The sequence below is a fragment of the Escherichia albertii genome, from assembly GCF_028622335.1.
Classification (GTDB): domain Bacteria; phylum Pseudomonadota; class Gammaproteobacteria; order Enterobacterales; family Enterobacteriaceae; genus Escherichia; species Escherichia albertii.
The window spans coordinates 2,880,099-2,937,769 of sequence record NZ_CP117568.1; the positions used below are offsets into that span (position 1 = coordinate 2,880,099).

The 57,671-nt window shown below is 50.4% G+C and carries 54 protein-coding genes, 1 pseudogene and 1 other annotated feature (2 of these 56 cut by a window edge); of the genes and pseudogenes, 23 read left to right on the forward strand and 32 right to left on the reverse strand.

What is annotated here, in order from left to right:
- Positions 1-982, forward strand: the 3' portion of a protein-coding gene (locus PS053_RS14035; RefSeq protein ID WP_256879238.1) for an IpaD/SipD/SspD family type III secretion system needle tip protein. It extends 467 nt beyond the left edge of the window; the window shows 982 of its 1,449 coding nt (coding positions 468-1,449); its start codon lies off the left edge, out of view; its stop codon occupies positions 980-982.
- 178 nt (positions 983-1,160) lie between these two features.
- Complete coding sequence (locus PS053_RS14040) at positions 1,161-2,858, forward strand: HilA/EilA family virulence transcriptional regulator (protein WP_208629299.1); 1,698 nt, start codon at positions 1,161-1,163, stop codon at positions 2,856-2,858.
- A 49-nt stretch (positions 2,859-2,907) separates the two neighbouring features.
- Here PS053_RS14040 and PS053_RS23185 read toward each other — a convergent pair whose 3' ends face one another.
- The 4 genes and pseudogenes from PS053_RS23185 to adeQ form a co-directional block, all read right to left on the reverse strand.
- Positions 2,908-4,362, reverse strand: coding sequence for a hypothetical protein (locus PS053_RS23185; RefSeq protein ID WP_370649601.1), 1,455 nt, complete (start codon positions 4,360-4,362; stop codon positions 2,908-2,910).
- A gap of 897 nt (positions 4,363-5,259) precedes the next feature.
- Positions 5,260-8,196: pseudogene (locus PS053_RS23190) on the reverse strand (inverse autotransporter beta domain-containing protein); the annotation flags it as partial.
- A 264-nt stretch (positions 8,197-8,460) separates the two neighbouring features.
- On the reverse strand, positions 8,461-8,913 hold the full coding sequence (locus tag PS053_RS14050; RefSeq protein WP_010341092.1) for a DUF1198 domain-containing protein: 453 nt from the start codon (positions 8,911-8,913) through the stop codon (positions 8,461-8,463).
- A 52-nt stretch (positions 8,914-8,965) separates the two neighbouring features.
- Positions 8,966-10,300, reverse strand: a complete 1,335-nt coding sequence (gene adeQ / locus PS053_RS14055; protein WP_024164673.1) for an adenine permease AdeQ — start codon at positions 10,298-10,300, stop codon at positions 8,966-8,968.
- Positions 10,301-10,475: 175 nt separating this feature from the next.
- Between adeQ and adeD the strand changes: the two genes are divergently transcribed.
- Positions 10,476-12,242, forward strand: a complete 1,767-nt coding sequence (adeD, locus tag PS053_RS14060; RefSeq protein WP_273774128.1) for an adenine deaminase — start codon at positions 10,476-10,478, stop codon at positions 12,240-12,242.
- 47 nt (positions 12,243-12,289) lie between these two features.
- Here adeD and uhpT read toward each other — a convergent pair whose 3' ends face one another.
- The 7 genes from uhpT to ivbL all read right to left on the reverse strand — a co-directional run bounded on the left by uhpT (position 12,290) and on the right by ivbL (position 19,505).
- Positions 12,290-13,681: a hexose-6-phosphate:phosphate antiporter gene (uhpT, locus tag PS053_RS14065; protein WP_000879214.1), complete on the reverse strand. Its 1,392-nt coding sequence runs from the start codon at positions 13,679-13,681 to the stop codon at positions 12,290-12,292.
- Between the two features lie 141 nt (positions 13,682-13,822).
- Positions 13,823-15,142, reverse strand: a complete 1,320-nt coding sequence (gene uhpC, locus PS053_RS14070) for an MFS transporter family glucose-6-phosphate receptor UhpC (RefSeq protein ID WP_010341095.1) — start codon at positions 15,140-15,142, stop codon at positions 13,823-13,825.
- 9 nt (positions 15,143-15,151) lie between these two features.
- Positions 15,152-16,654, reverse strand: a complete 1,503-nt coding sequence (gene uhpB, locus PS053_RS14075) for a signal transduction histidine-protein kinase/phosphatase UhpB (RefSeq protein WP_001078757.1) — start codon at positions 16,652-16,654, stop codon at positions 15,152-15,154.
- Complete coding sequence (uhpA, locus tag PS053_RS14080; RefSeq protein ID WP_000633660.1) at positions 16,654-17,244, reverse strand: response regulator transcription factor UhpA; 591 nt, start codon at positions 17,242-17,244, stop codon at positions 16,654-16,656. The genes uhpB and uhpA overlap by 1 nt, the downstream gene beginning before the upstream one ends.
- A gap of 72 nt (positions 17,245-17,316) precedes the next feature.
- A complete protein-coding gene (ilvN, locus tag PS053_RS14085; protein WP_001181706.1) occupies positions 17,317-17,607 on the reverse strand; it encodes an acetolactate synthase small subunit in 291 nt (96 codons plus the stop codon).
- Positions 17,608-17,610: 3 nt separating this feature from the next.
- Complete coding sequence (gene ilvB, locus PS053_RS14090; RefSeq protein WP_059217755.1) at positions 17,611-19,299, reverse strand: acetolactate synthase large subunit; 1,689 nt, start codon at positions 19,297-19,299, stop codon at positions 17,611-17,613.
- A gap of 107 nt (positions 19,300-19,406) precedes the next feature.
- Positions 19,407-19,505, reverse strand: a complete 99-nt coding sequence (gene ivbL / locus PS053_RS14095) for an ilvB operon leader peptide IvbL (RefSeq protein ID WP_032275147.1) — start codon at positions 19,503-19,505, stop codon at positions 19,407-19,409.
- Between the two features lie 401 nt (positions 19,506-19,906).
- Here ivbL and emrD point away from each other — a divergent pair, with 401 nt between their 5' ends.
- Complete coding sequence (gene emrD / locus PS053_RS14100; RefSeq protein WP_025238053.1) at positions 19,907-21,091, forward strand: multidrug efflux MFS transporter EmrD; 1,185 nt, start codon at positions 19,907-19,909, stop codon at positions 21,089-21,091.
- 7 nt (positions 21,092-21,098) lie between these two features.
- Here emrD and PS053_RS14105 read toward each other — a convergent pair whose 3' ends face one another.
- Genes PS053_RS14105 through PS053_RS14115 form a run of 3 tightly spaced genes read right to left on the reverse strand, consistent with a single transcriptional unit; the run spans position 21,099 to position 22,292 of the window.
- The gene (locus PS053_RS14105; RefSeq protein WP_256879372.1) at positions 21,099-21,596 is read right to left on the reverse strand and encodes a radical SAM protein; all 498 of its coding nucleotides are present in this window, start codon (positions 21,594-21,596) and stop codon (positions 21,099-21,101) included.
- Complete coding sequence (locus tag PS053_RS14110) at positions 21,593-21,955, reverse strand: DUF202 domain-containing protein (protein ID WP_054410690.1); 363 nt, start codon at positions 21,953-21,955, stop codon at positions 21,593-21,595. Before PS053_RS14110 ends, PS053_RS14105 begins: the two co-directional genes overlap by 4 nt.
- Positions 21,945-22,292, reverse strand: coding sequence for a YidH family protein (locus tag PS053_RS14115; protein ID WP_000703955.1), 348 nt, complete (start codon positions 22,290-22,292; stop codon positions 21,945-21,947). Before PS053_RS14115 ends, PS053_RS14110 begins: the two co-directional genes overlap by 11 nt.
- Positions 22,293-22,400: 108 nt before the next feature.
- Here PS053_RS14115 and yidI point away from each other — a divergent pair, with 108 nt between their 5' ends.
- Both yidI and PS053_RS14125 read left to right on the forward strand, forming a co-directional pair.
- Positions 22,401-22,850: a protein YidI gene (yidI, locus tag PS053_RS14120; protein ID WP_256879373.1), complete on the forward strand. Its 450-nt coding sequence runs from the start codon at positions 22,401-22,403 to the stop codon at positions 22,848-22,850.
- A 19-nt stretch (positions 22,851-22,869) separates the two neighbouring features.
- On the forward strand, positions 22,870-23,070 hold the full coding sequence (locus tag PS053_RS14125; protein WP_085949844.1) for an AraC family transcriptional regulator: 201 nt from the start codon (positions 22,870-22,872) through the stop codon (positions 23,068-23,070).
- Here PS053_RS14125 and PS053_RS14130 read toward each other — a convergent pair.
- A complete protein-coding gene (locus PS053_RS14130; protein WP_059254310.1) occupies positions 23,067-24,389 on the reverse strand; it encodes a 6-phospho-alpha-glucosidase in 1,323 nt (440 codons plus the stop codon). The genes PS053_RS14125 and PS053_RS14130 overlap by 4 nt on opposite strands.
- Positions 24,389-26,005 (reverse strand): PTS sugar transporter subunit IIB, encoded by a 1,617-nt coding sequence (locus PS053_RS14135; protein WP_059221935.1) that lies wholly within the window; start codon positions 26,003-26,005, stop codon positions 24,389-24,391. The genes PS053_RS14130 and PS053_RS14135 overlap by 1 nt, the downstream gene beginning before the upstream one ends.
- A 294-nt stretch (positions 26,006-26,299) precedes the next feature.
- Here PS053_RS14135 and PS053_RS14140 point away from each other — a divergent pair, with 294 nt between their 5' ends.
- Positions 26,300-27,016 (forward strand): GntR family transcriptional regulator, encoded by a 717-nt coding sequence (locus PS053_RS14140; RefSeq protein ID WP_002460403.1) that lies wholly within the window; start codon positions 26,300-26,302, stop codon positions 27,014-27,016.
- Here the strand turns inward: PS053_RS14140 and PS053_RS14145 are convergent.
- From PS053_RS14145 to ibpA, 3 genes are all read right to left on the reverse strand, one after another.
- On the reverse strand, positions 27,013-28,674 hold the full coding sequence (locus PS053_RS14145) for a putative transporter (protein WP_256879378.1): 1,662 nt from the start codon (positions 28,672-28,674) through the stop codon (positions 27,013-27,015). The two genes, PS053_RS14140 and PS053_RS14145, sit on opposite strands and share 4 nt — an antisense overlap.
- Before the next feature lie 194 nt (positions 28,675-28,868).
- Entirely contained in the window at positions 28,869-29,297 is a 429-nt protein-coding gene (ibpB, locus tag PS053_RS14150) for a small heat shock chaperone IbpB (RefSeq protein ID WP_001132434.1), read from the reverse strand.
- A 110-nt stretch (positions 29,298-29,407) separates the two neighbouring features.
- On the reverse strand, positions 29,408-29,821 hold the full coding sequence (gene ibpA, locus PS053_RS14155; RefSeq protein ID WP_001243437.1) for a small heat shock chaperone IbpA: 414 nt from the start codon (positions 29,819-29,821) through the stop codon (positions 29,408-29,410).
- Positions 29,815-29,887 (reverse strand) — a sequence feature (ROSE (Repression Of Heat Shock gene Expression) occurs in the 5'-region of heat shock genes and acts as an RNA thermometer to modulate expression.). It overlaps the preceding gene by 7 nt.
- 239 nt (positions 29,888-30,126) lie before the next feature.
- On the opposite strand from ibpA, the gene PS053_RS14160 reads away from it, so the two are divergent.
- Positions 30,127-30,459, forward strand: a complete 333-nt coding sequence (locus tag PS053_RS14160) for a YceK/YidQ family lipoprotein (protein WP_000594823.1) — start codon at positions 30,127-30,129, stop codon at positions 30,457-30,459.
- Between the two features lies 1 nt (position 30,460).
- Here PS053_RS14160 and PS053_RS14165 read toward each other — a convergent pair whose 3' ends face one another.
- Entirely contained in the window at positions 30,461-31,675 is a 1,215-nt protein-coding gene (locus PS053_RS14165) for a YidR family protein (RefSeq protein WP_256879374.1), read from the reverse strand.
- A 100-nt stretch (positions 31,676-31,775) separates the two neighbouring features.
- Here PS053_RS14165 and cbrA point away from each other — a divergent pair, with 100 nt between their 5' ends.
- The gene (gene cbrA, locus PS053_RS14170; RefSeq protein WP_024164912.1) at positions 31,776-32,876 is read left to right on the forward strand and encodes a colicin M resistance lipid reductase CbrA; all 1,101 of its coding nucleotides are present in this window, start codon (positions 31,776-31,778) and stop codon (positions 32,874-32,876) included.
- On the opposite strand, the gene PS053_RS14175 is transcribed toward cbrA, so the two are convergent.
- The 5 genes from PS053_RS14175 to dgoR form a co-directional block, all read right to left on the reverse strand.
- On the reverse strand, positions 32,837-34,174 hold the full coding sequence (locus tag PS053_RS14175) for an MFS transporter (RefSeq protein ID WP_000253469.1): 1,338 nt from the start codon (positions 34,172-34,174) through the stop codon (positions 32,837-32,839). The genes cbrA and PS053_RS14175 overlap by 40 nt on opposite strands.
- 74 nt (positions 34,175-34,248) lie before the next feature.
- Complete coding sequence (gene dgoD / locus PS053_RS14180; protein ID WP_000705012.1) at positions 34,249-35,397, reverse strand: galactonate dehydratase; 1,149 nt, start codon at positions 35,395-35,397, stop codon at positions 34,249-34,251.
- The gene (dgoA, locus tag PS053_RS14185) at positions 35,394-36,011 is read right to left on the reverse strand and encodes a 2-dehydro-3-deoxy-6-phosphogalactonate aldolase (protein ID WP_001198720.1); all 618 of its coding nucleotides are present in this window, start codon (positions 36,009-36,011) and stop codon (positions 35,394-35,396) included. Before dgoA ends, dgoD begins: the two co-directional genes overlap by 4 nt.
- A complete protein-coding gene (dgoK, locus tag PS053_RS14190) occupies positions 35,995-36,873 on the reverse strand; it encodes a 2-dehydro-3-deoxygalactonokinase (protein WP_059219172.1) in 879 nt (292 codons plus the stop codon). Before dgoK ends, dgoA begins: the two co-directional genes overlap by 17 nt.
- The gene (gene dgoR, locus PS053_RS14195) at positions 36,870-37,559 is read right to left on the reverse strand and encodes a D-galactonate utilization transcriptional regulator DgoR (protein WP_000174305.1); all 690 of its coding nucleotides are present in this window, start codon (positions 37,557-37,559) and stop codon (positions 36,870-36,872) included. The genes dgoK and dgoR overlap by 4 nt, the downstream gene beginning before the upstream one ends.
- A 278-nt stretch (positions 37,560-37,837) precedes the next feature.
- Here dgoR and PS053_RS14200 point away from each other — a divergent pair, with 278 nt between their 5' ends.
- Positions 37,838-38,494, forward strand: coding sequence for a YidX family protein (locus tag PS053_RS14200; protein WP_204619793.1), 657 nt, complete (start codon positions 37,838-37,840; stop codon positions 38,492-38,494).
- 43 nt (positions 38,495-38,537) lie between these two features.
- On the opposite strand, the gene yidA is transcribed toward PS053_RS14200, so the two are convergent.
- The 6 genes from yidA to dnaA all read right to left on the reverse strand — a co-directional run bounded on the left by yidA (position 38,538) and on the right by dnaA (position 46,124).
- Positions 38,538-39,350, reverse strand: coding sequence for a sugar-phosphatase (gene yidA, locus PS053_RS14205; RefSeq protein ID WP_000985584.1), 813 nt, complete (start codon positions 39,348-39,350; stop codon positions 38,538-38,540).
- 114 nt (positions 39,351-39,464) lie between these two features.
- Positions 39,465-39,863, reverse strand: a complete 399-nt coding sequence (locus tag PS053_RS14210) for a YidB family protein (protein WP_000522194.1) — start codon at positions 39,861-39,863, stop codon at positions 39,465-39,467.
- A gap of 239 nt (positions 39,864-40,102) precedes the next feature.
- Positions 40,103-42,517 carry a DNA topoisomerase (ATP-hydrolyzing) subunit B gene (gyrB, locus tag PS053_RS14215; protein WP_044710531.1) on the reverse strand — a complete coding sequence of 805 codons (2,415 nt, stop codon included), beginning with the start codon at positions 42,515-42,517 and terminating at the stop codon, positions 40,103-40,105.
- 28 nt (positions 42,518-42,545) lie between these two features.
- On the reverse strand, positions 42,546-43,619 hold the full coding sequence (recF, locus tag PS053_RS14220) for a DNA replication/repair protein RecF (protein ID WP_000060124.1): 1,074 nt from the start codon (positions 43,617-43,619) through the stop codon (positions 42,546-42,548).
- Complete coding sequence (gene dnaN, locus PS053_RS14225) at positions 43,619-44,719, reverse strand: DNA polymerase III subunit beta (RefSeq protein ID WP_000673456.1); 1,101 nt, start codon at positions 44,717-44,719, stop codon at positions 43,619-43,621. Before dnaN ends, recF begins: the two co-directional genes overlap by 1 nt.
- A 4-nt stretch (positions 44,720-44,723) precedes the next feature.
- The gene (gene dnaA / locus PS053_RS14230; protein WP_000059097.1) at positions 44,724-46,124 is read right to left on the reverse strand and encodes a chromosomal replication initiator protein DnaA; all 1,401 of its coding nucleotides are present in this window, start codon (positions 46,122-46,124) and stop codon (positions 44,724-44,726) included.
- A 296-nt stretch (positions 46,125-46,420) separates the two neighbouring features.
- Between dnaA and PS053_RS14235 the strand changes: the two genes are divergently transcribed.
- The 13 genes from PS053_RS14235 to yieF all read left to right on the forward strand — a co-directional run bounded on the left by PS053_RS14235 (position 46,421) and on the right by yieF (position 57,601).
- On the forward strand, positions 46,421-46,501 hold the full coding sequence (locus PS053_RS14235) for a hypothetical protein (protein ID WP_123057881.1): 81 nt from the start codon (positions 46,421-46,423) through the stop codon (positions 46,499-46,501).
- A 229-nt stretch (positions 46,502-46,730) separates the two neighbouring features.
- The gene (gene rpmH, locus PS053_RS14240) at positions 46,731-46,871 is read left to right on the forward strand and encodes a 50S ribosomal protein L34 (protein WP_000831330.1); all 141 of its coding nucleotides are present in this window, start codon (positions 46,731-46,733) and stop codon (positions 46,869-46,871) included.
- A gap of 16 nt (positions 46,872-46,887) precedes the next feature.
- Positions 46,888-47,247, forward strand: a complete 360-nt coding sequence (gene rnpA / locus PS053_RS14245; RefSeq protein WP_000239730.1) for a ribonuclease P protein component — start codon at positions 46,888-46,890, stop codon at positions 47,245-47,247.
- Positions 47,211-47,468, forward strand: coding sequence for a membrane protein insertion efficiency factor YidD (yidD, locus tag PS053_RS14250; protein ID WP_001307474.1), 258 nt, complete (start codon positions 47,211-47,213; stop codon positions 47,466-47,468). The genes rnpA and yidD overlap by 37 nt, the downstream gene beginning before the upstream one ends.
- A gap of 2 nt (positions 47,469-47,470) precedes the next feature.
- Positions 47,471-49,117 (forward strand): membrane protein insertase YidC, encoded by a 1,647-nt coding sequence (yidC, locus tag PS053_RS14255; protein WP_059217667.1) that lies wholly within the window; start codon positions 47,471-47,473, stop codon positions 49,115-49,117.
- Between the two features lie 105 nt (positions 49,118-49,222).
- Positions 49,223-50,587, forward strand: coding sequence for a tRNA uridine-5-carboxymethylaminomethyl(34) synthesis GTPase MnmE (mnmE, locus tag PS053_RS14260; protein ID WP_059239851.1), 1,365 nt, complete (start codon positions 49,223-49,225; stop codon positions 50,585-50,587).
- A gap of 227 nt (positions 50,588-50,814) precedes the next feature.
- Complete coding sequence (tnaC, locus tag PS053_RS14265; RefSeq protein ID WP_001364348.1) at positions 50,815-50,889, forward strand: tryptophanase leader peptide; 75 nt, start codon at positions 50,815-50,817, stop codon at positions 50,887-50,889.
- A 222-nt stretch (positions 50,890-51,111) separates the two neighbouring features.
- Positions 51,112-52,527: a tryptophanase gene (gene tnaA / locus PS053_RS14270; RefSeq protein ID WP_273774131.1), complete on the forward strand. Its 1,416-nt coding sequence runs from the start codon at positions 51,112-51,114 to the stop codon at positions 52,525-52,527.
- A 91-nt stretch (positions 52,528-52,618) separates the two neighbouring features.
- Positions 52,619-53,866, forward strand: coding sequence for a low affinity tryptophan permease TnaB (gene tnaB / locus PS053_RS14275; RefSeq protein ID WP_000131897.1), 1,248 nt, complete (start codon positions 52,619-52,621; stop codon positions 53,864-53,866).
- Positions 53,867-53,997: 131 nt separating this feature from the next.
- Positions 53,998-55,173: a multidrug efflux MFS transporter MdtL gene (mdtL, locus tag PS053_RS14280; protein ID WP_059224776.1), complete on the forward strand. Its 1,176-nt coding sequence runs from the start codon at positions 53,998-54,000 to the stop codon at positions 55,171-55,173.
- On the forward strand, positions 55,148-56,107 hold the full coding sequence (yidZ, locus tag PS053_RS14285; protein ID WP_010343092.1) for an HTH-type transcriptional regulator YidZ: 960 nt from the start codon (positions 55,148-55,150) through the stop codon (positions 56,105-56,107). The genes mdtL and yidZ overlap by 26 nt, the downstream gene beginning before the upstream one ends.
- Before the next feature lie 156 nt (positions 56,108-56,263).
- Complete coding sequence (locus tag PS053_RS14290; RefSeq protein WP_010331503.1) at positions 56,264-57,013, forward strand: 4'-phosphopantetheinyl transferase family protein; 750 nt, start codon at positions 56,264-56,266, stop codon at positions 57,011-57,013.
- Between the two features lie 21 nt (positions 57,014-57,034).
- Positions 57,035-57,601 carry a class I chromate reductase YieF gene (gene yieF / locus PS053_RS14295; RefSeq protein ID WP_001291120.1) on the forward strand — a complete coding sequence of 189 codons (567 nt, stop codon included), beginning with the start codon at positions 57,035-57,037 and terminating at the stop codon, positions 57,599-57,601.
- Positions 57,602-57,654: 53 nt separating this feature from the next.
- On the opposite strand, the gene adeP is transcribed toward yieF, so the two are convergent.
- Positions 57,655-57,671 carry the end of an adenine permease AdeP gene (adeP, locus tag PS053_RS14300; RefSeq protein ID WP_010343090.1) on the reverse strand. The gene runs 1,321 nt beyond the window's last position, so 17 of the gene's 1,338 nt are visible here — the last part of the coding sequence; the start codon falls outside the window, past its right edge; it ends in the stop codon at positions 57,655-57,657.

Sequence of the window (57,671 nt, forward strand, 5' to 3'; positions counted from 1 at the left end):
TGGCCTTAATAACGATATATTCTCTGAAAGTGGTAAACAAGTAATTAAAAGTTGTTTCTTATCTATACTAACAAAGCTGAATAGTTTAACTGAAACAAAAAATCTTTCTCACGCAGAGAAATTTGTAGTACAGCAATGTATTAATAAAATAAATCAGATTTCAATGAACACTTATGCACCAGACAGTAGTGTAAGTGGCAGCAATGATGTTAGCACAAATAGCAACAGCTCTATGATTTCCGACATGCAATTATGCAATGAAATTGCTGATTTAATGACTATTTTAGATACTGATTATCTTGGAATATACGAATACGCAGTATCAGCAATGACGAGGTACTGGAAAGATTTCAGTAATCAAATACAGGGAAATCTTGCTAACTGGACACATGCAGACAAAGAGGATATTTATTTTAACGTTGACGAATTTCAAAAAGCATTGAAGAACTTCTATTCTTGTACCTGGGACCAAAAAAACCAGACATATGTATATCATTATTGTCATGATTATATATTATACCCTCCACAACCGACACCACCACCAGAGACGCCTATTGGCGTTCCACTCGATGAAGCGATGAAATGGTGTTCAGCATTTGGTTTGCAGCCAATACCACCAAATAACACAAAACCAACATATTCCCCTATTATTGAAGAGCCACCAGGAAGTGGGCTTTATATAATCATACCCGATCCTAAAATTATTATGCAGTTATCTAATTCTGCCGATGCTCTCAAATATGATAATAAAAACAAAGCGAAAAAACCAGATAAAGATAATCACGGATACAAAATATCTACCGCTGAATATCAGGCCTGGCAAACGGCATTTAATACAGAAATAGAAAATATAAAAACTGATGTTCAGATCCTGACATCAAGGTACAGCACAGCAAACTCCACTTATGATCTGGTTATAAAACTATTATCTTCTACTATCACAGCACTATTCGACTCAGCAAAAGGATATTTAAACTTCTAATTAATATTCCTGGTCTTGTATTTCTGGACCAGGATTTTTATTTCAACATCAACTTCCTGTCATCATTTTCATCAGAATCGCAAAAAATGAGCATTTTTTGATAGTGTGCCTTTTCCATTTCGTTATTTTATCCATGTTTATTTTAAACCACATCACTAAAAACGGAAGGAGCGATCTGATGCAAGAACATTATGGAAAAAACGATTCATTCCAATACATCTTTGGCGATTTTATATTAAAAAACAATGGTGTTTTATTATTCAAAAACAAAGAGCATCATATTCCCCCAAAAGAACTTGGGGTAATTATTTTATTGCTTAATGCCGATGGTGAAATAGTTAGCAAAGAGGAGATCATCGATAAAGTCTGGAGCTCCAGTGTTGCCAGCGATGAATCTCTGACGCGATGTATTTATGCGTTAAGAAAACTATTACATGAAAATAAACAATGTAAGTATATAGAAACAGTCTATGGCCGCGGTTACCGTTTTACTGTTCCCATTGTAGTTGTTACCGATAACGAACCGGTAAAATCATCAACCACCCTAGCTGTGTTTCCTTTTCGTACTGAAGGTTCTATAAATATAGTAAAACTGCACTACGAACTGGTACAAGGATTATCAAAATATGCCTTTTGTGGCTTAGATATTTTACCGGCATCCGTTACTAACGAAGTGATTGACTTTTCCAGTATTCATCAATTTATTAATCAAACCAGCCCTGAATACTATATTATGGGACAGGTTATTCACTATGGCCAAAACTGGAGATTATTTGTTGAACTTGTCCATGCCAAAACGCATAAACTTATTGAACACCAAAGTATTGATTTCAACCCTGAAAATCCATTATCCATCTTATTATCTCAGCTTATTAATATTCTCATTGAGAAAATACCCAATATAAATCTACAGTCCATAAACATGCAACAAATGCCATCGCTGGATTCTGCTGTAATGTACATGAATGGCAGGATGGAGATGTATTGTTATACCCCTGACAGCCTGAGACGTGCGATGGCCATATTTATGGATTGTGTTAGTATACAACCACAGAATACCATGCCATATTGTTGTCTGGCTGAATGTTATATTTCATTAGCATTTCTCGGCCTATACAACCAAAAACAAGCAATTACAGCAGCAATGACTGCTGTAGAAACAGCTCTCGATATTAACCCATCAAACTCTCAGGCACTTGGATTATTAGGATTGATTAGCGGTCTGAAAAACAAACACTCCATCGCCGTTGTTCTATTTAAACAAGCACATTTACTAAAACCAAATTCACCAGATATTTATTATTACAACGCTCTTTTTTGTTTCTTGAAAGGAGATATAGGCAAGGCACTAACTTTAATAGATAAAAGTCTCAACCTCGCTCCCAACAAAATGGGAATTAGCGTGCTTAAACTCTTCATTTTATATTATAAAGCTACTCTCGATGAGACAATTTCTTTTGCATTAACATTGATTAATCAAAACAATGGTAGTAATCCCATTGTTTCAGCCATGATAGCTTTGCTTATGGCGTTAAAGGGACATAAAGATAAAGCCAAAAGTCTATTAGTCAAATTTGACACGAATTCCAACTCTGATTATATATCTGCAAACACACTTTACACAAAATACTTACTCTATGGCGATTCAATTAAAGCAGACATTATGAAATTTCTGACCAATGTCAACGTAAGTAGTGTGAATGGAATCATACTCCCTTTAATTCTTACGGCTTATGGAAAAAAGGAATTCGACAAGCGTTGGCAACAACTAATAAAAGACAATGATATTTGGTCACATGTCTTAATTAATGATCCACGTTTCGCCAGTATGAAACACCAGCTTAAACAGATTGAAGTTGCACACAGCGTCGATTAACCATTAAAGTTTGTCGTTGCCCTGCCAATACAGGGCAACATATTTTAACCTATTTTTCCATACACAATAATGATGATGATTGTGCGCCAGCATATGATGTCATCCCAGTTTTGGGATCAAATTTCTCATACATCGTATTTGTCCAATAATCAGGACTGGTAAATATCGAGTTATAAGAGGTTAGATCACCATATTCTCCCCACAACTTTCCTACTTCACGAGGAACAACTCCACCACTTGGATAACTCGCTAAATCGGCTACTGCATCTGGCAGGTTATGCCCACCACTTGAGCACTGTGACTTAATATCACTCCAGGAACGCTGTAATGCAGAACCACCACTCTGGAACCATTTTTCCAGCGTAACTGAAAAAGTAACATTATTTCCTCGCCCATTCTTCGGTGTTCCTGTAATAGTAGCCTTCCATCCAGGTATACCTGCTGATTTAAACAGCACCTCTCCGCCACTACTCACAGTTATCCAGTTAACATCTGCTTTCCAGTTATAATCTGTATTAGACGCATTGTTATCTAAAATAAGAGTAAATCTAGCACCATCAAACCCTGTCTTTGGAAAGCCAGTTAATGATGAAAAAGTTTTCCCATTAACACGCAAGGCTTCAACACGAACATACGGAAGAATATCATAATAAGGCTGTCCATTCACAGTTCCGCCAGGAAGTTCCAACCTGGATTGCAAATTAGTTCCATCTCTTTGTGCCGTATATATACGTTCATATTGTCCATCGCCGGCATAAACCCATTTACCCCCGCCCTTCGGAAAAGCATTTTGCAACAAGACAGAACCTTCAGTTAATAAATAAAAATGATTGGTGAGTGGATTATTAAAAGCATCGAACAGATAAGCATCAACAATTAAATCACCATCAACAACAGTCCATAAATTTCTAATACGCAGTTGCGACGTGAATGGACTTGCTTCACCAGGATTAATGGTATAATTGTTGGAATATTGTGATTCACTCCAGCCCGACATTTTCAGCTCAGCTTTTATACTTCCCCCTGCCGTATGAGCCCTATAGTTTCTTTGGTATTTCCCATTAGAAACATAACTCCAGTTTTCTCCTGCAAGAGTATCAGTATTATTGACCTTCACTGAATTGTCATCCAGTTGAGCACCACCATCAACAATAGCATTACCGAATTCATCGAAAAGATTTATCGTCACCATAACACGATCGCCAGCGGTATAAACAGTCGCATCCGTGACAATGTTCGAATTAATATATGCCGCCACACCAGATATTATTTTATAGAGTGAAGATGTAATCTCTCCATCCCATGTTATTAATTTCAGTTTGGCCACCAGATTTTCCTGAGCGAACTTCGCAGTCCAGATCATAGTATATTCGCCATTATTATGGTCAGCCCATCCATCTGAATCGGGCACGTCGACTCCACCGACTTCGTAGGTTTCTAAATACGATCCGGCTAATTTTGCTGCCAGCCCAGGCACTGGGTTGCCATACTCATCCCGGAACATTACGGTAACAATAATTTTCTCACCAACAGTGTATCCGGTTTTATCCGTCCTGATGGTGGAATTAATCTTCACTGGCTCATTGGCGCGGATGATATACGTGTCCGACCGTTTATTCTCGCTCCAGCCCGCCAGTTTCAGCGTGGCGTGATAGTCATCGCCCGCCGTCTGCGTGCGCCAGGTGGCGGTGTACGTTCCGTCCGTTCCCGTCCAGCTGCCGGACGGGCCGTCCGCGCCTTCCACCGTCACGCTGCTGCCGGACAGTAATGCCGCACCGTCCGGCACCGCATTCCCCTGCGCATCCCTCAGCGTTACCGTCACCGTAATGGGCTCTCCGGCAGCATATTCCGTCCGGTCCAGTGTGATGGCGGAGTTAAGGCTCACGGCCTCACTGGCACGGATGATATACGTGTCCGACCGTTTATTCTCGCTCCAGCCCGCCAGTTTCAGCGTGGCGTGATAGTCATCGCCCGCCGTCTTCGCACGCCAGGTGGCGGTGTATGTTCCGTCCGTTCCCGTCCAGCTGCCGGACGGGCCGTCCGCGCCTTCCACCGTCACGCTGCTGCCGGACAGTAATGCCGCACCGTCCGGCACCGCATTCCCCTGCGCATCCCTCAGCGTCACCGTCACCGTAATGGGCTCTCCGGCAGCATATTCCGTCCGGTCCAGCGTGATGGCGGAGTTAAGGCTCACGGCCTCACTGGCACGGATGATATACGTGTCCGACCGTTTATTCTCGCTCCAGCCCGCCAGTTTCAGCGTGGCGTGATAGTCATCGCCCGCCGTCTTCGCACGCCAGGTGGCGGTGTATGTTCCGTCCGTTCCCGTCCAGCTGCCGGACGGGCCGTCCGCGCCTTCCACCGTCACGCTGCTGCCGGACAGTAATGCCGCACCGTCCGGCACCGCATTCCCCTGCGCATCCCTCAGCGTCACCGTCACCGTAATGGGCTCTCCGGCAGCATATTCCGTCCGGTCCAGCGTGATGGCGGAGTTAAGGCTCACGGCCTCACTGGCACGGATGATATACGCGTCCGACCATTTATTCTCGCTCCAGCCCGCCAGTTTCAGCGCGGCGTGATAGTCATCGCCCGCCGTCTTCGCACGCCAGGTGGCGGTGTATGTTCCGTCCGTTCCCGTCCAGCTGCCGGACGGGCCGTCCGCGCCTTCCACCGTCACGCTGCTGCCGGACAGTAATGCCGCACCGTCCGGCACCGCATTCCCCTGCGCATCCCTCAGCGTCACCGTCACCGTAATGGGCTCTCCGGCAGCATATTCCGTCCGGTCCAGTGTGATGGCGGAGTTCTGTGCTACCGCGTTGCCATGATTAAAGTTCACATCAACAGACTGACTGATACCATTGATCTCAGCCTCAACGGTGTTGAGTTTCGCCTCATTGCTGGTCAGATTAACCGCAGCAATACCGTTTTCATCTGTATCAACGGTAATTTGTTGCATCCCGTTGACAAACAGAGCTGCGCCAGCCGTCACTTTAAATGAGACCGCACTTTGCTTGACGATATTTCCGTGTTCATCATTTACCGTCACCTGAACGGTATGCATATCCAGTGTATCCGCCACCACATTGACGGTCATAACCCGCATATCACTGATTTTGGCCGATGTTTTATCCGCTGCTATATTGAACTTATCAGAATGCTTAGTTTTCCAGCCCGGCAACGTCAGTTGCGCCGTTAACGCATCGCCAGAAAGATCCGCCGTATAGTTTCCTTTATAGATACCGTCACTTTCTTCAATCCAGACGCGGCTTGTTTCTGATTTGGTGTTATCCACCATGACTGCATTATTGAGAAGATCTTTACTTCCCGACACCAGATTGCCTTTATCGTCCTTCAAGGTCACCGTAACGAGAATCGGCTTACCGGCGATGTAATTAGACTGATCCGTCTCAATGGTAGAGGTATCGCGTGACGCTCCATTCGCCACAATGCCAATCATTACGGGCATCTTCGCAACATCTTCACCATTAAATTGCGGCATTAGCGACAAAGAACCCGATGTTTTTCCGGCAGTAATGACCTGGGTGTAAGTGCCATCGCCGTTATCTTTCCATTCGCTTAGCGCAACATCCTGCCCCCCCTTTATGACGGTTTTTAATGTCATTCCGGGAATCGGATGATTGTTGGCATCGCGGGCAGAATAGGTCAGCGTTGCCATTGATTTTTCATCAGCAAGCAACGTTTGCGGATCGACGGTAAGCATTGAACTCGTCAGACTCAGTTGTGGCCTGGCCACCACCACCATACTTTCTTCGCGCCGCGAGTAGTTGCCTTTTGTATCTTCAGCGGTAACGGCTATCGGAAAGGCGTTATCGGTTTCCGGCGTTGCCGTGAAGCGATAAGGAGGGATGGTAACCTGAATATCCTTCCCTGAGACGACCACTTCCCCACCAGCCGATTGCAGGATCGCCGCGTCAATGCCATAAGCCTTCAAAGCGTATTTCGTCTGGAGCGACGAAACGAGCGATTTGACTTCACCCGGATTGCCTTTCAGCGGATCGGTCAGCGTCAGGCGTATCAACTCTTTCTTGCGATACTCAAGGATAATATTGTTATTGCGATCGACCAGGTCATAGCGACTCCCCACCAGACTACGCCGGGCAGCAACTTCATCCGGGTCCAACTGTTTTTGCAACGAATGACCGGTTTGCAGCGTCAGCTCCATGCCAATTTTGGTATCATTTTCTCCCTGCTTACCCTGCCGCTGCTCCGCGCTAAAAGAGATGAGCGGAACTGGTGTGTAGCTTAATCCCGCAGTGATGGAATAAGGATCATTTTGCCGTTCATCCTTACCAAACAGTGCCACTTCATCACCGTAATATTGCTCAAACACCAGTTTACCGCCGAGTTGTGGCCAGACTGGTAGCCATCCTTCAGCACGAAGATCCCAGCCGTTTGCCGGGCGTGCTTCATAGTCATTATCCAGTTCCGGCGCACTGCGCCAGTTGCTCAGGCGCAGATAGGCGTTACCGCCCAGTTTCAGATAATCACGCCAGTACTCGATACCCATCCCGGTACGGGTGTGATAACGCGTCAAGTCATGATCAATAAACAAGTTAGCCCCGGACATCCAGTCCGAAGCGAAGTAACGCCAGCCAATACCGTGGTTAGTCTGAGTGCGGTCATCTGTCCGGTGCAATGTATGCTGGCTGAACACCAGATTATTCGGCGTCTCATACCAGGGATGGAGAAAATCAACCGAAGAGCTTTTAAGACTGAAATCCTCATCAATGCCAAGAGAAACCTGGGCCGTTCCCCAGCGACTAAGCCAGTCTGAAGCCTGTGCAGAGGCAGAAGAAGCAACCCATCCGCGGGCCATATCCTCGGCATAATCGCTATTTATCTCCTGAGAAAGTAACGACCCGCCTCGTTGCGCCACTTCAGCAACCTGCAATTGTGGATCCTTACCGTCACGTTCCGCCTGCATTTCTTTGAGATTGCGGCCTGCCAGATTGTTCGCCATGAGCGGAACGTCCAGCTCATCGCCCTGACGAACATTATCAAAGCCGCGAGCAAAAGTGCGGAACTGATTCAGACGTCGTAATTCATCAACAGTGATGCCAAATCGCGCTGCAACAGTTTGAGGTGACTCCAGCACACCCAGCATATAAGGAGTTGTTCTGACATTAGGCTGGGTGGATGGCGTGGAAACACTCTGGTGTGTGTTGTCTTTTATGTGCGTTGGTGCAGCAGCCATAACCGGGAATATTGTCTGAGTAATCAAACAAATACCGGCAGTCAGTCGCCGTAAACGGGCACCAAATCCACATACGGTATTATCGCCACGACAATTACCGCTCTCTTGTCCCTTCCTTGTCATCTCGTCATCCCTGCCACTAAGCGTTCAGATTAAATGACGTTTGTTGTACACGAGAGAAAGTGATGATTCCTGATAGGGATATGATAAATGCAGAAAGAAGAAGGAAAATATCAATAAGATAAGAACAATATCTGATCAACGTTTATCGCTGAACAATATTATCCAGCGTATCGCCGCCGATTTATTCGATATATTCACTCATGATGCAACCCCAGGTATGTTTCAAGGGGAAAACCCGCCAGCATTGCATCAGGCAAAGCAGCTTTAATGTAGCCAGTAAACGCCCTCTGCTGGCTGAAATAATGCGTTATAGCGCATCTGGAAAGCATTCATGTCCTGCATTTCAGGCTCTATTTCTCGCAGAAAGCCCAGCGCCAGACGTACCTGCGCATCAGAAATCGGCGCGGCGAGGCGGGCTTTTTGCAAAATCCGATGCCACTGCTGTAGGTTCTGTTCACTACCATCAACAATCACAATTTGCCAGATGAGTAGCACCTGCGCAGCGTTTTGCAGGTGCGATTCATCAGGGCGATGCAGATAACGTAAAAATTCATCGCCCGCTGACTTTCCCATCTGATCGATCATCGATTCAACGGGCACAACATCGATATTCAGCCGCTCGCTCAGTCGACGAATCGCTTTTCGGGCACCGGATGTCAACACCCGAAAACCAACCACAAATACCACCGCCAGAGTGGCGAATATTATCCAGATCATGAGTTCTCCTGCGTAACCGACACTCATGATATCTGGAAATTCTTGTCAGATACTAATCCACCAGGATGATTTTCAGCGCAAACAGCGCCGCCACCACTACCACACACAGGTTCAGCTCACGCCAGCGTCCAGTGCACACTTTCATAATGCAGTACGACATAAAGCCCAGCGCAATACCTTCCGTGATCGAGAAAGTAAAAGGCATCATCACCGTAGTAATAAATGCCGGTACTGATTCGGTAAAATCATCCCAGTTAACACGTGCCAGGCTTGAAGTCATTAACACGCCAACGAAGATTAACGCCCCGGCGGTTGCATAAGGGGGAACCATCGCCACCAGCGGCGAGAAGAACATAACCAGCAGGAACATAACGCCAACAACCACAGCAGTCAGCCCTGTGCGACCGCCTACCGCCACGCCGGAAGTACTTTCAATGTAGGCCGTCACCGATGAAGTTCCAATAAACGCCCCGGCAACCGAACTGATGCTATCAACATACAGCGCCTTATTCATATTGGGGAATTTACCGTTACTATCTATTAAGCCAGCTTTATCAGTTACGCCAATTAATGTCCCTGATGAATCAAATAGGTTGATCAACATAAAGGAGAAAATAATACCGGCAAGCTCAAGCGATAATGCGCCACTTAAATCAACTTCACCAATAACACCGCTAATATCGGGTGGAATGGAATAGACACCACTGAAATGAACATCGCCAAAAAATAATCCGCAGCAGGAAGTCACCACGATAGAAACCAGTACCGCCGCATGAAAATTACGAGATGACAACACAGTTATAATAAAAAAGCCTAAAATGCCTAACAACACGCCATGTGAACTTAAATCGCCAATCATCACCAGCGTGTCTTTATTAGCGACAATAACCCCCGTATTTTTTAATCCCATTAAGGCAATAAATAATCCGATTCCGCTGGTGATGCCAATACGTAGACTTAACGGAATGTTGGAGATCATCCAGTACCGGATACGAAAAAGGGTCAGCAAAAACAGCCCGATTGCGCCCCAAAATATGGCGCCCATCCCGGTCTGCCAGGAGATCCCCATCGCCCCGACCACGACAAACGCGAAGAAGGCGTTCAGCCCCATCGCGGGTGCCAACGCCACGGGTAAGTTAGCAAATATCCCCATCGCAATACTGCCAATTCCCGCAATCAAACAGGTTGTAACGAACACCACTTTAGGGTCCATTTGCGCTGCACCAAGAATTTGCGGGTTAACAAAAACGATGTACACCATGGTTAAAAAGGTGGTCATACCCGCAATCAATTCTGTACGTACAGTTGTTCCATGCTGAGGAAGTTTAAATAATCGCGAAAGCGTCCCTGATTCATTACTCACATAATCGGTATTGTCATTATTCATTTTTTTTGTCCATTGGAGGAGATTTAATCCCTTGCTTTTGTAAAGCAAATGACAACAACGGTTCAGTGATAATTATCACATTTCAATTGCAGATTAATGGATATTCTTTAATAATCTCGCGACGTTTCTTTATGATAAATAATAATCAAATTGATAAAATCAAAATGAGAAAAATATGAATAACTCTATTAACTATAAATTTCATCACATTAGCAGAGCTGAATACCAGGAATTGTTAGCCGTTTCCCGTGGCGAAGCCGTTGCCGATTATATTATTGATAATGTTTCTGTTCTGGATCTGATCAATGGTGGAGAAATTTCCGGCCCTATTGTGATTAAAGGACGCTACATTGCCGGTATTGGCGCAGAATACGCCGATGCCCCAGCCCGGCACCGAATTGATGCGTGCGGCGCAACGGCGGTACCCGGATTTATCGATGCGCATCTACATATTGAATCCAGCATGATGACCCCCGTCACCTTTGAAACCGCCACACTACCGCGCGGCCTGACGACCGTCATTTGCGATCCTCATGAAATCGTCAACGTCATGGGCGAAGCTGGGTTTGCCTGGTTTGCTCGCTGTGCGGAACAAGCAAAGCAGAATCAATATTTACAGGTCAGCTCTTGCGTCCCTGCACTGGAAGGCTGCGATGTTAACGGCGCCAGTTTTACCCTCAAGCAAATGGTTGCCTGGCGAGACCATCCGCAAGTAACTGGTCTGGCGGAAATGATGGACTACCCAGGTGTGATCAGCGGTCAGGATTCGCTGCTCGATAAACTGGACGCATTTCGCCATCTGACGCTGGACGGTCACTGTCCCGGTTTAGGCGGTAAAGAACTTAACGCCTATATTGCCGCCGGAATCGAAAACGACCACGAAAGTTATCTGCTGGAAGAAGGTCGCCGAAAATTACAACTCGGCATGTCGTTAATGATCCGCGAAGGCTCCGCTGCCCGTAATCTCAACGCGCTGGCGCCGTTGATCAATGAATTTAACAGCCCGCAATGCATGCTCTGCACCGATGACCGTAACCCGTGGGAAATTGCCCACGAAGGCCATATCGACGCCTTAATTCGTCGCCTGATCGAACAGCACAATGTGCCGTTGCATGTGGCATATCGCGTAGCCAGTTGGTCGACGGCGCGTCATTTTGGTCTGAATCATCTTGGTTTACTGGCTCCCGGAAAACAGGCCGATATTGTCCTGTTAAGCGACGCACGTAAGGTTACAGTGCAACAGGTACTGGTGAAAGGCGAACCGATTGACGCGCAAACCTTGCAGGCGGAAGAACCAGCAAGACTGGCGCAATCCGCCCCGCCGTACGGCAATACCATTGTCCGTCAGCCAGTTTCCGCCAGCGACTTTGCCCTGCAATTTACTCCCGGAAAACGCTATCGGGTCATTGACGTTATCCATAACGAACTGATTACGCACTCTCACTCCTGCGTCTACAGCGAAAACGGTTTTGATCGCGATGATGTCTGTTTTATCGCCGTACTTGAGCGTTACGGTCAGCGACTGGCCCCGGCCTGTGGTTTGCTCGGCGGCTTTGGCCTGAAGGAAGGCGCGCTGGCTGCAACGGTCAGTCATGACAGCCACAATATTGTGGTGATCGGTCACAGCGCGGAAGAGATGGCGATGGCGGTAAATCAAGTGATTCAGGATGGCGGCGGGTTGTGCGTAGTACATAACGATCAGGTCCAGTGTCATCTCCCGCTCCCCATTGCCGGGCTAATGAGCACCGACACGGCGCAGTCGCTGGCGGAGCAAATTGACGCATTGAAAGTCGCCGCCCGTAAATGTGGACCGTTACCGGATGAACCGTTCATTCAGATGGCATTTCTCTCCCTGCCCGTGATCCCGGCGCTGAAACTCACCAGTCAGGGTCTGTTTGATGGCGAAAAGTTTGCTTTTACCACACTGGAAATCGCGGAATAAGTAAAAAAAAGCCCGGCGCAAGGCCGGGCAAAAGTCACCAGTTACGTTTATGCCACTGTCAACTGCTGAACCTTTTTCTCACGGCGAATTTTACGTTCTTCCATGACCGCTACCATCGCCATCAGGCAGATACAACCAATTGCGGCAGTATCCAGCGCGGCGAAAGTACCGGCCCAACCAGTGAGACCAAATACTGGCGTGCCATCGGCAATCATTCCCAGACCTAATTTTGCAAAGCTGTCGCCAATCAGATAGGCGAAAGTGCCTTTGATCCCGTCAGCCGCGCCGATCGCTTTTTTCGGTACAAAGCCAACTGCCGCTACGCCAATCAACAATTGTGGACCAAAGACCAGGAAACCTAATGCGAAGAGAGAAGCCAGATAGACATACTGGTTGCTGGCGTGCTGATAGACACCGAGTGTGGCGATAATCAGCCCCAGCGCAATACAAGCCACCAGCGCGCGACGGCCATTCGCCAGGTCAGAGAGCCAGCCCCACAACAGCGTGCCAACCAGCGCGCCTGCTTCAAACAGCGTAAAACCCTGAATCGCCACTTCTTTGGAAAGTTTCAGCTCCTGAAAAGCGTACACGGTTGACCACTGATCGATACCAATGCGCACCACGTACAGGAAGATGTTGGCGAAGCACAGCAGCCAGATCACTTTGTTTTTCAGTACATATTCGACAAAGATCTGCCACTTGGTCATATCCGTGGATTCTGTCTCTTTGTCCTCTTCGCTGATCTCTTCGCCAAACAGTTCTTCAGCTTTACCGAGACCATAAGATTCCGGGGAGTCACTGCCATAACGCAGGCCGATAAAACCGACAATCAACGCGATAATCGATGGAAAGATAAACATCCCGATGACGTGACCATCGAACAGATAATTCGCCCCGAACAACGCTACGCCTGCCGCGCCTGCACCGCCGAGATTATGTGAAATATTCCAGAAACCGAGGAAAGTCCCACGCTTACGACGCGGCGTCCATTTGGTGATGGTGGAATAACTACACGAACCACCGGTACTCTGGAAAAAACCGCTTAAGGCGTAGAAGGTAATCATCAGGAACAGGCTTACCGAACCGCTACCCATACTGGCGCTAAAGCCCAACATACAAATGGCGGAGAGGATCAGCATAAACGGCAGGAACTGTTTGGTATTTTTGCCGTCGGCGTAATAGGAAACCAGTGTTTTACCCACGCCATAAGTGATGGAGAAACCCAGGCCAATCATCCCCAGTTGCGTCATGCTCAGCCCGTAGGTGGAGATCATGTCGTTCTGGGCGATGTTAAAGTTCTTGCGAATCAGGTACATCGTCAGGTAGCCGATAAAGACCACCAGGTAGGATTGCATGAACGGTTTGAACCACATTTTGCGCCGCACTTCGACAGGAAGGTCCAGTGTCGGCTTGCGCACTTGATTAAGGAAGGCCAGCATGGCGGGGTTGCTCCTGAAATGAATACCTGAGTAAGGTATTCATTGTAAAAATCAGCAGCAAAGCAGGCCTGGGATAGCGTCCAGGCAAAACCTGGAAAATTTCTTAGTTTTGCCGAATATGAGGTAAAAAAGTGAGATGCATCACGCTTCGCGTGGTGTCTGAGCGTTCAAAAAAGGCAGTAACAGCAGCGCTGAAATCCCGGCGGCGATAGCAATGACCACAAAAAAACCACTCCAGTGCCAGGTATCAAGCACTTTCGCCAGCGGCCAACCGGCAAGCGATGCCCCCAGATACGCAAACAAACCGACAAATCCCGTCGCCGCACCTGCCGCCTCTTTGTGAGAACACTCTGCCGCCGCCATGCCGATTAACATTTGTGGGCCAAAAACAAAAAAGCCGATAGTAAAAAAACAAGTCGCCTGCATCACGTAACTGGCAAACGGCATTAACCACAGCGAGCCGACTGACAGCAAAATCCCGGCGGCGAAAATTAAATTCATCGGCCCGCGGTTGCCGTTAAACAGTTTATCCGAGCCCCAACCGGCGACCAGCGCACCGATAAATCCGCCCAGCTCAAACATCGTCACTGCGGTATTCGCCGTCACCAGATCAACCCCCAGCGTCTCGGACATATACAGATTGCCCCAGTCGTTGATCGCCGCACGAACCACGTAAACCAGCACATAGCAGAAGGAAAGTAGCCAAATGTACGGGTTCAGCAACACATATTTAGTGAGGATTTCCTTACGCGTCAATCCTGCCCCTTCTTGTTGCTGAGTCATTTCCAGCGTATCGTGCCGCCAGTCGCCAATTGCGGGTAACCCCAGCGACTGTGGACGATCGCGCAATCGCCAACAGAGAAAAATTCCCACCACAATGGCCATCCAACCAGCAATCATCATCCCGACACGCCAGCCGTAATGCAGTGCGGATGCGGCCATAATAATAGGGATCAACGCTCCCCCGACGTTATGCGCCGTGTTCCATAACGCCCACCAGCCGCCGCGCTCGGTACGCGAATACCAGGCGGTTAACAGACGGGCGCACACCGGAGAACCCCAGCCCTGGAAGAATGCGTTCAACACCCAGAGAACGGCAAACGTCCACAGAGAAGTGGAAAAACCAAACAGAATATTAATGATGCCAGTAGCGATAAGGCCGATCCCCATAAAATAACGGGCATTTGATCGGTCGCTAACGATGCCGGAAACAAACTTCGACAAACCATAGGTCACATAAAAAAGCGTCGCTAACAGGCCAATATCGCTACGGCTTAGTACGCCGCTGGCAAGGATTTCCGGCACGGCGGAGTTGAAACTCTTGCGGGTAAAGTAAAATAGCGCATAGCCCAGCCAGATGGTCAGCAGAATATGTCGACGCCAGTAGCGGTAACGAACATCAATTTCATGTTTATCGCTAATCTGCGGCGCATCGGCAGGCGCTTTCAGAAACTGCAACATCATCAAGCCTTACACATAACGTTGGGGTAAAGAAACACTGACGCGTGTACCGTGCAGACAGGAAATCGTCAACGTGCCGCCCAGTGCCGTTACCCGCTCACGCATTCCGGTAAGACCGAATCCCTGTTGCTCGAATCCCGGCGGCAGGCCGCTGCCATCGTCTTCAATCACCAGCATTAACCGTTCACCCTGCTGCCAACCTTGCAACGTGACCGCACTGGCATCGGCATGTTTCACAATGTTATTCAGCCCTTCCTGGCAAACGCGAAACAGCGTCACGCGCTGATTTTCGCTTAACGCTGATTCATCAATCCGCCATTCAAGATGGCTGACAATACCACGGCCTTCCAGCTCCATTTCTCTCATCAACGAACGGATAGCCTGCTCCAGCGTAAGATCGTCCAACTGGCGCGGACGTAACCGCCCTAACAAACGACGTACCGCATCGTAAACCCCCAGCGACAGTTGTTCGATTAACTGTCCACTCTGTTTCACACTGGCGTTATCCGCCGCCAGTCGCTGGACAATACCCGCCTGGGTACGAATAGCGGTAATGGTCTGACCGATATCATCATGCAGTTCACGCGCCACATCGCGACGCACGCTCTCTTCGGTTTCCAGGAGTCGCTCAGCCAAATGCTGATTGCGCGCCAGTTCGTTTTGCAACGACTGATTAAGTTCACGCAGGCGCTGGATACCTGCGCCAAGCAACAATCCGGTCAAACTTTGCACCAACAACGAGAGCAATAAATCTACCGGATGATCGTGCCAGGTCTGGCTGGCAATCAGCGCAATGGCGTTCATCAGCGTCGCAATCAACGCGCCCTGCCAGCCATAGTGCCAGGCCAGAGCAATAATCGGCAATGCCAGACAGAATGGCGTAAAGCGCGACAGTTCGTTCGGCAGCCCCAGTTGGAGCCACAGACTGATGACAAACAGCAGCAAATACCAGATCAGATGCCGACCGCGCCAGTTGATCGGCTGGGAAACCAATGAAGGACCGAGCGGCAACCAGGTATTACTGGCGAGATAATGCCAGAACACCAGGCAAATGGGGGCCAGCGTCAGGCCACCAGTTAACGTTAGCAACAGCGCGTTCCACGACTCTTTCCCGTGCCAAATCCAGGGTAGAGACTGTAACAATGCCGCCGCCGTCAGCGCAGCACCTTGTAACAGCAAGGTGCGCCAGTCACGCTGATGCCGATAGCGGGAGATCAACGCCACAGGCAACAACGTCAGCACACTACCAATCATTAAAAAGGGGAAATGGGTTAACCCTACTGTCTGCGCCAACCAGTAAATCAGCAACCATTCCGCCCCCAGCAACACAGACCAGTAACCACGCGGGCATTGCAGCATCAACCCCAACCGCAAACCAAACGGGAACAGTAAAACAGCCAACTCAGGCCGCTCAACCAGATGCAGGCTGATACTCCACAGACAAAACCACGCGGCAGAGAAGATAAAAAAGCAGGCAATAATAGTCATTAAACGGGAAAAAAACCTGTTCATCACCAACCATCAAACATGCGGCGCGCCAGTTCAACGTCGTTACTGACGCCCAGTTTTTCCATCAGATTGGCACGATGCACGTGCACAGTTTTCGGTGATAAGCCAAGTTCAGCGGCAATCTCTTTTACCGCCATTCCTTGCGCCAGTTTTTCCGCTACCTGGCGTTCACGTTTAGTCAGAGGGTCCTGGCGACCGGATGCCAGTTTAACGGCGATATCCGGTGTCAGGTAACACCCACCAGCAGCAACCGTATGCACGGCGGCGATCAACTCATCTGGACTACAGCGTTTAGAGAGAAAACCTCGCGCACCCGCATTAAGCGCCTGTTCTACCAGTGCCGGGCTATCGTGGACAGAAAGCATGATCGTCGCCATGCCTTTCGGGAGATGACTTAACAACGCCAGACCAGAGATATCCGGCATCGAGATATCGCAAATGCACACCTGGACGCCACGCCCCGGTAACCCAGCCAGCGCCTCGCGCCCCGAACCAAACTCGGCAACTACCTGTAAATCAGGTTCCAGCCCCAGCAACTGCGCAAAGCCGGAGCGGACGATAAGGTGATCGTCTATAAGGGCAACGGTGATCATGGTCTTGTCCTGACGGGTAAAAAAACGCGCTTACCTTAACGATAAGCGCGCCGCTGTTCAAGCCTTGAGCGGTTACTGAAAAAACACCGCAATCTTGTTAAACATCGTCGGATCGGACTGATTACGCTGCACTTTCACCACATCCTCCAGTTTGTCTATCTGGCTTATCATTTGTTCCAGTCGCTGATCGTCATTGACCAGTAGCCAGATGTGGCTTTTGTCGCTGTCCTGGATCGGCAGGCAGAGAATACCCTCAACGTTAAAAGCGCGGCGGGCAAAAAGCCCACAAACGTGGGTCATTACACCCGGATGGTTGCGAACGGTGAGTTCGAGAATCACGTTGTCATGAGTTGTGTTTTGCATGGCTTATTCCCCCACCATTTCAGTATTCGCCGCACCTGGCGGCACCATTGGGTAAACTTTTTCTTCGGCATCAATGCGTACGTGGATCAACGCCGGCCCCGGACGATTGATAATCTCCTGCAACGCGGCCTGTGGATCGGTTTCATTATTTAAATCACAGGTTTCAAGGCCAAATCCGGCAGCAATTTGCATAAAGTTGATTTTTCCCGGATAGGTGGCGGCAAAAACGCCCTGCTTGTAAAACAGACTCTGTTGCTGATGCACCAGCCCCAGCGCTTCGTTATTCATCAGAATGATTTTGACATCTAGCTGGTTTTCGCTGGCGGTCGCCATCTCCTGAATATTCATCATCAGGCTGCCGTCGCCGGAGAAACACAACACTTTGCGATCCGGGTTCGCCAGCGCCGCGCCAATCGCGGCAGGAAGGCCAAAGCCCATCGTTCCCAGCCCGCCGGAGGTCAGCCACTGACGCGGACGATTGAGCGGATAGGCCTGCGCCGTCCACATTTGATGCTGACCCACGTCGGTGGTGATAATCGCATTGTCATCGACACAGGCGGCAACAGCGTTAATCAGTCCGTAATGGCTTAACGGATCGCACGCTTTCGGGATTGGACACGGGAATTCGCGCTGCAAATCCGCTACCGACTGGTGCCAATCTGCACGCGGTTGCGCTTCCACCAGCGGGATCAACTGCGCCAGCACCTCATCGACATCCGCCTGAATCGCCACATGTGGTTGCTTGATTTTACCCAGCTCTGCGCGGTCGATATCGACATGAATAATTTTGGCGTGCGGGCAGAACTCCTCTGTTTTGCCAATCGCCCGGTCATCAAAACGCGCACCAAGAACAATCAGCAGATCCGCCTCCTGCAAAATATAGTTGGTGCTGCGCACGCCGTGCATCCCCAACATACCCAACGACAGCGGATGTGCTTTTGGCAACATACCCAACGCCATCAAAGTCATGGTCGTCGGCAGTTGCGCTTTTTCCGCCAGTTCACGCACCCGTACAGGCGCATTAATAACACCACCGCCCAGATAAAGCACCGGGCGTTTGGCGGCATTAATCATCGCTGCCGCTTCACGAATACTTTCTTCGCTAAAGACTGGCGGGACGGCTTTTTCTACTGGGGCGGACAATTCTTCAATTTCAAATACTGCCGTCTGCACATCCTTAGGAATGTCTATCCACACCGGGCCAGGGCGGCCTGATTGTGCAATGCGGAAGGCATCGCTCATGACCTGCGGGAGTTCTTCGATATGTCTGACCAGATAGTTGTGTTTGGTGATGGGGATAGAGATGCCGTAGGTGTCCACTTCCTGGAAGGCGTCAGTGCCGATCATCGAGGCGGGAACCTGACCAGTGATGCAAATCAGCGGGATGGAATCCAGCCGCGCGTCGGCAATTGCAGTCACCAGATTTGTCGCGCCTGGCCCGCTACAGGCCATACAGACCGCCGGTTTGCCGTCGGTGCGCGCCATTCCCTGGGCGATGAATCCCGCCCCCTGTTCGTGACGCGCCAGAATATGGCGGATTTGCCTACTTTGGCTTAAGGCGTCGTAAACAGGCAGAATCGAACCGCCAGGAATCCCCGTCACAATCTTAATACCCTGTTGTTCCAGGAAGTGAACGATAAACTCTGCGCCGGTAAAGCGCTTACGTGTCGATGTCGTGCCCGAACTTGCCATGCTCCAGTCCTTTTCTTCTGGGCCGACGCTCCGGGAGGGGGACTGAAACGAAAAACCCCGCCCGGTTTACGCCGGCGGGGTTTTGGAATCGTGTGTTGTTCCAGTCCCTACGGCGCACTGCCGACGACGACCACCACACGCACGACAACCACTGCGGCGGATGGCGCAGTAGGTAGTAGTTTTGCGTTCAGCATGGAAGGAGTCATTGGGGACCTTGTCTGTTTTGTGTTTAACAATATTTATACAAGCATAGCTTTACAGGGGAGACAATGGAAAATTTTTCATCAGGACAAAAATACGTAACAGATCACACTTTGAACTGAAACTCAGGCAATAAAGAATCGTCATCTGAAGAAGCGCTCAGATTGTTGACAGAATGCGTCTTATTCATGCCAAATTCGGCATAAGTACCTTACCCGACTAACCGTACCCTCGCTGCTTCCGGCAACATTTATTGCCGCTTTTGTTTACATATTCTGCCGTTTTGCTTTTAGCCATTCCTGACACATATCTGGCTAACATTCATCAATGTGATAGATTCCTCTCCCGCATTTATGGGAATGCATAGCAACTTATTCTAATTATTTTTATAAAAGCATCCGTGATAATGAAAAGGCATAGAAACGTCAATTTGTTATTGATGTTGGTATTACTCGTGGCCGTCGGTCAGATGGCGCAAACCATTTATATTCCTGCAATTGCTGATATGGCGCGCGATCTCAACGTCCGCGAAGGCGCGGTCCAGAGCGTGATGGGCGCTTATCTGCTGACCTACGGTGTCTCACAACTGTTTTACGGTCCGATTTCCGACAGAGTCGGTCGTCGCCCGGTGATCCTCGTCGGGATGTCCATTTTTATGCTGGCTACGCTAATTGCAGTCACCACCTCCAGCCTGACGGTGTTGATTGCCGCCAGCGCGATGCAGGGGATGGGAACCGGCGTCGGTGGTGTAATGGCGCGTACGCTGCCGCGTGATTTGTATGAACGGACACAATTGCGTCACGCTAATAGTCTGTTAAATATGGGGATTCTTGTCAGTCCGTTGCTTGCACCGTTGATCGGCGGTCTGCTGGATACTATGTGGAACTGGCGTGCCTGCTATCTTTTTTTGCTGGTGCTCTGTGCGGGTGTAACGTTCAGTATGGCACGCTGGATGCCGGAAACGCGCCCTGCTGACGCGCCGCGTACGCGACTGCTTACCAGTTATAAAACCCTTTTCGGCAATGGCGGTTTTAACTGTTATTTGTTAATGCTAATTGGCGGCCTGGCCGGAATCGCCGCTTTCGAAGCCTGCTCCGGGGTTTTGATGGGCGCGGTGTTAGGGCTGAACAGCATGACGGTCAGTATTTTGTTTATTCTGCCGATCCCGGCAGCATTCTTCGGCGCATGGTTTGCCGGACGTCCGAATAAACGCTTCTCGACGTTGATGTGGCAGTCGGTTATCTGCTGTCTGCTGGCTGGGTTGATGATGTGGATCCCCGGCTGGTTCGGCATTATGAATGTCTGGACGCTGCTCGTTCCCGCAGCACTTTTCTTTTTTGGTGCCGGGATGCTGTTTCCGCTGGCGACCAGCGGCGCGATGGAGCCATTCCCCTTCCTGGCTGGCACCGCCGGCGCGCTGGTCGGCGGCCTGCAAAATATCGGTTCCGGCGTACTGGCCTCGCTCTCTGCAATGCTGCCACAAACCGGCCAGGGAAGCCTGGGGTTGCTGATGACCTTGATGGGATTATTAATTGTGCTGTGCTGGCTGCCGCTGGCGACGCGGATATCTCACCAGGGGCAGGCTGTTTAAGTTCACATCAGCGCAGCATCGTCATCAACTCCATGGGTGAACGATGCTGCTTTATCAAATCGCGCATTACCCGCATGTATGGCGCTGTGTAGGAGTAAAACGCTTTATAGCCAGCGCAAAGCACTTTGTCCGGCTGATGCTCTCGGGCATACGGACATAAACGATGCCAGTCACACCCCTGGCAACCCTTCCATGGTTGCGGGTTTTCACTTTTGCACCACTTTTGTAATGTGACGTCAAAAAGTTCGATTGATATACGACTGATATCTGCACGCGCCCAACACTCGAACAGTGTGATTAAAAATCGCCCCCACAGCTCCGCTGTTACCGAAGCAGCCGTCAGCTCGCCCCGGTCATCAAATTCAATATGGGGAATAAGTTGCACGGAGCGAATGCCCCGCAGTTTGAAATCCTGATAAAAATCGGCAGGTTGCAGAGTATCTTTATGCTCTACAACCAGTTGGTGCCAGTCCTCTTCAGCATTCATGACCAGACTTCCTGTCATGTGACTCTCTCAATAAATACGATAAGTTGATGTACATGCGTTACAGCAAACAGTATTGCGAGAGATAACACCGCGAGAGAGATCATAAATTTGTCACGGACTACGCGAAATTGGGAAAAATCGCTATTTGTGACATCCATTAAATTGCGATTACGGGTGTAGTGCCAGAGGATCAGCGCCACGATGGCGAGGACGCCAATCGAAATCCAGAATAACATGCCAGCCTGGTGCCAATTATGTTTGATAGCCAACGCCATCAACGCGCCGTAGCCCAGCATGGTACGAAACCACGCCAGCGATGTGCGCTCCGGTTGAAGCCCGGGATCAGCAATCCGCCTGGCTTTGCGACTATCCGGCATACAGCACCAGTCCCATAACGATCACCGCCACGATCATCAATATTAAGCTGATGATTAATAAGCTGTTGGTATAGGGCAGATCTTCTTTCAAACGCATCGCTTTTTCATTGCGTAACCAGCGCAAGTAGCCGTACATCGCTAACCCGCCGGAAAACAAGCACAACAATAATGCCAGCAGTTCACGAATAACGGGCGTGGCGAAATCCGGCGCTAGCTGGTCCAGCCCCACGCCCGCCGCCAGAAACCCAAGCGCAGTACGGATCCATGCGAGAAAGGTACGTTCATTGGCCAGCGAGAAGCGGTAATCGGGCGCTTCACCGAGGCGAGAAATTTTCATTGTGACTCCTTTGCAATTTCACTAACGCTCTGCCTTGTACAGCTATTTTTAAGAATTTCGTCCGCCCCTTTCCTGATAAGCTTTTACCATTCGTTACAAGGAGGTCAGATGGGTATCATAGCGCAAAATAAAATCAGCTCATTGGGTATGCTATTCGGCACCATCGCGCTAATAATGGGCATTATCCACTTTTCATTCGGCCCATTCTCTGCGCCGCCGCCAACGCTGGAAAGCGTCGTTGCGGAAAAAACGGCTGAAATAAAAAGAGGTCTTCTCGCCGGAATTAAAGGTGAAAAAATTACCATGGTAGAGAAAAAAGAGGCGCCGGATGTCGATAAAATCCTCAAGCAAGGCGGCATAGCGCTGGCCATTGCTGCGCTACTCTGCGCATTTGTTGGCGGTATGCGTAAAGAAAGTAACTGGAGTATCAGCGGCGCGCTGTTTTTTGGCGGCGGGACACTGGTTTTCCATGCCGTGCTCTTTGGGATCGGTATCGTGTGCGGCATTCTTCTACTACTGCTGATCTTTTCCTTCCTGACCGGAGGATCGCCGATATAAGCAACACGAATAATACCAGCTGAACACCAGCCATCGCCTGGAGCTGGCGTTATCGCTATTAAAGCAACAAGGAAACTCGGTTGGCGAAGTGGCAGATATGCTTAACTTCTTCGACTCCTTCCATTTCAGCAAAGCCTTTAAGCATAAATTTGGTTATGCGCCATCAGCCGTGCTGAAGAATACGGACCAGCATCCAATGGATACCGGTCCGCACAATTAATGCAGTTCAGGCCAATACGCTTTGTTGGCCTCCAGCAACTCATCCAAAATGGCTTTGGCGACTGATGCACTCGGCACGGTTTTTGATAGTGTTATCGCCTGCCACAGGCGTTGATATGAACGCTGTTCCCAGGCATCAACCACCAGTTTTTCCACCGCCACTTGCTGACTCATTAGCCCTTTCTGAAACTGCGGGATGTCGCCGACCACCAGTGGCTCCGGTCCGTTGTGACCAACCAGACAAGGGATCTCCACCATCGCTTCATCATCAAAGTTATGGATAGCACCGTTGTTCGGCACAATCAGCAGCATCCTCTCCTGGGTGTTGAAGGCGATAGCCGTCGCCAAATCGACGATGTATGACGCATGCTCATCAATTTCCAGACTGGCTGCCGCAGAGTTGCCCGCCTTCGTAATAGCCCGACAAGCGTCGAATACCTGTTTTTCGCGATGTTCCATTACCTCATTCGCGCGGGTATGTTCAGGGTTGGAATGCTGAACAACATAATCCGGGAAGAGATAATATTTCAGATAGGTGTTTGGCAACGTATCCGGGTCCAGCGTCTGCACATCTCGCGCTTTAGCATAGGTATCGTTCCAGCTCATTTCGGTATGAGTATCTTTCAGCGGCGGAATATAACCGTGCTTCGAGACATATTGTCGCAACTGCGGCATCAGGTCATTGCCCTGCAAATCCTCAATAGACGTCCACCAGCCAAAGTGATTAAGCCCGTAATAACGCACGCGCATCTGTTTGCGGTCTTTCAGACCAACAATTTGCGCCATCCGACTTTCAATGCCGATTGGCATGTCACAAATGTTGAGGATTTTCGCATTCGGTCGTAACCGACGCGTCGCTTCAGCCACAATCGCCGCCGGGTTGGAGTAGTTGAGCATCCAGGCATTTGGTGAATATTTTTCCATATAGTCCACCAGTTCCAGGACGCCGCCAATGGACCGCATGCCGTACGCTATTCCGCCGGGTCCGCAGGTCTCCTGACCAACAACGCCGTGGCGCAGCGGGATTTTTTCATCCAGTTCGCGCATCGGGTATTTGCCGACACGAATGTGCGCCATGACAAAATCAACGTCGCTGAACGCTGCTTCAGGATCGGTGGTGTAACTAAACTCAATTTCCGGCGCTTTCTCTTTGAGGATGATTTTGCAGGCCTCGGCAATCACTTCCTGCCGGGCGCCATCGTTATCATAAAATTTCAGTGCACGAAGTGGGAAGCGGTCCTGGTTCGCCAGCAGCATCAACACGATACCGGGCGTAAAGGTGCTTCCTCCACCTGCGACTACCACTGAGAATTTGGTCATTATACGGCCTCCGTAACGGGGATATTTTCTGGCGATTGATGGGAGCTGATTAAGCTATCGAGCTGCTCGCGTAACTGGGAAACATGCAGACCAATGATCACCTGGATAGCATCACCACTACGAAAAACACCGTGCGCCCCCAGTTTTTTAAAGACTTCATCGTCAAGCGTTTGCGTCATGTCATGCAAGGCAATACGCAGGCGCGTCGCACAATTATTGATGCTGGAAATATTGGTTACTCCGCCAAGTGCTTGCAGGATCCCGGCAGCCTGCCCCAGTTTCGCATCTGGCTCAGCAGCCATTGTTTTTCCGCGCGCCGCTTTGTATTCCGCTTTCGAGTAGAGCTTCACTTCGGCATCTTCACGTCCCGGCGTACAGAGATTGAAATGGAGGATCAGCGTGCGGAAGACGACGAAATACAGAACGGTAAAGCACAAGCCAACGGCGATTTGGGTCAGCATCATGTCGGCGTGATTGCTGAACATCGGGATCCAGTTTTGCGGCAAGACCTGGTCTATCAGGCCGCCGCCCATATTGCCTACCACGCCAAAGAGATACATCACCGTTGACATCGATGCGGCCAGCACAGCGTGAACGGCAAACAGTAACGGCGAGATAAACAGGAAGGTGAACTCTAACGGTTCGGTAATCCCTACCAGCACAGCGGTTAAGGTTGCGGGTATGAGCAAACCAGCGACCTTCACCCGATTTTCCGGTGCGGCGGTAAAGTACATAGCCAGTGAAATCCCGATGGCGCCAAAGATTTTTGAGTTGCCGTGCAGCGCGAAGCCGCCTTCCGGGAACAGAGATTTCAACGATTCAGTGCTCTGGCTGAACTCTTGTAGATGCTGCGCCCAGTACATCTGAATTCCGCCTTCAACGGCTGCCGGGCCAAAAATAAACGGCCCATAGATAAAGTGGTGTAAACCGGTTGGGATCAAAATACGTTCGAGGAAGGTGTAGATCCACACCCCCAATGCCCCCGCCGAACGCAGGAACGCTTGCAGTGATTCAATGCCCATTTGAACTTTCGGCCAGCCAAGCAGCGTCAACCAGGCGCAAGGAATCATCACCAGGAAGGCGATAATGACCACATACGATGTTCCCTGAAAGATCCCCAGAAAAATCGGCAGTTTTTTATCGAATAAGCGGTTGTGTAGCGCGGTAACAATCCCTGAAATGATAATCGCACCGATAATGCTGGTATCGAGAGTTTTAATTCCCGCCATCATCGTCAGACCGCTTCCTGCAACAGCATCCTGGGTGAAATCGACGCCGAAATAATTTCCCCAGGTCATCCCCATGGCGTTAATGAAATAGTTCCAGGTCAGGAAACTTACCAGTACAGCCAGACAGGCGCGCCCCTGCGCCTGCTTCGCCAAACCGATAGGTAAACTGACCGCAAAAATCAGCGGCATATTGCGAAATACGGTCCAGCCTCCTTCCTCAATAATGTGTACGATTTGCGCGAATAAACTGTTCGGGTCGGTTAATGATTCCCCCACGAACATCGGGTTTTGCAGCAAGATGGCGAGGCCAACCACAATCCCGGCAAAGGGAAACAGCAGTACCGGCGTGAACATCGCGCCGCCAAAGCGTTGAATTTGACTGAGCATTCCACATCCTCTTTTATCAAATCAGTAAGTAGGAAGCCTGATTGGTTATACGCCAGGCCTGGAGCGAGGATAGGAAGATGCAATCGGCAGAACATGACGCTCCAGCGTGAATCGTGATCGCTTTCATGCTTTTCATCAGGTCACTGAGATCTACATTTTGACGAAATAGTGGACATTTCCGGTTTGCATTAAGTGATGTGTAAAACCAACATTGAAAAATATCTTATTTTCAATGTGTTACATATTGAGCAACGGTAAAAAATACAGGCTTTTGCTGGAAAAAGAGATCTACGGATGATCTACAAATCTATTGCGGAACGTTTGAGAATTCGCCTGAATTCCACAGACTTCAATCTTAATAGCCTTCTTCCCGGCGAAAAGAAACTGGCGGAGGAGTTTGCGGTATCACGGATGACCATCAGGAAAGCCATTGACCTGCTGGTAGCATGGGGTCTTGTGGTCCGTCGCCACGGCAGCGGTACTTACCTGGTGCGCAAAGATGTACTGCATCAGACCGCCAGCCTGACGGGGCTGGTGGAAGTACTAAAACGTCAGGGAAAAACGGTTACCAGCCAGGTGCTGATTTTTGAAATCATGCCGGCGCCTCCCGCCATTGCCAGCCAGTTACGAATTCAGATCAACGAGCAGATCTACTTCTCCCGTCGCGTTCGCTTTGTGGAGGGAAAACCGTTGATGCTGGAAGACAGTTATATGCCAGTGAAACTGTTCCGCAATCTTTCGTTGCAACATCTGGAAGGGTCGAAGTTTGAATATATTGAAAAAGAGTGCGGGATTCTCATCGGCGGTAATTATGAAAGCCTGACGCCAGTTCTTGCCGATAAACTGCTGGCGCAACAAATGAAGGTAGCGGAGCACACGCCGCTGCTACGGATCACATCATTGTCATACAGCGAGAACGGGGAATTTTTGAATTATTCGGTGATGTTCAGAAACGCCAGTGAGTACCAGGTGGAGTACCATTTACGGCGACTCCACCCGGAAAAGAGTTAACCAATGCTCCAGAAAAGCACAGCCAGCAATTGTGGCGTGATAATACGCAGGAACATCACGAGCGGATAGACGGTGGCATAAGAGAGCGCCGCCGCACCGCTGGTTGCATGCAGGTTGTTAGCAAACGCCAGCGCAGGAGGATCGGTCATGGAGCCTGCCAGCATTCCACACATGGCCAGGTAATTCATTTTGGCTAACATCCGCGCCAGGATGCCGACAGTCATCAGCGGAACTGCGGTGATCAGGGCACCATAACCAATCCAGCTTAACCCCTCGCCATTGACCAGAGTATTGACAAAATCCCCGCCGGATTTCAAACCAACTACCGAGAGGAACAACACGATACCCAGCTCGCGTAGCGCGAGGTTGGCGCTTGGCGGCATAAACCAGTAAAGCTTGCCAATACTGCCGATACGCCCGAGGATCAACGCCATAATCAGCGGTCCTCCCGCCAGTCCCAGTTTCAACGCTGCCGGAAATCCCGGAACAAATACCGGGATAGAACCTAACAGTACGCCAAGCCCGATTCCAATAAACACCGGCAGCATCTGGACCTGTTGCAGTTTTTGCTGTGCATTTCCCAGCACATTGGCGACGGCATCAATCGCGGAGGGACGGCCCACCAGGTTGAGAATATCGCCGAATTGCAGACTGATGTCGCTGCTGGCGACCAACTCAACCCCGGCGCGATTCAGGCGCGAGATAACAACGTCATAGCGTTCCTTAAAGTGCAGATCACGAATACGCTTACCAAGCACATTTTCATTGGTAACCACCACACGCTCGACACGCAAATCGGTGCCTTTCGTCGACAGTGAGGTGTCGACCTCCTGACCAATCACCAGTTGTGCATTATGCAAATCCGCTGGCTGCCCCACCAGATGCAGTAAATCACCCAACTGAATGAGCGTTTCCGGCGAAGGCACTTTCAGAGTTTCTTCTCGTTTCAGTCGCGAGCAAATGATTTTGTCGCCATTGAGAATAGGCACATCTTTAATGGCTAAATCGTGCAGATTAGGGTTATCTACGCGAATATTGATGGTTTTGATCAGCGCACCGCCGTTGGTTCGCGTGGACTCATGCTGCTGCGCTTCCGTTTCAACGTTCACGCGGAACATGACCCGCAATAGCCACATAGTGAACAAGATGCCGCAAATACCAAATGGGTACGCCATTGCGTAGCTCATCCCCATCTGATCAACCATCTCCATCGGCGTACCAAGATCACGCAAGATTTGCTGCCCGGCCCCCAGTGCAGGCGTGTTGGTAACCGCGCCAGAGAAAATCCCCAATACAACGGGAAGCGGAATATTGAATAATTTATGCAAAAGAGCAGTGACCAGGCCACCGATGACAACAATCAGAATGGCAAATAAATTGAGGCGTAATCCAGATACGCGCAGCGAAGCAAAGAACCCCGGCCCCACCTGAATCCCAATGGTATAAACGAACAAGATCAGGCCAAACTCCTGAATGACATGCAACATATCGCTACTTAACGTCATCCCGGCCTGGGAAACAAAGTGACCGACAATAATTCCGCCGAACAGCACGCCTCCGATACCCAACCCAACGCCACGGAATTTAACATTGCCGATAAATAACCCAACGACAGCCACTAAAGCCAGGATACTGACTGTTAATGCTATATCACTCATCATCCATTTCTCTTGAAATAACATTTTAATTGGTAAGGATTATGGCTGAATCGGTGAAGCAGATTTGCCTTATAGCGCACATTATTATGGGAAAGCGGGGAGCGAAATATCTTAAACTTGCGAAAATTAACGCATTGTTGAAGGCTGCAGATAAAAAAAACCCCACCTGACGGCGGGGCAAAAAGAATAGCTAATTAGCTATTTAACGCGGAACGTTCGCTGATGGCGATACGTTGCGCTGCGATGGGTTCAGGCTCATTACGAATCAGGTCAATGTGTAGTAAACCGTTCACGAAGGTCGCACCGGAGACTTCCATATTTTCAGCCAGCGTAAAACTCAGGCTAAATGGTTGATTCATAAGCCCTTGATGCAACCATTTTTTCTCTTCTTTTGGCTGCTCAGGCGTGCCTTTTACAATCAGGCGCGTACCTTCCAGTTGAATATCTAAATCTTCCCGACGGAAACCCGCCAGCGCAAGGGTGATGCGGTAGTGGTTATCGTCGCTTTTCTCAATGTTGTACGGCGGGAAACTCTGGCTTTCACCGACGTTTTGCAGCGCGTTGGCCAGTTTGTCAAAACCGATCCATTGACGCATCAGCGGGGATAAATCGAAGTTAGGCATAGTCATTTCTCCTTCTAAGAAGCGAGTAAGTACCTGCAAATCCGTGGATTCGCATATGCTCCCTGACGGCGAGCATCAAATATCAGGCCGCGCCCAGCGACCTGTGGGAATTAGTTGATTTCGATACGACGCGGTTTTTTCGCTTCTGGAATTACGCGTTCAAGATCGATATACAGCAAACCGTTCACCAGGTTAGCGCCACGAACATGAATGTTTTCGGCTAACTGGAATTTACGTTCAAAGTTGCGTTCAGCGATGCCCTGGTACAGATAGGTGCGCTCTTTTTGTTCGTCGGCGTGAGCACCTTTCACCACCAGCAGATTGTCCTGGGCGGTAATTTCCAGTTCACTTTCGGCAAAGCCAGCCACAGCGATGGCAATGCGGTAATGGTTTTCGTCTACCAGTTCAACGTTATACGGAGGATAGCCGCCATTACTCTGGCTCTGGTTGTTTTCTAAATGATTAAACAAACGGTCAAACCCAATAGCAGAACGATAAAGCGGAGATAAATCAAAGTTACGCATAATCAATAGCTCCTGAAATCAGCGAGAATATAAGACCTTCCACAATGGACAGATCTGGTAGCCAGAACACCCATCAGGCGCGTTCTCATCGACTACAGTGTAAAAATGGGTCTGGATATAAACTTTTCAAGCCTTTTATGCGGACTTTTTTTTGCAGTTTATGGTCTATTGCATAGACTGGGTGACAGCACGAAACGTTTAAAGTGCGATAGCCGCCACAGTGCGACGAGATGATGATGTTATTTTCAGCAAGGGATCGCTATAACTCATCATGCCAACACCAACGATCAACAGATGAATTTATTATGATAAAAAATGTGTTGTTAGCACTCATGATGTGCAGCGGGATGGCGTTGCTGGGAGGATGTTCCAGCGTGATGTCTCATACAGGGGGCAAAGAGGGGACCTATCCAGGCACGCGCGCCAGCGCCACGATGATTGGCGATGACGAGACAAACTGGGGCACAAAATCGCTGGCGATACTCGACATGCCATTTACCGCAGTCATGGACACCATCTTGCTGCCGTGGGATGTGTTCCGCAAAGACAGCTCGGTACGCTCACGCGTTGAAAAAAGCGAAGCCAACGCGCAAGCAACCAATGACGTCATTCCCCCGGCCAGAATGCCTGCAAACTGAGCTAGCGGTCAGTTTCGGTGATCCACAACTGACCGGCTTCCATCCACGCCAGCCATTTGCCATCGGGCGAGAAAACCACGGCATCTGCCGAAGGTGGGTTGGCGTGGCCCTCGGTTAAATAATCAATTTTACCGCTTTGTACATGTGCGCAGGCAATACGATTATTCAGCACAAAGCCCAGCCATTCGCCTGACGGATGCCAGTTAAATGCCGACTGAATATCTGTTTTGTTATACGTCAACTGGCGTGGTTCGCCCCCCTGTGGAGAGATAAGCCATAATTGCACCACGCCATTGTCATCACGCATTAAAAACGCAATTTGCGTGCCTTGCGGGTTACAGCGCACCCAGTGGCGCGGAATATTTACCAGACCAGGAAATGCGCGATGATGCGTAAAGGTCAAACGACGTTGCACAACGCCGCGCGGCGGTGCGGGTAAGGCCGACTCCGTCCCGCTTAACGGCCCATCACCAGCCACTTTCCAGCCGTTTTCATCTTGCGGTAACTCTACAATAAACAGCTCCGGCACTTTCTCGCCCTTCAGCGAAAGCGTATCGCCAATGAACGCCAGCGCGTGATTTCCAACCCATCCCTCTTCATAAGCGCGATTGATTTCATCACTGCCTGGCTGCGGCGTGGGCGTGGTTTTACTCACCAGCACGCACCAGTGGCTACCGCTGTATTCACGCGGATGCTGCTTTTGTACGTTGACCGGGCCAAACGGCGCCGCAACCCCGACGTTTCGCAAATCCAGCGCCGAATCAAGTTCATGCATTACATGGTCGTTATAGGTAAAACTCACCATTTCACCGTTCGGACTAAAAACATGCACATGACTGCCGCCGCGTAGCGCTCCTGGTGTGTACGGAACGGTAATATCCATTGCATCCAGATTAGTGATTTCCCCTTGTTCGGCAATCACCCCACGACGGTGATGGAAATCGTAATGCCATGTTTCATCTGGGTTTTCAGGCCCGTGAATAAAGACATATTTTTCTTTCTTTGGATGAACGGTCACCACGCCAACGTGCGCTCCGTGTGACGCTCGATAGATCTCCTCGACCTCGCCGGTATGGATATTCACGCGCTCAATGGTCTCTCCGGTAAACGACGCGCCAGAGGGACGAACGTCAAACACCAGCCACTGGCTGTCGGGCGTCCAGATATTGGTATTGGTGAGCAGGTGATTACGGGGAGCAAAGGTTATCTGTTTCATGGCGTGGTCCTGATCCAAAACGGTTCCCGCCATCATACTTCACAAGGACTTCACTTTCAGACAATAGTCTTTTGCCATCGTGATGAATGTGAGTGAAAAGATGGAACATTTCGACGTAGCGATTATCGGTCTTGGCCCGGCAGGTTCAGCGCTGGCGCGGCAGTTAGCAGGCAAAATGCAGGTGATTGCGCTGGATAAAAAGCACCAGTGCGGTACTGAAGGTTTCAACAAGCCTTGTGGCGGTCTGCTGGCACCGGACGCGCAGCGTTCTTTTATTCGCGATGGACTAACACTCCCTGTCGATGTGATTGCCAGTCCGCAGATTTTCAGCGTCAAAACCGTCGATGTCGCCGCATCGCTCACGCGTAACTACCCGCGGAGCTATATCAATATTAATCGCCACGCTTTCGACTTGTGGATGAAGTCGCTGATCCCCGCCAGCGTTGAGGTTTACCACGACAGCCTGTGTCGAAAAATCTGGCGTGAGGATGATAAATGGCATGTCATTTTTCGCGCAGACGGCTGGGAACAGCATATTACCGCCCACTATCTGGTCGGTGCCGATGGTGCAAACTCGATGGTGCGGCGACATCTCTACCCGAATCATCAGATTCGTAAATACGTCGCTATCCAGCAGTGGTTCGCAGAAAAGCATCCGGTGCCGTTCTACTCCTGCATTTTTGATAACGAGATAACAGATTGTTATTCATGGAGCATCAGCAAAGACGGTTATTTTATCTTTGGTGGAGCTTATCCGATGAAAGACGGTCAGGCGCGTTTCACGGCGCTGAAAGAGAAAATGAATGCCTTTCAGTTCCAGTTTGGCAAAGCGGTGAAAAGTGAAAAATGCACCGTATTGTTCCCCTCACGCTGGCAGGATTTTGTCTGCGGTAAAGACAATGCGTTTCTCATTGGCGAAGCGGCGGGGTTTATCAGCGCCAGCTCGCTGGAGGGAATTAGCTATGCGCTGGATAGCGCTGAGATTCTTCGTTCGGTATTACCGAAGCAGCCGGAGAAGAGCAACGCAGCCTACTGGCGTGCCACCCGCAAACTGCGTTTAAAACTCTTCGGCAAAATAGTAAAAAGCCGATGCCTGACCGCACCGGCTTTACGAAAGTGGATTATGCGCAGTGGTGTGGCGCATATTCCTCAGTTGAGAGATTATCCAACGCGCTTCACATCGCCCACCAGCAGGATGTAAGAGAGCGCACCAATCAACGCGACGGCAGAGATATAAACCAGTGCAGGCGCGAAACCGTAACCCTGCGCCAGGTACCCCACCACCAGCGGAACAGTGATGCCGCCCAGACCACCGGCAAAGTTAAACACGCCGCCGGTTAAACCAATCAGGCGCATCGGCGCCAGAGAAGAAACCAGCGACCAGGTAATCGAAGCAAAACCGTTGCCGAAGAATGCCAGCGCCATCAGGCACATAATCATCATCGGATCGTTAGTGTAGTTAGCGCCCATAATGCAGGTGGAGATCAGCAAGCCGCAGATAATCGGCGTTTTACGCGCAAAGCCCAGTGAAAAGCCCTTACGTACCAGCAGATCCGCGACCCAGCCAGAGAGCAGGACGCCAATAAACGCCGCGAGGAATGGCACCGTGGTCATAAAGCCTGCTTTCAGCGCTGTGATTCCTTTTTCCTGGGTTAAATAGTTCGGGAACCAGGTTAAGAAAAACCACAGTGTAGAAGCCACCGCAAATTGCCCAAGATAGACACCGATCAGTTTACGATGGAACACCAGTTTCCAGTCTTTGGCTGTTAACGGCTGACGCGCCTCTTTTTTCACCGGCGCATCGCCATCCACCAGACCGCCGCCATCACGAATGTAATCCAGTTCAGCTTTGCTGATGCCTTTGGTCAGACGCGGCGGCTGATAAACCTTAAACCAAATCAGCGACCAGATAATGCCGATACCACCGGTGACAATGAACACCCAGTGCCAGCTCAACATCTCCTGAATCCAGATCAGCAACGGAGTCAGAAACGCCAGACCGACAAACTGACCAGACGTATAAAAACCAACGGCAGAAGCGCGTTCATGTTCCGGGAACCAACTGGTTACCATCCGGTTATTGGTCGGGAACGCGGGCGCTTCGAAAATACCGGTTATCGCGCGCAGACCAATTAATGACATTAAGCCCGTGGCAAAGCCCTGGAATAAAGTCGCCACTGACCAGCCAAATATCGCAATAAAATAAGTCACGCGTGAACCTACGCGATCTAAAAACCAACCGCCGGGGATCTGACATAGCGTATAAAGCCAGGCGAAGGCCGAAAATACATAGCCCATTTGCGCTTTAGTAATACCAAACTCTTCCTGAATATGGGCAGAAGCCACGGCCAGGTTAGCGCGGTCAACATAACAAATGACCACCGTAATAAAGATCATCACCAGCGTCAGATAACGCCGACGCCCCGGCTTTGCTGCATTAACGGGAATATCCATAGCGAGCTTTCTCCAGATTTTGGGCATAGCGAAGCCGCTCACCATGCCCTGTAATTTACAGAGGGTTATATTTTTGTATTGCTGTTTTAGTGCCCGATGAGGGGCTTACGTGGCAGGAATTACCACTCTGCTACGCTGTTATCTTCATGACGCCAGAGCGGATTACGCCAGTCCGGGGCATTTTTACTGAACTCAATAACTTTAGCTTCGTCGATTTCCACGCCTAAGCCCGGTTTCGTTAGCGGTTTAAAGAAGCCGCCAACCATGCTGAAGTCTTCTTTGTTTTTCACAAAGTCGAGTAACTCCGCGCCTTTGTTGTAATGAATGCCCATACTTTGTTCCTGAAGGACGGCGTTATAGGAAACAAAGTCGATATGCAGGCAAGCCGCCAGTGCAATCGGTCCGAGCGGACAGTGCGGCGCAAGAGTCACGTCATAGGCTTCCGCCATTCCGGCAATTTTGTAGCATTCGGTAATACCTCCTGCGTGGGAAAGATCGGGTTGCAGAATCGAAATACCGCCTGCCTCCAGCACGCGTTTAAAATCGAAGCGTGAGAACATGCGTTCACCCGCCGCCAGTGGAATATGCGTTTGTGCCGCCAGTTTCGGGTAGTATTCGGCTTGTTCCGCTAGCACCGGCTCTTCAATAAACAGCGGGCGATACGGTTCCAGTTCTTTAATCAGCACTTTCGCCATCGGCGCACTGACGCGACCGTGGAAATCAAGGCCAAACTCAATCTGATTGCCAAAGGCTTCACGAATTTGTGCCACAGTGTTGACCGCCGCATCCACCGCGCGGGAGTTATCAATCAGCCCCAGTTCTTCACACCCGTTCAGTTTGAAGGTATCGAAGCCGATTTCGCGTAGCGTTTTAATGCCGTCGATAACATCCGCCGGACGATCGCCGCCGACCCAACTGTAGGCTTTGATTTTGTCACGGACCAGGCCGCCCATCAGTTGCCAGACCGGCGCATTCAGCACTTTGCCTTTGATATCCCATAATGCCTGGTCAATCCCGGCGATAGCGCTCATCAGGATTGGACCGCCGCGATAAAAACCGGCGCGATACATCACTTGCCATAAATCATTGATGCGCGATGGATCCTGACCAATCAAATAGTCGCTCAGTTCGTGAACTGCCGCTTCCACCGTGCGGGCGCGGCCTTCAATCACTGGCTCGCCCCAGCCGACCACGCCTTCATCGGTTTCAATTTTCAGGAACATCCAGCGGGGAGGTAAACGATACGTGGTAATTTTGGTGATTTTCATTGCACTGCCTCTCGATACGCCTTAACAAATACTGCTGCCTGCTGCGCGGTACGTTCTACGGATTGCCCGGCGCGATAGAGATCGCTGCCTAAGCCCACCCCAACACAACCTGCGTCTATCCACTGCGCCAGGTTTTCTGGCGTCACGCCGCCAACGGCAAAGACTGCGATGTCCGGTGGTAACACCGCTTTTAACGCTTTGATGTATTGCGGACCAAAAGCCGATGACGGGAATATTTTCAGCGCCTGCGCGCCCGCTTCGAGCGCGGTAAAGGCTTCGGTCGCCGTCGCGCAGCCGGGGCAGACGGTCATGCCGTAGCCCACCGCACGGCGGATCACTTCACTATGGATATTGGGCGTAACGATGAGCTGGCAGCCCATCCTGGCGAGCGCATCGACCTGTTCAGGTTTCAGTACCGTACCTGCGCCAATCAACGCCTTATCGCCGTACGCATCAACGATGGCGGGAATGCTCTGCTCCCATTGTGGAGAATTCAGCGGGATTTCAACCGCGTCGAACCCGGCGTCAATCACCGCGCCAACATGCGCCAGCGCCTCGTCGGGCGTAATGCCGCGCAAAATGGCGATCAGCGGGAGTTTAGTTTGCCACTGCATGAGCGATGCTCCTTATACCAGCCTGAAATGCCGTGTCGCCCGCCACCACCGTCACGTCGCAACCCATCGCCTGAAAGGCTTGCTGGTAGCGCGCGGTCAGCGATGTTCCGGCGACAAGGGTAATGGCATGTTGATGGGCCACGTAGTCGCGCATACTGGCGACCTCTGCGCCAATCAACAAACCAGAGAGAAATTCGCTGACCTGTTCGCGGGGAAGTGTTCCCAGCACATGCGAGGCACGAACTTCAAAAAGCTGCGGCAATATGGCAGGCGCATTAAGACCGCGCTCAAGGCCAGCCGCGAAGGCATCGGCAGAGTTTTCCTGCGGCGGTAAACCTGCGCCAATCAATGAGTGATTTAACAGTAAATGATGTAATTCACCGGTCATCACGGTACGAAAATCGTTGATTTGCTGGCTATCGGCCTGCACCCATTTGCAATGCGTACCGGGCATGACATAAAGAGAGGAAGGCGCCAGAGCACGCGCGCCGATCAATTGTGTTTCTTCGCCGCGCATCACATTGTGGTTATCGTCATGAGAGACGCATAATCCGGGAATAATCCAGATATTGTCGCCAACGGACGTTAATTGTTCACCAATAGACGAAAAACAGGCAGGAACAGATAAATACGGCGCAACTTTCCAGCCGACATTGCTGCCGACCATTCCTGCCATTACCACTGGCGTATTCTCTTCACGCCAATCGGTCGTCACTTCTGCTAACACCGCAGCCGGAGATTTTCCGTTCAGGCGCGTGACGCCTGCTTCTGATTGCCTGCTGTCCAGGCAGTGGTCGCCCTGATAAAGCCAGGCGCGCAGATTGGTCGATCCCCAGTCAATTGCGATGTAGCGAGCTGTCATGTGATTTCCTTTAACCTTCGTGTCGAGCTGGCGATCATGGTAAGCGCCGCCTGCTCTGCCGCATCGCCGTCCTGATGCCTTATCGCATCGAACAGCGCCTTATGTTCCTGGAGCGTTTGCGGCATGTTGGCCTCATCGCCCATCCAGGTTCGTTCAAAAACCGCCCGCTGCAGCGAACTGATCGCAATGCTCAGTTGCTGTAACACCGGGTTATGCACCGACTGCAGCACCGCCTCGTGGTAGCGAATATCCGCTTCGTTAAACGCTTCGCGGTCCTGATTGTTAGCAATCATCTCGTTCAGCGCCGATTCAATCTGCGCCAGATCGCTGGAGGTCGCGCGTTCTGCTGCCCAACGGGCAATAGCCGGCTCTACCAGGTTTCGCACTTCGCTCATTGCACTGATAAGCCGTGGGTCATAGTCGTTTTCCAGCACCCATTGCAGTACGTCAGTGTCGAGGTAATTCCACTGGTTACGCGGAGCCACAAACGCCCCGCGATAACGTTTCATTTCAATCAGCCGCTTCGCCATCAGCGAACGAAATACCTCACGGATGATGTTGCGCGAGGTTGCAAACTCCTCACAGAGTTCTGCCTCAGCCGGAAGCGGCGAGCCTGGCACGTATTTGCCGTGAACGATCTGTTTACCCAGCGTAATAACGATGCGATCGGTTTTATTGAGAGTCATGGAGAGTCCTTGTGCTCTGTATGTTCTTCTCTACTTTACCCCGATCGATGCATAACGCGGCAATTTTGTAGTACCAGCGTGATGACGTTCGCGTTTGCTGTGCGCCTAATGTAGTACAAATTTATGTAGTTGTACTACAATTTAGATCACAAAAAGAACAATAGATAAGAAAATGTTCTACGTCGGGCAAAAATCTGAAAAGGGAGATCAGGCGCTAAACTGGGGGGAAAGAAGAGTATGCTTTCAACGGCTTAGCACTCTTGTTTAAAGGATTAATCATGAAGTTGAATCTTAAGGGATTTTTCAAGGCTGCCAGTTTGTGTTCTTTGGCATTTGCGTTGACCGGATGTATCACCGCAGGACTGGTTTCTAATACCGCAAGCCCTCCACATGCCGAGCAATGGCGATCAGACACGATTAAGGGCTTATCGCTGGCTGAAGACAGCAACGGTACGAAAGGCTATGTTTTTGTTGGTGAATCGCTGGACTATCTGTTGACCACCGGCGGTGGTGATGTAGTTAAAATGCTGAACGATCCGGCAATTCATGGCGAAAGAATCACCGTTTCCGATAACGCGAAATTTATTTTAAGCAGCAGTGATACTAATTTTTCTGGTTCAATAACGCTCTATTACGACTGGGATAATGAGGAGGATAAAGCACTGGCGACACAATATGGTTTTATTTGTGATACCCGGCGTTGTACCTGGGTACTTGACGGCTTGAAAGGATCTATTCATCAAAAAAATAAAAAAGCGGATTACTCAAACGTGATGGTTTTCCATCAACCCTTTACGGTGGGATTTTATAAGTACAAAGCAACAGGTGGCGTCCCGCGCGGCCTCGCTAATGCGCTGCTGCCAGTCACTCTTACGCTGGATATAGTAACGTCACCACTGCAGTTCCTGATTTTATGCACGACCAGAAATTGTTAATCGCAGCGGGCAAACACGTTCGTGCTGTTTGCCCGCCAACTGATTAATTCAGCACATACTTTTCAATAGCAAACGCCACGCCATCTTCAAGGTTGGATTTGGTGACAAAGTTCGCCACTTCTTTCACCGAAGGAATAGCGTTATCCATCGCCACACCGACGCCTGCATATTCAATCATCGCAATGTCGTTTTCCTGATCGCCAATCGCCATGATTTCTTCCGGCTTAATGCCCAACACATCAGCCAGTGATTTCACGCCCGTACCTTTATTGACGCGTTTATCGAGGATTTCGAGGAAGTACGGCGCACTTTTCAGCACGGTATATTTGTCTTTCACTTCCTGCGGGATGCGCGCGATGGCCTGGTCAAGGACGGCAGGTTCATCAATCATCATCACTTTCAGGAACTGAGTATTGGGGTCCATTTTCTCCGCTTCGCAGAACACCAGCGGAATGGTGGCAACGAAAGATTCATGCACCGTGTAGTAGCTGATATCACGGTTGGCGGTGTACAGCGTGGTGCGGTCCAGCGCGTGGAAATGAGAACCCACTTCGCGAGAGAGTTTTTCCAGGAAACGGTAATCGTCATAGCTAAGAGCGGTTTGCGCCACGGTGCTGCCATCGGCAGCCTTCTGCACCAACGCGCCATTGTAAGTAATGCAGTAGTCGCCCGGCTGTTCCATATGTAGCTCTTTCAGGTAGCTGTGAACGCCGGCATAAGGGCGGCCCGTCGTCAGCACGACATTCACACCGCGGGCACGAGCCGCGGCAATCGCGTTTTTAACGCCAGGAGAAATGGTGTGATCGGGTAGCAGAAGAGTGCCATCCATATCGATAGCAATGAGTTTGATAGCCATGAGTTCCCCAGGTAGATTAGATCCTGACCCATGCTAACGCGATTCCGCTCAAAAATCAGTACAACACCCGAGGGAAAAGGGGGATGCAACGCGCATGGCGTGCTCCCCTTTTGCTTAACTGAAAAGTTTACCTTTCAGCAGTTCCATACCAGCGGAAAGTAGATCGTTATTAGTTTGTGATGACACTTCACCCTGCGGTGAGAGAGCATCAATAATCTTCGGCAATTGTTCTGCCAGTAAACTGGAAGCCGCACTGGTATCTACGCCGAGTTTTTGCCCGAGATCGGATATCGCGTTGGTGCCGAGCGCCGATTCCAGTTGCTCGCCGCTCACCGACTGATTGGTTTGCTGATTACTCAACCAGGTTGACAGAATGGCGCCTAAGCCGCCGCTTTGCAGTTTTTCCAGCAGCACCTGAATGCCGCCCTGCTCCTCAACCCAATTTAAAATAGCCTGATATTTCCCCGCATCGCCTTTCAGAAAGGCGCCGACAACTTCATCAAAAAGCCCCATGATAATCACCTGTAAAGCGTTACGTGTTGACTCAAAAAGTATAGTTCTGCGAGATGATAATTGCGGATTGCCAAAATAAAAAGGGCGGAGAAGATCTCAGCCCTTTTCTTATAGCTTCTTGCCGGATGCGGCGTGAACGCCTTATCCGGCCTACAAAACATTGCAAATTCAATATATTGCAGGAGTCTCGTAGGCCTGATAAGCGTAGCGCATCAGGCACGGTCACATTGTTAATGCCATTAAATATCGATATTTGCCGCTTTCAGAGCGTTCTCTTCGATAAACGCACGACGCGGTTCAACAGCGTCACCCATCAGTGTGGTGAACAACTGGTCGGCGGCAATCGCATCTTTAACGGTAACGCGCAGCATACGACGACTTTCCGGGTCCATGGTGGTTTCCCACAACTGCTCCGGGTTCATCTCGCCCAGACCTTTATAACGCTGGATGGAGAGGCCGCGACGGGACTCTTTCACCAGCCAGTCCAGCGCCTGCTCAAAGCTGGCTACCGGCTGACGACGCTCGCCACGTTCAATAAACGCATCTTCTTCCAGAAGGCCACGCAGTTTCTCGCCCAGCGTACAGATACGACGATATTCGCCACCGGTGATAAACTCGTGATCCAGCGGATAGTCAGTATCCACGCCGTGAGTACGCACGCGAATAATCGGCTCGAACAGGTTTTTCTCGGCATTGGCATGGACATCAAACTTCCACTGGCTGCCGTGCTGTTCTTTGTCGTTCAGTTCGCTGACCAGGGCGTTCACCCAACGGGTAACGGTCTGCTCGTTAGAAAGATCGGCTTCCGCCAGCGTCGGCTGATAGATAAGCTCTTTCAGCAGCGCTTTCGGATAACGGCGTTCCATACGGTTGATCATCTTCTGGGTCGCGTTGTACTCAGACACCAGTTTCTCTAGTGCTTCGCCAGCCAGCGCTGGTGCACTGGCATTGGTGTGCAACGTTGCGCCATCCAGCGCGATGGAAATTTGATACTGATCCATCGCTTCGTCATCTTTAATGTACTGTTCTTGCTTGCCTTTCTTCACTTTGTACAGCGGCGGCTGAGCAATATAAACGTGACCGCGTTCAACGATTTCCGGCATCTGACGATAGAAGAAAGTCAACAGCAGCGTACGAATGTGCGAGCCGTCGACGTCCGCATCGGTCATGATGATGATGTTGTGATAACGCAGTTTGTCCGGGTTGTACTCGTCGCGACCGATGCCGCAGCCAAGCGCAGTGATCAGCGTCGCCACTTCCTGAGAAGAGAGCATCTTATCGAAGCGCGCTTTCTCGACGTTGAGGATTTTACCCTTCAGCGGCAGAATCGCCTGGTTCTTGCGGTTACGGCCCTGCTTTGCAGAACCGCCCGCAGAGTCCCCTTCCACAAGGTACAGTTCGGACAACGCAGGGTCGCGTTCCTGACAGTCCGCCAGTTTGCCTGGCAGGCCAGCTAAATCCAGTGCGCCCTTACGGCGGGTCATTTCACGGGCTTTACGCGCGGCTTCACGCGCACGAGCAGCATCAATGATTTTACCCACCACGATTTTCGCGTCGGTCGGGTTTTCCAGCAGGTATTCCGCCAGCAGTTCGTTCATCTGCTGTTCTACCGCCGATTTCACCTCAGAAGAAACCAGTTTGTCTTTGGTCTGGGAGGAGAATTTCGGGTCCGGCACTTTCACGGAAACAACAGCAATCAGGCCTTCACGCGCATCGTCACCAGTGGCGCTAACTTTCGCTTTCTTACTGTAGCCTTCTTTATCCATGTAGGCATTCAGGGTACGGGTCATCGCCGCACGGAAGCCCGCCAGGTGAGTACCGCCGTCACGCTGCGGAATATTGTTGGTAAAACAGTAGATGTTTTCCTGGAAGCCATCGTTCCACTGCAACGCAACTTCAACGCCGATACCGTCTTTTTCGGTGGAGAAGTAGAAGATGTTCGGGTGAATCGGCGTTTTGTTCTTGTTCAGATATTCAACGAACGCCTTAATGCCGCCTTCATAGTGGAAGTGGTCTTCTTTGCCGTCGCGTTTGTCTTTCAGACGAATAGACACGCCGGAGTTGAGGAAGGACAGCTCACGCAGACGCTTCGCCAGAATATCGTATTCGAACTCGGTCACATTGGTGAAAGTTTCAAGGCTTGGCCAGAAACGCACCATGGTGCCGGTTTTGTCGGTGTCACCAGTAACCGCCAGCGGTGCCTGCGGAACACCGTGTTCGTAGATCTGACGGTGAATTTTACCCTCGCGCTGAATAACCAGCTCCAGTTTTTGCGACAGGGCGTTTACTACCGAAACACCAACGCCGTGCAGACCGCCGGACACTTTATAGGAATTATCGTCAAATTTACCGCCTGCGTGCAGCACGGTCATGATCACCTCCGCTGCCGATACGCCCTCTTCCGGGTGAATACCGGTCGGAATGCCGCGCCCGTCATCCTGTACGGAGACAGAGTTGTCGGCGTGAATGGTGACGATAATTTCTTTACAGTGACCCGCGAGCGCTTCGTCGATAGCGTTATCTACCACCTCGAATACCATGTGGTGCAGACCGGTGCCGTCATCCGTGTCGCCGATATACATACCCGGGCGCTTACGCACCGCATCCAGCCCTTTCAGGACTTTGATACTGGAGGAGTCATAAGAATTCGACATCAACGTTTCTCGCTCATTTATACTTGGGTTAATCCGTTATTTTACCCTTTTCCACGGTAAACATCTTCGAATTTTCGTCCGACATGTCTATAACGTGTTCAGCACTGATCGCGCTGACAAAAACTTGCGATTGCGTCGCTTTTAAGCGGCTGGCAAGCAGTCCGCGACGCTCATCATCAAGCTCCGAGGCAAAATCATCTATCAGGTAGAGACACCGCCGCCCACTTTCACGGGTGAGGAACTCTCCTTGCGCCAGACGTAAGGCGCACATCAACAGCTTAAGCTGCCCACGCGATAAGGTATCTTCCACCGGCGCCCCGTCGGCGCGAATGCGTAAGTCCGCTTTGTGCGGGCCGTGCGCGGTGTAGGTTAGCTGGCGATCGCGTTCAAAATTACGTTCCAGCACCTCAGCGTAATCTGTCTCTTTCTCCCAGCCGCGCTGGAAGGAGAAAGTCAGAGAAAACTCAGGGAGAAATTGCTTACAGGTATCGGCCATATCAGCCGCGATACCGGCGCTGTACTCCGCGCGCCAGGTGCTGATTTGTTCCGCCAGCGGGATTAATTCTTTATCCCACGGACGTAACTGTTCGTAACGTGTCACCTGGCGCAACGCCGCATTGCGCTGCTTGAGCAACCGTTTGAGATTGCTCCAGGCAGTGAAAAATCCAGGTTCGTTGTGAAAGCATCCCCAGTCGAGGAATGCTCTTCTGTATTTGGGGCCGCCGTTGAGTAAAGTAAACCCCTCCGGCGTTATCAGCTGCATCGGCATCAGGTGCGCCAGCTCCGCGACCTTATGCCCATCAGTACCGTCGATGCGGACTTTGCTGTCGCCCTGTTTGTCTTTGGTTAAGCCAATCGCCGTCTCGCGCTCTTCGCCCTGTAAACGCCCGTGGAGAACAAACGCCTCCTGCTCATGGCGAATCACTCGCCCCACCTGCAAACTGCGAAACGCCCGACCATGGCCGAGCGTATAGATGGCTTCCAGCACACTGGTTTTGCCACTGCCGTTGGCGCCCACCAGAAAGTTAAAGCCGGGAGATAAAGCGAGATCCGCGGTTTCAATGTTGCGGAAATCGCGAATCAACAAGCGGGTGAGGGACATTACAGTCTCATTGGCATGACAACATAAGCCGCGCTCTGGCTGGCTGCATCTTCAATCTGCACGCTGGAAACCGAATCGGTCAGCATCATGCGAACGTTTTCGCATTTCAGCGCGTTCAGAACATCCAGTACATAGCTGACGTTGAAGCCGATTTCCATCTCCGCGCCACTGTAGGTGACATCAAGGATCTCTTCCGCTTCTTCCTGTTCCGGGTTGTTGGCGGTAATTTTCAGCTGATTTTCGCTGACATACAGACGCACGCCGCGGAATTTCTCGTTAGAGAGAATTGCCGCACGGGCAAACGCCTGTTTAAGGAGATCGCAACCAGCTTCCAGATGCTTGTCCGGGTTCTTCGGCAATACGCGGCGGTAATCCGGGAAACGACCATCCACCAGTTTGGAGGTGAAGATAAAGTCGCCAACGTGGGCGCGAATGTTGTTGCTGCCAATCTGCACGCGCAGCGGATTGTCACCGCCGTCGAGCATGCGCATCAGTTCAATCACACCTTTACGCGGCACGATCACCGAATGGCTCGGCAAAGACTGACCAATTGGCATTGAACAGACCGCCAGACGGTGCCCGTCGGTCGCCACGGTACGCAGTTCTTCGCCTTCAGTTTCGAACAGCATACCGTTTAAGTAATAGCGAACGTCCTGATGCGCCATGGAAAACTGGGTCGCTTCAATCAGGCGCTTCATTGTTGCCTGCGGCAGCGTGAATTCCACTTCACTCTGCCAGTCATCGAGGTTCGGGAAATCCGCCGCTGGTAAGGTAGAAAGCGAGAAACGGCTACGCCCGGAGCGCACCAGCATCCGTTCACCTTCCAGTTGGACGGCGATTTCCGCGCCTTCAGGCAGGCCACGGCAGATATCAAAGAATTTGCGCGCCGGAACTGTCGTCGCCCCTGGTTCGTGCGGCTGAATAAGCGCAACACGTGCCACCATTTCCATCTCGAGATCAGTACCGGTCAGCGACAACGTACCGTCAGCAACCTGTAACAGCAGATTACCGAGAATCGGTAGCGTAGGACGACCACCTAACGGACCGCTTACCTGTTGTAGCGGTTTTAATAAATGCTCACGTTCTACGGTAAATTTCATAGGATTACGATGACAATGTTCTGATTAAATTTGAAAAATCTTCTTTGATATCATGGCTCTCTTCACGCAACTGCTCAATTTTACGACAGGCATGAAGCACCGTTGTATGGTCACGACCACCAAACGCATCGCCAATCTCCGGTAGACTATGGTTAGTCAGCTCTTTTGCCAACGCCATCGCCATCTGGCGCGGACGCGCTACGGAGCGAGATCGACGCTTAGAAAGGAGATCCGCGACTTTAATCTTGTAATACTCCGCCACCGTCTTTTGGATATTGTCGATGGTGACCAGCTTTTCCTGCAGCGCTAACAGATCGCGCAGCGCTTCACGCACGAAATCGATGGTGATCGCTCTGCCGGTAAAATTAGCGTTGGCAATGACGCGATTCAGCGCCCCTTCCAGCTCACGTACATTAGAGCGTAGACGCTTGGCGATAAAGAACGCCACTTCACCCGGCAGACGAATGTCGTTTTCGTCGGCCTTTTTCATCAGGATCGCCACGCGGGTTTCTAACTCTGGCGGTTCGATCGCCACAGTCAGTCCCCAGCCGAAGCGGGATTTCAAACGATCCTCAACGCCGTTGATCTCTTTCGGATAGCGATCCGACGTGAGAATGATCTGCTGGTTACCTTCCAACAGGGCGTTGAACGTGTGGAAAAATTCTTCCTGGGATCGTTCTTTATTAGCAAAGAATTGAATATCGTCGATCAGCAGCGCATCTACGGAACGGTAGTAGCGTTTAAACTCTTCGATCGCGTTGTTTTGCAGGGCTTTTACCATGTCCTGAACAAAGCGCTCGGAGTGCATATAGACCACTTTGGCATTGGGCTTGCGCGCCATAATGCCGTTGCCCACCGCATGCAACAGGTGAGTTTTACCCAGACCCGTGCCGCCATAAAGGAACAGCGGGTTATAAGCGCCACCGGGGTTATCCGCCACCTGGCGAGCCGCCGCGCGCGCCAGTTGGTTAGATTTACCTTCGACGAAGTTATCAAACGTATGTTTGACGTTGACGTTGGAACGATAGGTCGGTTCCGCCGGAGCAGGAACGTTATCCCAACCGGAACGCGTAGAAGGCGCAGCACGTTGCGGCTGCACCTGAGCTGCCTGAGCAGGTGCAACTGTATTGCTGGCTGCAGCTTTCAGTGTTTGTGTTACGGGCTTTGTGCCCACTTCAAAACGCAGCTGTGGGGCATCCGCTCCGCAGAAACTGGTTAGCAGTCCATTGATATTATTAAGGTACTTGTCCCGTACCCAATCGAGGACAAAACGATTTGGCGCGTACAAGGCCAGCGTGTTATCGCTCAGTTCCGCCTGCAACGGGCGTATCCACATACTGAATTCTGTGGCTGGTAACTCATCCTGCAATCGGGCAAGACACTGCTGCCAAAGCGAAAGTGACACGGCGGACTCCACTCGAACAAAAGTCGATAATGACTAAGGCTGAAACATTCATGATTGTTGACGTACGTCGAAAAGACCCTACATAAGGGTGACGCACGAACCGCTGTCTGCGGTTATATGCCCGATCAAGATCCTGCAAAACGATCGGGACCGCGGATCATAGCCTAAACTGCGCAAGAGATCTTCTGTTTCTCACAGATTTTCCCGATTTATCCACAGGGCTTTCCAGAACCCGCTAAGTGTAAACGATCCTGACGCCAGACGGGCACGATTTACGCCGCATATTGGAAAATTTAATGACCACAGACAAAAATTGGCTTAATCGATCTAATAAAGATCCTGGACGATCCTTGCGCTTTACCCTCCAGCCCGTATAATCCTCCACCCGGCGCACAATGCTGGTTTTAACTGGTATGAGCCCGTACTTTTTCCCCGTGAAAAGGTGCGGAAAAGCGCGGTAAATAAGGAAAGAGAATTGACTCCGGAGTGTACAATTATTACAATCCGGCCTCTTTAATCACCCATGGCTTCGGTGTCCAGCGTTTCATTTTCGTTCGGATATCCAATAAAGCCATTGAATTTATTCAAGTTTAGGTAGAAATCGCCATGAAACGCACTTTTCAACCGTCTGTACTGAAGCGCAACCGTTCTCACGGCTTCCGTGCTCGTATGGCTACTAAAAATGGTCGTCAGGTACTGGCACGTCGTCGTGCTAAAGGCCGTGCTCGTCTGACCGTTTCTAAGTAATAAAGCTAACCCCTGAGTGGTTAAGCTCGCATTTCCCAGGGAGTTACGCTTGTTAACTCCCAGTCAATTCACATTCGTCTTCCAGCAGCCACAACGGGCTGGCACGCCGCAAATTACTATTCTCGGCCGCCTGAATTCGCTGGGGCATCCCCGTATCGGTCTTACAGTCGCCAAGAAAAACGTTCGACGTGCGCATGAACGCAATCGGATTAAACGTCTGACGCGTGAAAGCTTCCGTCTGCGCCAACATGAACTTCCGGCTATGGATTTCGTGGTGGTGGCGAAAAAAGGGGTTGCCGACCTCGATAACCGTGCTCTCTCGGAAGCGTTGGAAAAATTATGGCGCCGCCACTGTCGCCTGGCTCGCGGGTCCTGATAGCCCTCATTCGGGTCTATCAACGCCTGATTAGTCCGCTACTCGGGCCGCATTGTCGTTTCACTCCAACCTGTTCAAGCTACGGAATTGAGGCATTGCGCAGGTTTGGAGTGATAAAAGGCAGTTGGTTGACGGTGAAACGCGTATTAAAATGCCACCCTTTACACCCTGGTGGTGACGATCCCGTCCCGCCCGGACCATTTGATACCAGAGAACACTAACGATGGATTCGCAACGCAATCTTTTAGTCATCGCTTTGCTGTTCGTGTCTTTCATGATCTGGCAAGCCTGGGAGCAGGATAAAAACCCGCAACCTCAGGTCCAACAGACCACGCAGACAACGACCACCGCAGCGGGTAGCGCCGCCGACCAGGGCGTACCGGCCAGTGGCCAGGGGAAACTGATCTCGGTTAAAACCGATGTGCTTGATCTGACCATCAACACCCGTGGTGGTGATGTTGAGCAGGCCCTGCTGCCGGCTTACCCGAAAGAGCTGAACTCTACCCAGCCATTCCAGCTGCTGGAAACCTCACCGCAGTTTATTTATCAGGCTCAGAGCGGTCTGACCGGTCGTGATGGCCCGGATAACCCGGCTAACGGCCCGCGTCCGCTGTATAACGTCGAAAAAGATGCTTATGTACTGGCTGATGGCCAAAATGAATTGCAGGTGCCGATGACGTATACCGACGCGGCAGGCAACACGTTTACCAAAACGTTTGTCCTGAAACGTGGTGATTACGCTGTCAACGTCAACTACAACGTGCAGAACGCTGGCGAAAAACCGCTGGAGATCTCCACCTTTGGTCAGTTGAAGCAATCCATCAATCTACCGCCGCATCTCGACACTGGAAGCAGCAACTTTGCACTGCACACCTTCCGTGGCGCAGCATACTCCACGCCTGACGAGAAGTACGAGAAATACAAGTTCGATACTATTGCTGATAACGAAAACCTGAACATCTCTTCGAAAGGGGGTTGGGTAGCGATGCTGCAACAGTATTTCGCGACTGCGTGGATCCCGCATAACGACGGTACTAACAACTTCTACACCGCTAATCTGGGCAACGGCATCGCTGCTATCGGCTATAAATCTCAGCCGGTACTGGTTCAGCCGGGTCAGACTGGCGCGATGAACAGCACCCTGTGGGTTGGCCCGGAAATTCAGGATAAAATGGCAGCCGTTGCTCCGCACCTGGATCTGACCGTGGATTACGGTTGGTTGTGGTTCATCTCTCAGCCGCTGTTCAAATTACTGAAATGGATCCATAGCTTTGTGGGTAACTGGGGCTTCTCCATTATCATCATCACCTTTATCGTTCGTGGCATCATGTACCCGCTGACCAAAGCGCAGTACACCTCCATGGCGAAGATGCGTATGCTGCAGCCGAAGATTCAGGCGATGCGCGAGCGTCTGGGCGATGACAAACAGCGAATCAGCCAGGAAATGATGGCGCTGTACAAAGCTGAGAAGGTTAACCCGCTGGGCGGCTGCTTCCCGCTGCTGATTCAGATGCCCATCTTCCTGGCGTTGTACTACATGCTGATGGGTTCCGTTGAACTGCGCCAGGCGCCGTTTGCACTGTGGATCCACGACCTGTCAGCACAGGACCCGTACTACATCCTGCCGATCCTGATGGGCGTAACGATGTTCTTCATTCAGAAGATGTCGCCGACCACCGTAACCGACCCGATGCAGCAGAAGATCATGACCTTTATGCCGGTCATCTTCACCGTGTTCTTCCTGTGGTTCCCGTCAGGTCTGGTGCTGTACTATATCGTCAGCAACCTGGTTACCATTATTCAGCAGCAGCTGATTTACCGTGGTCTGGAAAAACGTGGTCTGCATAGCCGCGAGAAGAAAAAATCCTGATTCGGTAAGTTTTCGCTAAAATAAGGGCGGTCAGTTGACCGCCTTTTTTCTTTTCGTAGGGCGGATAAGCACCGCGCATCCGCCACACAAAGCAACAGGAACATCATGAGCGATAATGACACTATCGTAGCCCAGGCCACGCCTCCGGGACGTGGCGGCGTTGGCATCCTGCGCATTTCCGGCCTCAAAGCCCGTGAAGTTGCCGAAACCGTGCTGGGTAAACTGCCTAAGCCGCGCTACGCCGATTATCTTCCGTTTAAAGACGCCGACGACAGCGTGCTCGATCAGGGGATTGCGCTATGGTTCCCTGGCCCAAATTCATTTACCGGTGAAGATGTACTGGAACTGCAAGGTCATGGCGGTCCGGTGATCCTCGACCTGCTGTTAAAACGCATTTTGACCATTCCTGGCCTGCGAATTGCCCGCCCCGGTGAGTTTTCCGAACGCGCGTTTCTTAACGATAAACTCGATTTGGCCCAGGCCGAAGCAATCGCCGATCTTATCGACGCCAGCTCGGAACAGGCGGCCCGCTCGGCGCTAAACTCGCTGCAAGGCGCGTTCTCCGCGCGAGTTAACCATCTGGTGGAAGCCCTCACCCACTTGCGCATTTACGTCGAAGCGGCAATTGATTTCCCTGATGAAGAGATCGATTTCCTCTCCGACGGCAAAATTGAAGCCCAACTCAATGATGTGATTGCCGATCTCGACGCGGTACGCGCAGAAGCGCGTCAGGGCAGCCTGTTGCGCGAAGGGATGAAAGTCGTGATTGCCGGGCGTCCAAACGCGGGTAAATCGAGCCTGTTAAACGCGCTGGCAGGCCGTGAAGCGGCAATCGTAACCGATATCGCCGGAACCACGCGTGACGTGCTGCGTGAGCATATCCACATTGACGGGATGCCGCTGCATATCATCGATACCGCCGGGCTACGTGAAGCCAGCGATGAAGTAGAACGCATTGGTATCGAGCGGGCGTGGCAAGAAATTGAACAAGCCGATCGCGTTCTGTTTATGGTTGATGGCACCACCACGGACGCCGTTGATCCAGCAGAGATCTGGCCGGAATTTATCGCCCGCCTGCCTGCAAAACTGCCGATCACCGTCGTGCGCAATAAAGCCGATATCACCGGCGAAACGCTGGGGATGAGTGAAGTGAACGGTCACGCGTTAATTCGTCTTTCGGCACGGACTGGCGAAGGTGTGGACGTGTTGCGTAACCATCTCAAACAGAGCATGGGCTTTGACACCAACATGGAAGGCGGCTTCCTGGCGCGTCGTCGTCACTTACAGGCGCTGGAACAGGCGGCAGAGCATCTGCAACAGGGTAAAGCGCAACTGTTAGGTGCCTGGGCTGGCGAGCTGCTGGCGGAAGAGTTGCGCCTGGCGCAGCAGAACTTAAGCGAAATCACCGGGGAATTTACTTCTGACGACCTGCTGGGGCGGATTTTCTCCAGCTTCTGTATCGGTAAGTAACCCCCACATACGAAGCCGCATCCTGATTGCCTGATGCGGCTTCGTTTTTTGTATGTACTATTATTTTGATAAAAATTAAAAATCTCCCGCAATTTATTATCCTTAAACTGGTGTTTAATATTGTATCGCGATCGTTTGTGATTCGATTCACATTTAAACAATTTCAGAATAGACAAAAACCTTGAGTATTATACTGTAGCGTCGTGTCTTTCGAGGATAAGTGCATTATGAATATCTTACATATATGTGTGACCTCAAAATGGTTCAATATCGACAACAAGATTGTTGATCATCGCCCTTGATTTGCCCTTCTATAACCATCACCAGCGCCAAACCGATTAGATTCAATGTGATCTATTAGTTTGCTACGTCTTTATTTTGTCATTTATACAGGTTGTTACTGGTTTAATTACTATTTCACGTGAATAGGTACACTTGTATATATATAAATGGCAAATCAATGGATATTGCAGACTCAATATTCACAGGGAACACTGTAATTAAAATAAATGAAGGATTATGTAATGGAAAACTTTAAACATCTCCCTGAACCGTTCCGCATTCGTGTTATCGAACCAGTAAAACGCACAACCCGTGCTTACCGTGAAGAAGCAATTATTAAATCCGGTATGAATCCCTTCCTGCTGGATAGCGAAGATGTATTTATCGATTTACTGACCGACAGTGGTACCGGGGCAGTGACGCAGAACATGCAGGCAGCGATGATGCGCGGCGACGAAGCTTACAGCGGTAGCCGCAGTTACTACGCGTTAGCTGAATCAGTAAAAAATATTTTTGGCTATCAATACACTATTCCAACTCACCAGGGCCGCGGCGCCGAGCAAATCTATATTCCGGTGCTGATTAAAAAGCGCGAGCAGGAAAAAGGCCTGGATCGCAGCAAAATGGTGGCGTTCTCTAACTATTTCTTTGATACCACTCAGGGCCATAGCCAGATCAATGGTTGTACCGTGCGTAACGTCTATATCAAAGAAGCGTTTGATACCGGCGTACGTTACGACTTTAAAGGCAACTTTGACCTCGAAGGATTAAAACGCGGTATTGAAGAAGTTGGTCCGAATAACGTGCCATATATTGTCGCCACCATTACCAGTAACTCCGCAGGCGGTCAGCCGGTTTCACTGGCGAACATGAAAGCGATGTACAGTATCGCGAAGAAATATGACATTCCGGTGGTGATGGACTCCGCACGCTTCGCCGAAAACGCCTATTTCATCAAGCAGCGTGAAGCAGAATACAAAGACTGGACTATCGAGCAGATCACTCGCGAAACCTACAAATATGCCGATATGCTGGCAATGTCCGCCAAGAAAGATGCGATGGTGCCGATGGGCGGCTTGTTGTGCGTGAAAGATGACAGCTTCTTTGATGTCTATACCGAGTGCAGAACCCTTTGCGTGGTTCAGGAAGGCTTCCCGACTTACGGCGGCCTGGAAGGCGGTGCAATGGAGCGTCTGGCCGTTGGCTTGTATGACGGTATGAACCTTGACTGGCTGGCCTATCGCATTGCGCAAGTGCAGTATCTGGTCGATGGTCTGGAAGAGATTGGCGTTGTTTGCCAGCAGGCTGGCGGTCACGCGGCATTCGTTGATGCTGGAAAACTGTTGCCGCATATCCCGGCAGACCAGTTCCCGGCACAGGCGCTGGCGTGCGAGCTGTATAAAGTCGCCGGTATCCGTGCGGTAGAAATTGGCTCTTTCCTGTTAGGTCGCGATCCGAAAACCGGTAAACAATTGCCGTGCCCGGCTGAACTGCTGCGTTTAACTATTCCACGTGCGACTTACACTCAAACGCATATGGACTTCATTATTGAAGCCTTTAAGCATGTGAAAGAGAACGCGGCGAATATTAAAGGGTTAACCTTTACTTACGAACCGAAAGTATTGCGTCACTTCACCGCAAAACTAAAAGAAGTTTAATTAATACATTCAGAGTGGCTATAAGGATGTTAGCCACTCTCATTCCCTACATCCTCAATAACAAAAATAGCCTTCCTCTAAAGGTGGCATTATGACTGATCAAGCAGAAAAAAAGCACTCTGCATTTTGGGGTGTTATGGTTATAGCAGGTACAGTAATCGGTGGAGGTATGTTTGCTTTACCTGTTGATCTTGCCGGCGCCTGGTTCTTTTGGGGTGCCTTTATCCTTATCATTGCCTGGTTTTCAATGCTTCATTCCGGGTTATTGTTATTAGAAGCGAATTTAAATTATCCCGTCGGATCCAGTTTTAACACCATCACCAAAGATTTAATCGGCAACACCTGGAACATTATTAGCGGTATAACCGTTGCCTTCGTTCTCTATATTCTCACTTACGCTTATATCTCTGCTAATGGCGCAATCATTAGCGAAACAATATCGATGAATTTAGACTATCACGCAAATCCACGCATTGTCGGGATCTGCACAGCCATTTTCGTCGCCTGCGTACTGTGGATAAGTTCGTTAGCCGCCAGCCGTATAACCTCATTGTTCCTCGGGCTGAAGATTATCTCCTTTGTGATCGTGTTTGGTTCTTTCTTCTTCCAGGTTGATTATTCCATTCTGCGCGATTCCACCAGCACCACTGCGGGAACGTCTTACTTCCCGTATATATTTATGGCTTTGCCGGTGTGTCTGGCGTCATTCGGTTTCCACGGCAATATACCCAGCCTGATTATTTGCTATGGAAAACGTAAAGATAAGTTAATCAAAAGCGTGGTGCTTGGTTCGCTGCTGGCGTTGGTGATTTATCTCTTCTGGTTGTACTGCACAATGGGGAATATTCCGCGTGAAAGCTTTAAAGCGATTATCTCTTCAGGCGGCAACGTCGATTCGCTGGTAAAATCGTTCCTCGGCACCAAACAGCGTGGCATTATCGAGTTTTGTTTGTTGGTGTTCTCAAACTTAGCGGTTGCCAGTTCGTTCTTTGGCGTCACGCTGGGATTGTTCGATTATCTGGCGGATCTGTTTAAGATTGATAACTCCCACGCCGGGCGTTTCAAAACCGTACTGTTAACCTTCCTGCCACCCGCTTTGTTGTATCTTATCTTCCCAAATGGCTTTATTTACGGGATTGGCGGTGCCGGGCTGTGCGCCACTATCTGGGCAGTAATTATCCCCGCTGTACTGGCAATCAAAGCCCGCAAGAAGTTTCCTAACCAGATGTTCACTGTTTGGGGCGGTAATGTTATTCCGGCGATTGTTATTCTCTTTGGCATAACCGTAATTTTGTGCTGGTTTGGTAACGTCTTTAACGTGTTACCTAAATTTGGCTGACCCCTTCAAGAAGCCAGCCATTCGCTGGCTTCTTGCCTGCCAGGAAATCTCTTTTGTCCAAATGGCAACTCGCCTGATTCTCCTGCACCACGTATGCTTTGCATCACTTTTCCATCAGGACGCTTTAGCCCATGTCCCGCTTTTTGATTTGTAGTTTTGCCCTGGTTTTACTCTATCCCGCAGGTATTGATATGTATCTGGTCGGCTTACCGCGCATCGCCGCCGATCTCAACGCCAGCGAAGCGCAGTTGCATATTGCGTTCTCGGTTTATCTGACAGGGATGGCGACAGCAATGTTGTTTGCCGGTAAAGTGGCCGATCGCTCAGGGAGAAAACCTGTCGCTATACCCGGCGCGGCGCTATTTATTATCGCCTCGATATTCTGCTCACTGGCTGAAACCAGCACGTTATTTCTTGCAGGGCGATTTCTGCAGGGGCTCGGCGCGGGCTGTTGTTACGTGGTAGCATTCGCGATTTTACGCGACACGCTGGACGATCGACGTCGGGCAAAAGTGTTGTCATTACTTAATGGTATTACCTGCATCATTCCGGTGTTAGCACCAGTGCTCGGACACCTGATTATGCTTAAATTCCCATGGCAGAGCCTGTTCTGGACGATGACAATAATGGGCGTTGCAGTTCTCATGTTGTCTTTGTTTATTTTAAAAGAAACGCGCCCTGCCGCACCTGCAACGTCGAACAAACCACAAGAAAATACCGAGTCGTTGCTTAACCGTTTTTTCCTCAGCCGGGTGCTCATCACGACGTTAAGTGTTTCAGTCATTCTCACCTTTGTGAACACATCACCGGTATTGTTGATGGAGATAATGGGTTTCAAACGCGGAGAATATGCCACAATTATGGCGCTGACCGCAGGCGTCAGCATGACCGTATCGTTCTCCACACCATTTGCATTGGGAATATTTAAGCCGCGCACGCTGATGATCGCCTCGCAGGTGTTATTCCTGGCGGCGGGGATCACCCTTGCCGTTTCACCTTCCCATGCGGTTTCTCTGTTTGGTATCACGCTGATTTGCGCCGGTTTCTCGGTAGGTTTTGGCGTCGCAATGAGTCAGGCATTAGGACCGTTTTCACTACGGGCTGGCGTAGCCAGCTCGACGTTAGGCATTGCGCAAGTTTGTGGTTCGTCACTGTGGATATGGCTGGCGGCCGTGGTTGGCGTCGGCGCATGGAATATGCTGATCGGGATTCTGATTGCCTGTAGCATAGTGAGCCTGTTGCTGATTATGCTCGTCGCGCCTGGACGCACCGTTGCCGCTCATGAAGAAATCCATCACCACGCTTGATCTCAATTTGCTGCTTTGTCTGCAACTGCTGATGCAGGAGCGCAGTGTGACCAAAGCAGCAAAGCGAATGAATGTCACCCCTTCGGCGGCGAGCAAATCATTAGCAAAACTACGAGCGTGGTTTGATGATCCTTTATTTATCAATTCACCGCTCGGACTGACGCCGACGCCGCTGATGATCAGCATGGAGCAGAATCTGGCGGAGTGGATGCAAATGAGCAACCAGTTGTTGGATAAACCACACCACGAAATGCCATACGGCCTGAAATTTGAGCTGGCGGCGGAGTCGCCGTTGATGATGATTATGCTTAATGCTTTGTCTCAGCAGATCTACCAGCGTTACCCTCAGGCAACCATCAAACTGCGTAACTGGGGTTACGACTCTCTGGATGCCATTATTCGTGGCGAAGTGGATATTGGTTTTTCTGGTCGGGAAAGTCATCCACGTTCGCGGGAACAGCTCAGCCTGTTGCCGTTATCTATTGATTATGAAGTATTATTCACTGACTCACCCTGTGTCTGGCTACGGGAAGATCATCCGGCACTGGACGAAGAGTGGAATCTGGATACCTTTCTGCGATATCCACATATCAGCATTTGTTGGGAACAGAGCGACACCTGGGCGCTGGACAATGTATTGCAGGAGTCAGGACGCGAACGCACAATTGCCATGAGTCTGCCAGAATTCGAGCAGTCGCTGTTTATGGCTGCACAACCCGATAACCTACTGCTGGCGACCGCGCCACGCTATTGCCAGTACTACAACCAGCTCCATCAACTACCGTTGGTTGCCCTTCCTCTCCCGTTTGACGAAGCCCAGCAAAAAAAGCTGGAAGTGCCGTTTACTCTACTGTGGCACAAACGGAACAGCCATAACCCGAAGATTGTCTGGTTACGCGAAACCATTAAAGATCTTTACATCTCAATGCGCTAATTTTGCCTGATGGGACGCAACCATTTTCCGCAGCAAAATGTAAAAATCATGTAATAACATTGTCTGAATCGAACTTTTTGCCGCTTTCGCCTGTCCATTGTTCCTGTAAATGATTACTCTTGTATTCATAATGGACCATTAAGCATGGAGCGAAAAATGGCAACTCATTTTGCCCGAGGGATTTTAACGGAAGGACACCTGATCTCTGTTCGTCTCCCCTCCCAGTGTCATCAAGAAGCCCGGAATCTTCCCCCTCATCGTCAAAGTCGTTTTCTGGCATCCAGAGGTTTACTCGCAGAACTGATGTTCATGCTATATGGCATTAGCGAATTACCGGAAATCGTCATTCAGAATAAGGGAAAGCCGGTTTTTCGCGATAGCAACTTGCCTGCATTTTCAATTTCCTATGCCGGAAATATGATTGGCGTGGCGCTCGCAACAGAGGGGGAATGTGGCCTCGATATGGAGTTACAGCGAGCGACCCGCAGTTTTCATAGTCCTCACGCTCCCGATAACCCTATTTTTTCCAGCAACGAAACGCTGTGGATCAGTAAGCAAAACGATCCTAACGAAGCGCGAGCGCAACTCATCACTTTGCGCCGAAGCGTGCTAAAACTTACCGGTGATGTATTGAATGACGATCCGCGCGATCTGCAATTGATGCCTATTGCGGGACGCCTGAAATGTGCTCATGTAAATCATGTAGAAGCGTTATGCGACGCAGAGGACGTACTGGTGTGGTCTGTTGCGGCGACCCCCGCGATCGAAAAACTTAATGTCTGGCAGTTCGATGGCAAGCTCGGTTGGAAAACATTGCCTGACATACATAGCCGCGCCAATAACCCAACCGGACGTCTGATGCGCTTTGCCCAGCTCTCTACCGTGAAGTCTTTTTCACCAAATTGATAGACAACCACAGGAGTTATTATGTCTGAAAAATTGAAGGTGGTTACATTACTGGGGAGCCTGCGCAAAGGTTCATTTAATGGCATGGTTGCACGTACGCTGCCGAAAATTGCTCCGGCAAGTATGGAGGTTAATGCATTGCCTTCCATTGCTGATATTCCCTTGTATGACGCAGACGTACAGCAGGAAGACGGTTTTCCAGCGACAGTTGAAGCTCTGGCGGAACAGATACGTCAGGCCGATGGTGTCGTCATCGTGACGCCGGAATATAACTACTCAGTACCCGGAGGGCTGAAAAATGCCATCGACTGGCTTTCCCGCCTGCCGGACCAGCCATTAGCCGGTAAACCGGTGTTGATTCAGACCTGTTCAATGGGCGTGATTGGCGGCGCACGTTGTCAGTACCACTTACGTCAGATTCTGGTCTTCCTCGATGCAATGGTGATGAACAAGCCAGAATTTATGGGCGGCGTGATTCAGAACAAAGTTGATCCACAGACGGGCGAAGTGATTGATCAGGGAACGCTGGATCATCTGGCCGGGCAATTGACCGCATTTGGTGAGTTTATTCAGCGGGTGAAAAACTAAATAAAAAACCCGCCAGCAATAACACATGGCGGGTTTTTAGCGTCCTGTCGATTTTAATGTGCGTCAATAA

Bases quoted from the DNA above. Each gene is read 5' to 3' on its own strand.
- PS053_RS14040 (WP_208629299.1), top strand. From the start codon at position 1,161: ATGCAAGAACATTATGGAAAAAACGATTCATTCCAATACATCTTTGGC.
- PS053_RS23185 (WP_370649601.1), bottom strand. From the start codon at position 4,362: ATGTTCCGGGATGAGTATGGCAACCCAGTGCCTGGGCTGGCAGCAAAA.
- PS053_RS14050 (WP_010341092.1), bottom strand. From the start codon at position 8,913: ATGATCTGGATAATATTCGCCACTCTGGCGGTGGTATTTGTGGTTGGT.
- adeQ (WP_024164673.1), bottom strand. From the start codon at position 10,300: ATGAATAATGACAATACCGATTATGTGAGTAATGAATCAGGGACGCTT.
- adeD (WP_273774128.1), top strand. From the start codon at position 10,476: ATGAATAACTCTATTAACTATAAATTTCATCACATTAGCAGAGCTGAA.
- uhpT (WP_000879214.1), bottom strand. From the start codon at position 13,681: ATGCTGGCCTTCCTTAATCAAGTGCGCAAGCCGACACTGGACCTTCCT.
- uhpC (WP_010341095.1), bottom strand. From the start codon at position 15,142: ATGTTGCAGTTTCTGAAAGCGCCTGCCGATGCGCCGCAGATTAGCGAT.
- uhpB (WP_001078757.1), bottom strand. From the start codon at position 16,654: ATGAACAGGTTTTTTTCCCGTTTAATGACTATTATTGCCTGCTTTTTT.
- uhpA (WP_000633660.1), bottom strand. From the start codon at position 17,244: ATGATCACCGTTGCCCTTATAGACGATCACCTTATCGTCCGCTCCGGC.
- ilvN (WP_001181706.1), bottom strand. From the start codon at position 17,607: ATGCAAAACACAACTCATGACAACGTGATTCTCGAACTCACCGTTCGC.
- ilvB (WP_059217755.1), bottom strand. From the start codon at position 19,299: ATGGCAAGTTCGGGCACGACATCGACACGTAAGCGCTTTACCGGCGCA.
- ivbL (WP_032275147.1), bottom strand. From the start codon at position 19,505: ATGACTCCTTCCATGCTGAACGCAAAACTACTACCTACTGCGCCATCC.
- emrD (WP_025238053.1), top strand. From the start codon at position 19,907: ATGAAAAGGCATAGAAACGTCAATTTGTTATTGATGTTGGTATTACTC.
- PS053_RS14105 (WP_256879372.1), bottom strand. From the start codon at position 21,596: ATGACAGGAAGTCTGGTCATGAATGCTGAAGAGGACTGGCACCAACTG.
- PS053_RS14110 (WP_054410690.1), bottom strand. From the start codon at position 21,955: ATGCCGGATAGTCGCAAAGCCAGGCGGATTGCTGATCCCGGGCTTCAA.
- PS053_RS14115 (WP_000703955.1), bottom strand. From the start codon at position 22,292: ATGAAAATTTCTCGCCTCGGTGAAGCGCCCGATTACCGCTTCTCGCTG.
- yidI (WP_256879373.1), top strand. From the start codon at position 22,401: ATGGGTATCATAGCGCAAAATAAAATCAGCTCATTGGGTATGCTATTC.
- PS053_RS14130 (WP_059254310.1), bottom strand. From the start codon at position 24,389: ATGACCAAATTCTCAGTGGTAGTCGCAGGTGGAGGAAGCACCTTTACG.
- PS053_RS14135 (WP_059221935.1), bottom strand. From the start codon at position 26,005: ATGCTCAGTCAAATTCAACGCTTTGGCGGCGCGATGTTCACGCCGGTA.
- PS053_RS14140 (WP_002460403.1), top strand. From the start codon at position 26,300: ATGATCTACAAATCTATTGCGGAACGTTTGAGAATTCGCCTGAATTCC.
- PS053_RS14145 (WP_256879378.1), bottom strand. From the start codon at position 28,674: ATGAGTGATATAGCATTAACAGTCAGTATCCTGGCTTTAGTGGCTGTC.
- ibpB (WP_001132434.1), bottom strand. From the start codon at position 29,297: ATGCCTAACTTCGATTTATCCCCGCTGATGCGTCAATGGATCGGTTTT.
- ibpA (WP_001243437.1), bottom strand. From the start codon at position 29,821: ATGCGTAACTTTGATTTATCTCCGCTTTATCGTTCTGCTATTGGGTTT.
- PS053_RS14160 (WP_000594823.1), top strand. From the start codon at position 30,127: ATGATAAAAAATGTGTTGTTAGCACTCATGATGTGCAGCGGGATGGCG.
- PS053_RS14165 (WP_256879374.1), bottom strand. From the start codon at position 31,675: ATGAAACAGATAACCTTTGCTCCCCGTAATCACCTGCTCACCAATACC.
- cbrA (WP_024164912.1), top strand. From the start codon at position 31,776: ATGGAACATTTCGACGTAGCGATTATCGGTCTTGGCCCGGCAGGTTCA.
- PS053_RS14175 (WP_000253469.1), bottom strand. From the start codon at position 34,174: ATGGTGAGCGGCTTCGCTATGCCCAAAATCTGGAGAAAGCTCGCTATG.
- dgoD (WP_000705012.1), bottom strand. From the start codon at position 35,397: ATGAAAATCACCAAAATTACCACGTATCGTTTACCTCCCCGCTGGATG.
- dgoA (WP_001198720.1), bottom strand. From the start codon at position 36,011: ATGCAGTGGCAAACTAAACTCCCGCTGATCGCCATTTTGCGCGGCATT.
- dgoK (WP_059219172.1), bottom strand. From the start codon at position 36,873: ATGACAGCTCGCTACATCGCAATTGACTGGGGATCGACCAATCTGCGC.
- dgoR (WP_000174305.1), bottom strand. From the start codon at position 37,559: ATGACTCTCAATAAAACCGATCGCATCGTTATTACGCTGGGTAAACAG.
- PS053_RS14200 (WP_204619793.1), top strand. From the start codon at position 37,838: ATGAAGTTGAATCTTAAGGGATTTTTCAAGGCTGCCAGTTTGTGTTCT.
- yidA (WP_000985584.1), bottom strand. From the start codon at position 39,350: ATGGCTATCAAACTCATTGCTATCGATATGGATGGCACTCTTCTGCTA.
- PS053_RS14210 (WP_000522194.1), bottom strand. From the start codon at position 39,863: ATGGGGCTTTTTGATGAAGTTGTCGGCGCCTTTCTGAAAGGCGATGCG.
- gyrB (WP_044710531.1), bottom strand. From the start codon at position 42,517: ATGTCGAATTCTTATGACTCCTCCAGTATCAAAGTCCTGAAAGGGCTG.
- recF (WP_000060124.1), bottom strand. From the start codon at position 43,619: ATGTCCCTCACCCGCTTGTTGATTCGCGATTTCCGCAACATTGAAACC.
- dnaN (WP_000673456.1), bottom strand. From the start codon at position 44,719: ATGAAATTTACCGTAGAACGTGAGCATTTATTAAAACCGCTACAACAG.
- PS053_RS14235 (WP_123057881.1), top strand. From the start codon at position 46,421: ATGACCACAGACAAAAATTGGCTTAATCGATCTAATAAAGATCCTGGA.
- rpmH (WP_000831330.1), top strand. From the start codon at position 46,731: ATGAAACGCACTTTTCAACCGTCTGTACTGAAGCGCAACCGTTCTCAC.
- yidD (WP_001307474.1), top strand. From the start codon at position 47,211: ATGGCGCCGCCACTGTCGCCTGGCTCGCGGGTCCTGATAGCCCTCATT.
- yidC (WP_059217667.1), top strand. From the start codon at position 47,471: ATGGATTCGCAACGCAATCTTTTAGTCATCGCTTTGCTGTTCGTGTCT.
- mnmE (WP_059239851.1), top strand. From the start codon at position 49,223: ATGAGCGATAATGACACTATCGTAGCCCAGGCCACGCCTCCGGGACGT.
- tnaA (WP_273774131.1), top strand. From the start codon at position 51,112: ATGGAAAACTTTAAACATCTCCCTGAACCGTTCCGCATTCGTGTTATC.
- tnaB (WP_000131897.1), top strand. From the start codon at position 52,619: ATGACTGATCAAGCAGAAAAAAAGCACTCTGCATTTTGGGGTGTTATG.
- mdtL (WP_059224776.1), top strand. From the start codon at position 53,998: ATGTCCCGCTTTTTGATTTGTAGTTTTGCCCTGGTTTTACTCTATCCC.
- yidZ (WP_010343092.1), top strand. From the start codon at position 55,148: ATGAAGAAATCCATCACCACGCTTGATCTCAATTTGCTGCTTTGTCTG.
- PS053_RS14290 (WP_010331503.1), top strand. From the start codon at position 56,264: ATGGCAACTCATTTTGCCCGAGGGATTTTAACGGAAGGACACCTGATC.
- yieF (WP_001291120.1), top strand. From the start codon at position 57,035: ATGTCTGAAAAATTGAAGGTGGTTACATTACTGGGGAGCCTGCGCAAA.